This window comes from Stenotrophomonas sp. INTA L402-1 (assembly GCF_059295135.1).
The window spans coordinates 342352-397444 of sequence record NZ_JCAFWP010000001.1 but is presented as its reverse complement, the minus strand read 5'-3'; the positions used below and the strand labels follow the sequence as shown (position 1 = coordinate 397444).

At 65.2% G+C, this 55093-nt stretch carries 55 protein-coding genes and 1 pseudogene (1 of these 56 cut by a window edge); 24 read left to right on the top strand and 32 right to left on the bottom strand.

All coding sequences use genetic code 11. The features are described 5' to 3' along the window. From AC5O77_RS01800 to AC5O77_RS01770, 7 genes are all read left to right on the top strand, one after another. Window positions 1–340, top strand: the end of a protein-coding gene (locus tag AC5O77_RS01800; RefSeq protein ID WP_197583833.1) for a hypothetical protein. 668 nt of this gene lie to the left of the window's left edge; 340 of the gene's 1008 nt are visible here — the last part of the coding sequence; its start codon lies beyond the left edge, outside the window; its stop codon occupies window positions 338–340. Between the two features lie 77 nt (window positions 341–417). Then, window positions 418–1101: an outer membrane protein gene (locus tag AC5O77_RS01795; RefSeq protein WP_478057443.1), complete on the top strand. Its 684-nt coding sequence runs from the start codon at window positions 418–420 to the stop codon at window positions 1099–1101. 164 nt (window positions 1102–1265) lie between these two features. Beyond that, a complete protein-coding gene (locus tag AC5O77_RS01790) occupies window positions 1266–1802 on the top strand; it encodes a fimbrial protein (protein WP_197583830.1) in 537 nt (178 codons plus the stop codon). A gap of 68 nt (window positions 1803–1870) precedes the next feature. Then, entirely contained in the window at window positions 1871–2596 is a 726-nt protein-coding gene (locus AC5O77_RS01785; RefSeq protein WP_197583827.1) for a fimbrial biogenesis chaperone, read from the top strand. Between the two features lie 77 nt (window positions 2597–2673). Further along, window positions 2674–5262 carry a fimbria/pilus outer membrane usher protein gene (locus tag AC5O77_RS01780; protein ID WP_197583824.1) on the top strand — a complete coding sequence of 863 codons (2589 nt, stop codon included), beginning with the start codon at window positions 2674–2676 and terminating at the stop codon, window positions 5260–5262. A gap of 77 nt (window positions 5263–5339) precedes the next feature. Beyond that, window positions 5340–6053, top strand: coding sequence for a fimbrial biogenesis chaperone (locus AC5O77_RS01775; protein ID WP_478057441.1), 714 nt, complete (start codon window positions 5340–5342; stop codon window positions 6051–6053). Between the two features lie 98 nt (window positions 6054–6151). Further along, window positions 6152–7192 carry a hypothetical protein gene (locus tag AC5O77_RS01770; RefSeq protein WP_197583819.1) on the top strand — a complete coding sequence of 347 codons (1041 nt, stop codon included), beginning with the start codon at window positions 6152–6154 and terminating at the stop codon, window positions 7190–7192. Between the two features lie 106 nt (window positions 7193–7298). Here the strand turns inward: AC5O77_RS01770 and AC5O77_RS01765 are convergent, their stop codons facing one another. Both AC5O77_RS01765 and AC5O77_RS01760 read right to left on the bottom strand, forming a co-directional pair. After that, entirely contained in the window at window positions 7299–7475 is a 177-nt protein-coding gene (locus tag AC5O77_RS01765) for a fimbrial biogenesis chaperone (protein ID WP_494506419.1), read from the bottom strand. Between the two features lie 90 nt (window positions 7476–7565). Continuing rightward, window positions 7566–7842: pseudogene (locus AC5O77_RS01760) on the bottom strand (fimbria/pilus periplasmic chaperone); the annotation flags it as partial. A 369-nt stretch (window positions 7843–8211) separates the two neighbouring features. Between AC5O77_RS01760 and AC5O77_RS01755 the strand changes: the two are divergent. The 5 genes from AC5O77_RS01755 to AC5O77_RS01735 all read left to right on the top strand — a co-directional run bounded on the left by AC5O77_RS01755 (window position 8212) and on the right by AC5O77_RS01735 (window position 12850). Next, entirely contained in the window at window positions 8212–8805 is a 594-nt protein-coding gene (locus tag AC5O77_RS01755; protein WP_197583812.1) for an outer membrane beta-barrel protein, read from the top strand. Between the two features lie 477 nt (window positions 8806–9282). Beyond that, window positions 9283–9648, top strand: a complete 366-nt coding sequence (locus tag AC5O77_RS01750) for a hypothetical protein (RefSeq protein WP_197583808.1) — start codon at window positions 9283–9285, stop codon at window positions 9646–9648. A 598-nt stretch (window positions 9649–10246) separates the two neighbouring features. Beyond that, window positions 10247–10921, top strand: coding sequence for a fimbrial protein (locus AC5O77_RS01745; RefSeq protein WP_478057439.1), 675 nt, complete (start codon window positions 10247–10249; stop codon window positions 10919–10921). A 31-nt stretch (window positions 10922–10952) separates the two neighbouring features. Further along, window positions 10953–11666 carry a fimbrial biogenesis chaperone gene (locus tag AC5O77_RS01740; RefSeq protein ID WP_100468627.1) on the top strand — a complete coding sequence of 238 codons (714 nt, stop codon included), beginning with the start codon at window positions 10953–10955 and terminating at the stop codon, window positions 11664–11666. A gap of 95 nt (window positions 11667–11761) precedes the next feature. Then, window positions 11762–12850 carry a DNA glycosylase AlkZ-like family protein gene (locus AC5O77_RS01735; protein ID WP_478057438.1) on the top strand — a complete coding sequence of 363 codons (1089 nt, stop codon included), beginning with the start codon at window positions 11762–11764 and terminating at the stop codon, window positions 12848–12850. Window positions 12851–13188: 338 nt separating this feature from the next. Here the strand turns inward: AC5O77_RS01735 and AC5O77_RS01730 are convergent, their stop codons facing one another. From AC5O77_RS01730 to AC5O77_RS01710, 5 genes are all read right to left on the bottom strand, one after another. Continuing rightward, window positions 13189–13467, bottom strand: a complete 279-nt coding sequence (locus AC5O77_RS01730) for a DUF3325 domain-containing protein (RefSeq protein WP_478057437.1) — start codon at window positions 13465–13467, stop codon at window positions 13189–13191. Beyond that, window positions 13464–15074: a PepSY-associated TM helix domain-containing protein gene (locus AC5O77_RS01725; RefSeq protein WP_478057436.1), complete on the bottom strand. Its 1611-nt coding sequence runs from the start codon at window positions 15072–15074 to the stop codon at window positions 13464–13466. The genes AC5O77_RS01730 and AC5O77_RS01725 overlap by 4 nt, the downstream gene beginning before the upstream one ends. Then, window positions 15071–15370, bottom strand: coding sequence for a DUF3649 domain-containing protein (locus tag AC5O77_RS01720; protein ID WP_197583796.1), 300 nt, complete (start codon window positions 15368–15370; stop codon window positions 15071–15073). Before AC5O77_RS01720 ends, AC5O77_RS01725 begins: the two co-directional genes overlap by 4 nt. Window positions 15371–15422: 52 nt before the next feature. Then, entirely contained in the window at window positions 15423–17600 is a 2178-nt protein-coding gene (locus AC5O77_RS01715; RefSeq protein ID WP_478057435.1) for a TonB-dependent receptor, read from the bottom strand. A gap of 195 nt (window positions 17601–17795) precedes the next feature. Next, window positions 17796–18632: a siderophore-interacting protein gene (locus tag AC5O77_RS01710; protein ID WP_012511171.1), complete on the bottom strand. Its 837-nt coding sequence runs from the start codon at window positions 18630–18632 to the stop codon at window positions 17796–17798. A 169-nt stretch (window positions 18633–18801) separates the two neighbouring features. Here AC5O77_RS01710 and AC5O77_RS01705 point away from each other — a divergent pair, with 169 nt between their 5' ends. Then, on the top strand, window positions 18802–19410 hold the full coding sequence (locus tag AC5O77_RS01705; RefSeq protein WP_478057434.1) for a TetR/AcrR family transcriptional regulator: 609 nt from the start codon (window positions 18802–18804) through the stop codon (window positions 19408–19410). Window positions 19411–19670: 260 nt separating this feature from the next. Here AC5O77_RS01705 and AC5O77_RS01700 read toward each other — a convergent pair whose 3' ends face one another. The 4 genes from AC5O77_RS01700 to AC5O77_RS01685 form a co-directional block, all read right to left on the bottom strand. Then, window positions 19671–20597 (bottom strand): ABC transporter six-transmembrane domain-containing protein, encoded by a 927-nt coding sequence (locus tag AC5O77_RS01700; protein ID WP_423162313.1) that lies wholly within the window; start codon window positions 20595–20597, stop codon window positions 19671–19673. A 188-nt stretch (window positions 20598–20785) separates the two neighbouring features. Next, window positions 20786–21862: an ATP-binding protein gene (locus tag AC5O77_RS01695; protein ID WP_478057433.1), complete on the bottom strand. Its 1077-nt coding sequence runs from the start codon at window positions 21860–21862 to the stop codon at window positions 20786–20788. Between the two features lie 3 nt (window positions 21863–21865). Further along, window positions 21866–22636: a response regulator gene (locus tag AC5O77_RS01690; protein ID WP_478057432.1), complete on the bottom strand. Its 771-nt coding sequence runs from the start codon at window positions 22634–22636 to the stop codon at window positions 21866–21868. Further along, window positions 22633–23211 carry a hypothetical protein gene (locus tag AC5O77_RS01685; RefSeq protein ID WP_478057431.1) on the bottom strand — a complete coding sequence of 193 codons (579 nt, stop codon included), beginning with the start codon at window positions 23209–23211 and terminating at the stop codon, window positions 22633–22635. The genes AC5O77_RS01690 and AC5O77_RS01685 overlap by 4 nt, the downstream gene beginning before the upstream one ends. Window positions 23212–23447: 236 nt before the next feature. On the opposite strand from AC5O77_RS01685, the gene AC5O77_RS01680 reads away from it, so the two are divergent. Both AC5O77_RS01680 and AC5O77_RS01675 read left to right on the top strand, forming a co-directional pair. After that, window positions 23448–24629, top strand: coding sequence for an efflux RND transporter periplasmic adaptor subunit (locus tag AC5O77_RS01680; protein ID WP_478057430.1), 1182 nt, complete (start codon window positions 23448–23450; stop codon window positions 24627–24629). 2 nt (window positions 24630–24631) lie between these two features. After that, a complete protein-coding gene (locus tag AC5O77_RS01675; protein ID WP_478057429.1) occupies window positions 24632–26575 on the top strand; it encodes a MacB family efflux pump subunit in 1944 nt (647 codons plus the stop codon). 83 nt (window positions 26576–26658) lie between these two features. Here the strand turns inward: AC5O77_RS01675 and AC5O77_RS01670 are convergent, their stop codons facing one another. The 4 genes from AC5O77_RS01670 to AC5O77_RS01655 form a co-directional block, all read right to left on the bottom strand. Further along, window positions 26659–28362, bottom strand: coding sequence for a sensor domain-containing diguanylate cyclase (locus tag AC5O77_RS01670; protein ID WP_478057428.1), 1704 nt, complete (start codon window positions 28360–28362; stop codon window positions 26659–26661). 120 nt (window positions 28363–28482) lie between these two features. Then, window positions 28483–28677 (bottom strand): hypothetical protein, encoded by a 195-nt coding sequence (locus AC5O77_RS01665; RefSeq protein ID WP_005413550.1) that lies wholly within the window; start codon window positions 28675–28677, stop codon window positions 28483–28485. Next, window positions 28677–29312 carry a DNA-3-methyladenine glycosylase gene (locus tag AC5O77_RS01660; RefSeq protein WP_478057427.1) on the bottom strand — a complete coding sequence of 212 codons (636 nt, stop codon included), beginning with the start codon at window positions 29310–29312 and terminating at the stop codon, window positions 28677–28679. The genes AC5O77_RS01665 and AC5O77_RS01660 overlap by 1 nt, the downstream gene beginning before the upstream one ends. Window positions 29313–29384: 72 nt before the next feature. Then, on the bottom strand, window positions 29385–30344 hold the full coding sequence (locus AC5O77_RS01655) for a cation diffusion facilitator family transporter (RefSeq protein WP_478057426.1): 960 nt from the start codon (window positions 30342–30344) through the stop codon (window positions 29385–29387). A 226-nt stretch (window positions 30345–30570) separates the two neighbouring features. On the opposite strand from AC5O77_RS01655, the gene AC5O77_RS01650 reads away from it, so the two are divergent. Next, a complete protein-coding gene (locus AC5O77_RS01650; RefSeq protein ID WP_478057425.1) occupies window positions 30571–30825 on the top strand; it encodes a hypothetical protein in 255 nt (84 codons plus the stop codon). 47 nt (window positions 30826–30872) lie between these two features. Here the strand turns inward: AC5O77_RS01650 and AC5O77_RS01645 are convergent, their stop codons facing one another. After that, window positions 30873–31517, bottom strand: coding sequence for a TetR/AcrR family transcriptional regulator (locus AC5O77_RS01645; RefSeq protein ID WP_478057424.1), 645 nt, complete (start codon window positions 31515–31517; stop codon window positions 30873–30875). Window positions 31518–31640: 123 nt separating this feature from the next. Here AC5O77_RS01645 and AC5O77_RS01640 point away from each other — a divergent pair, with 123 nt between their 5' ends. Further along, a complete protein-coding gene (locus AC5O77_RS01640; RefSeq protein ID WP_478057423.1) occupies window positions 31641–33929 on the top strand; it encodes a TonB-dependent receptor in 2289 nt (762 codons plus the stop codon). Window positions 33930–33946: 17 nt separating this feature from the next. Further along, window positions 33947–34843: a tyrosine-protein phosphatase gene (locus AC5O77_RS01635; RefSeq protein WP_478057422.1), complete on the top strand. Its 897-nt coding sequence runs from the start codon at window positions 33947–33949 to the stop codon at window positions 34841–34843. A 53-nt stretch (window positions 34844–34896) separates the two neighbouring features. On the opposite strand, the gene AC5O77_RS01630 is transcribed toward AC5O77_RS01635, so the two are convergent. The 4 genes from AC5O77_RS01630 to AC5O77_RS01615 form a co-directional block, all read right to left on the bottom strand. Next, on the bottom strand, window positions 34897–36561 hold the full coding sequence (locus AC5O77_RS01630) for a tyrosinase family protein (RefSeq protein ID WP_478057421.1): 1665 nt from the start codon (window positions 36559–36561) through the stop codon (window positions 34897–34899). A gap of 276 nt (window positions 36562–36837) precedes the next feature. Beyond that, window positions 36838–37095, bottom strand: a complete 258-nt coding sequence (locus tag AC5O77_RS01625; protein ID WP_032127215.1) for a hypothetical protein — start codon at window positions 37093–37095, stop codon at window positions 36838–36840. Next, a complete protein-coding gene (locus AC5O77_RS01620; RefSeq protein WP_478057420.1) occupies window positions 37092–38444 on the bottom strand; it encodes a TFIIB-type zinc ribbon-containing protein in 1353 nt (450 codons plus the stop codon). The genes AC5O77_RS01625 and AC5O77_RS01620 overlap by 4 nt, the downstream gene beginning before the upstream one ends. Window positions 38445–38464: 20 nt before the next feature. Further along, window positions 38465–39604, bottom strand: coding sequence for an SPFH domain-containing protein (locus AC5O77_RS01615; RefSeq protein ID WP_478057419.1), 1140 nt, complete (start codon window positions 39602–39604; stop codon window positions 38465–38467). 219 nt (window positions 39605–39823) lie between these two features. Here AC5O77_RS01615 and AC5O77_RS01610 point away from each other — a divergent pair, with 219 nt between their 5' ends. Continuing rightward, entirely contained in the window at window positions 39824–41194 is a 1371-nt protein-coding gene (locus AC5O77_RS01610; RefSeq protein ID WP_478057418.1) for a ComEC/Rec2 family competence protein, read from the top strand. A 12-nt stretch (window positions 41195–41206) separates the two neighbouring features. On the opposite strand, the gene AC5O77_RS01605 is transcribed toward AC5O77_RS01610, so the two are convergent. The 6 genes from AC5O77_RS01605 to AC5O77_RS01580 form a co-directional block, all read right to left on the bottom strand. After that, on the bottom strand, window positions 41207–42499 hold the full coding sequence (locus AC5O77_RS01605; RefSeq protein WP_032127219.1) for a transporter: 1293 nt from the start codon (window positions 42497–42499) through the stop codon (window positions 41207–41209). Between the two features lie 46 nt (window positions 42500–42545). Next, window positions 42546–43295: a hypothetical protein gene (locus tag AC5O77_RS01600; protein WP_478057417.1), complete on the bottom strand. Its 750-nt coding sequence runs from the start codon at window positions 43293–43295 to the stop codon at window positions 42546–42548. Window positions 43296–43308: 13 nt separating this feature from the next. Further along, window positions 43309–44013, bottom strand: coding sequence for a C39 family peptidase (locus AC5O77_RS01595; protein WP_478057416.1), 705 nt, complete (start codon window positions 44011–44013; stop codon window positions 43309–43311). A 99-nt stretch (window positions 44014–44112) separates the two neighbouring features. Beyond that, window positions 44113–45429, bottom strand: coding sequence for a FapB/FapC family functional amyloid domain-containing protein (locus AC5O77_RS01590; protein ID WP_494506367.1), 1317 nt, complete (start codon window positions 45427–45429; stop codon window positions 44113–44115). A gap of 43 nt (window positions 45430–45472) precedes the next feature. Continuing rightward, window positions 45473–46090, bottom strand: a complete 618-nt coding sequence (locus AC5O77_RS01585; protein WP_478057414.1) for a FapB/FapC family functional amyloid domain-containing protein — start codon at window positions 46088–46090, stop codon at window positions 45473–45475. Further along, the gene (locus AC5O77_RS01580) at window positions 46087–46617 is read right to left on the bottom strand and encodes a FapA family amyloid fibril periplasmic chaperone (protein ID WP_164079503.1); all 531 of its coding nucleotides are present in this window, start codon (window positions 46615–46617) and stop codon (window positions 46087–46089) included. The genes AC5O77_RS01585 and AC5O77_RS01580 overlap by 4 nt, the downstream gene beginning before the upstream one ends. Window positions 46618–47013: 396 nt before the next feature. Between AC5O77_RS01580 and AC5O77_RS01575 the strand changes: the two genes are divergently transcribed. Next, window positions 47014–48369: a sigma-54 interaction domain-containing protein gene (locus tag AC5O77_RS01575; RefSeq protein ID WP_049401492.1), complete on the top strand. Its 1356-nt coding sequence runs from the start codon at window positions 47014–47016 to the stop codon at window positions 48367–48369. Here AC5O77_RS01575 and AC5O77_RS01570 read toward each other — a convergent pair whose 3' ends face one another. From AC5O77_RS01570 to AC5O77_RS01555, 4 genes are all read right to left on the bottom strand, one after another. Continuing rightward, window positions 48370–48678 carry a DUF6958 family protein gene (locus AC5O77_RS01570; RefSeq protein ID WP_478057413.1) on the bottom strand — a complete coding sequence of 103 codons (309 nt, stop codon included), beginning with the start codon at window positions 48676–48678 and terminating at the stop codon, window positions 48370–48372. It lies immediately after the preceding gene. After that, complete coding sequence (locus tag AC5O77_RS01565; protein ID WP_478057412.1) at window positions 48671–49213, bottom strand: GFA family protein; 543 nt, start codon at window positions 49211–49213, stop codon at window positions 48671–48673. Before AC5O77_RS01565 ends, AC5O77_RS01570 begins: the two co-directional genes overlap by 8 nt. Window positions 49214–49275: 62 nt before the next feature. Then, complete coding sequence (locus AC5O77_RS01560) at window positions 49276–50157, bottom strand: TolB family protein (protein ID WP_478057411.1); 882 nt, start codon at window positions 50155–50157, stop codon at window positions 49276–49278. After that, window positions 50154–51194 carry a hypothetical protein gene (locus tag AC5O77_RS01555; protein WP_494506366.1) on the bottom strand — a complete coding sequence of 347 codons (1041 nt, stop codon included), beginning with the start codon at window positions 51192–51194 and terminating at the stop codon, window positions 50154–50156. The genes AC5O77_RS01560 and AC5O77_RS01555 overlap by 4 nt, the downstream gene beginning before the upstream one ends. A 91-nt stretch (window positions 51195–51285) precedes the next feature. On the opposite strand from AC5O77_RS01555, the gene AC5O77_RS01550 reads away from it, so the two are divergent. The 4 genes from AC5O77_RS01550 to AC5O77_RS01535 are packed head-to-tail and all read left to right on the top strand — an operon-like array spanning window position 51286 to window position 53333. After that, a complete protein-coding gene (locus AC5O77_RS01550) occupies window positions 51286–52212 on the top strand; it encodes a LysR substrate-binding domain-containing protein (protein WP_478057409.1) in 927 nt (308 codons plus the stop codon). Then, the gene (locus AC5O77_RS01545) at window positions 52209–52670 is read left to right on the top strand and encodes a helix-turn-helix domain-containing protein (protein ID WP_478057408.1); all 462 of its coding nucleotides are present in this window, start codon (window positions 52209–52211) and stop codon (window positions 52668–52670) included. The genes AC5O77_RS01550 and AC5O77_RS01545 overlap by 4 nt, the downstream gene beginning before the upstream one ends. A gap of 10 nt (window positions 52671–52680) precedes the next feature. After that, entirely contained in the window at window positions 52681–53106 is a 426-nt protein-coding gene (locus tag AC5O77_RS01540) for a VOC family protein (protein WP_478057407.1), read from the top strand. Beyond that, window positions 53103–53333: a hypothetical protein gene (locus AC5O77_RS01535; RefSeq protein WP_478057406.1), complete on the top strand. Its 231-nt coding sequence runs from the start codon at window positions 53103–53105 to the stop codon at window positions 53331–53333. The genes AC5O77_RS01540 and AC5O77_RS01535 overlap by 4 nt, the downstream gene beginning before the upstream one ends. Window positions 53334–53340: 7 nt before the next feature. Here the strand turns inward: AC5O77_RS01535 and AC5O77_RS01530 are convergent, their stop codons facing one another. Both AC5O77_RS01530 and AC5O77_RS01525 read right to left on the bottom strand, forming a co-directional pair. Beyond that, complete coding sequence (locus AC5O77_RS01530) at window positions 53341–54036, bottom strand: HAD family hydrolase (protein ID WP_049401501.1); 696 nt, start codon at window positions 54034–54036, stop codon at window positions 53341–53343. A 104-nt stretch (window positions 54037–54140) separates the two neighbouring features. Beyond that, a complete protein-coding gene (locus AC5O77_RS01525) occupies window positions 54141–54881 on the bottom strand; it encodes a DNA/RNA non-specific endonuclease (protein ID WP_478057405.1) in 741 nt (246 codons plus the stop codon). Window positions 54882–55093 lie beyond the last annotated feature (212 nt).

The window sequence follows — 55093 nt, the reverse complement described above, 5'->3', positions numbered from 1 at the left end:
CACGCAGACCTGCGCCTACATCTTCAATGACATGGACAGTGCCTGGCACGCACGCGCTGCCTACGCGCGTATCCAGCCCTCGCAGGTTGACCTGCCGGAACCGACCGCCCGCGTGATGGACGTGGTGGTTGGCAGCGCGGCAGAGGATCTCACTACGCCGTCGATTCTGCGCCTGCCCGCCACCGCTGTAGAGGGTGATGTGTACACGCTCAGCAATCCGTCGGGCGATCACTTCACCCGACTGCAGCCAGACCACAGCAACCTGAGCACAGCCGTCAGCCTGCCGGCGAACGGCATCACGTTCCGCTACGACGCGGCAACGCGCACCTGGCGCCAGTAAGTCGCGCCCCCACACGTGGCACGGGTGAATTCTCCCGTGCCACGTGTGGCTTCTGCACTCACACCAAGGAAAATCCCGTGAAGCACCTTGCTACCACTCTGTTGTCGGCCGGCATCTGCTGCCTGCCGCAGCTGTCCCACGCCGAAACCACCGCCGGCCACTACGCCACCGCCCGCATCATCGCGGCCGACCACCGCGCCACCAACATGGACGCCAGCGCCCGCCCGGGCATCGGCCGTTTCGTGGCAGGCGACGAGCGCCAGCGCTTCGTCACCGGCGCCGTGGGCTTCGGCTATGCGCACGGCAACGGCTGGCGTACCGAAGGCGAATACACCCTGCGCCGCAGCGACACCTACACCAGCGGCTCCAGCATCTTCGCCACCAGCTTCAACAATCACGATGTCAGCTCGCAGCGGTTGATGCTCAATGTCTACCGCGACCTGACCCTGGCACAGGGCTGGACCCTGTACGGCAGCGCCGGCGCCGGCCTCGCTCGCATCACCTCGGGTGGCTGGCAGGGCAACGAAAGCCGCCGTTACGACAGCGCCACCCGCACGGGCCTGGCGTGGTCGCTGGGCGCAGGTGTTTCGTATGCCGCCAGCCAGCAGCTGACGCTGGATCTGGGCTACCGCTACGTCGATATGGGCAGCACTGAAAGCGGCTGGAACGCCTTCGGCAATGCCCGCAGCCTGCAGGACGAAAAGATGCGCCTGGACCTGGCCTCCCGCGAGATCCACGTGGGCGCCCGCTGGGCGTTCTGAACGAACAACCGCGACTCGGCAGGCAGGTTCAAAACTCGTCGTTGTCCTATGCCTGCCGAATCGCGGTGTACGTAGCATTTCCTCTCGAAGGGAATGCCCTTCGCTCAAGCCCAGCAACGCGCGGCTTGAACGCAAACAACCACTCCTGATAGGACTTTAGAAACATGAACAAGCTTGCAATTGCTCTGTCCGCCGCGCTCTCGCTGGGTGCTGCTGCTTCGGCCAATGCCGCTGATGCAACCATCAGCTTCAGGGGCACAATTGACGCCACCACGTGCTCTGTCGGCGTGGGTGGTTCTGATGCCACCGGCACTACTGTCACGCTGCGTCGCGCGAGCAAGACGCAGATCGAAACCGGCAGCGACGTATCGAAGGAGACGCCGTTCACCATCGTCGTCGGTGACGACGGCAACAAGTGCCCGGGTACCACCAGCATCCTCAACTTCGAAACCGGCCTCGATTCTTCGGGTCGAATCGCGAATGACGACGCCGCAACGGCCAAGAACGTTGCCCTCGCTGTGGTGAATTCGAAAGGTAATGTAGTGGATCTCCGCGATCCCGATATTCTCGAGTCGACGACCTTGAACGATGGCGTGTATACCCACGCCCTGAAGGCCCGCTATATGCGCGTTGACACTACCGAAGAGGTTACCGCAGGCACCTTCGTGGGTGCGGTTGGCGTCAACATCGGCTTCCGCTGATCTGTCGGCGGGCCGGTTGCGTACTCGAGCCGGCCCGCATTTTTCGCATCTTGAAGAGGAGTCGCATCATGCGCCGCATTCGAACCCTTGCTCCGATCGCGCTTGCCATTGCAAGCCTGGGGGGGGCTGATACGGCGGCCGCAGCCGTCACACTTGAAGCAACTCGTATCGTCTATCCAGAGAACTCGCGAGAGGCGAGCATCCGGCTCCACAATAATGGGGGAAATCCATCCCTGGTTCAGACATGGATCGATGATGGAGATATGAACGCAACGCCCAGCACAGCATCGGCCCCTTTTGTCATTCGCCCACCGATCTTCCGTATTGATGGAGGCAAGGCACAGGTACTCCGCATCCAGGCGATCGGTGGCGACCTTCCGAAGGATCGCGAAAGCCTCTTTTGGTTCAACGCGCGTGATGTTCCCGCAGTGGCAAAGGATGATGAGAGTCGGTTGCATCTCATTGTACGAACGAGAATCAAGCTGTTCTACCGCCCCAGCGGTTTGTCTGCGGCTGGCGCAGCCGAAGCACCCAAAAAGTTGACGTGGGCGCTTGTGAAAAACGACTCAGGTTACGTGCTGGAAGCGAAGAACCCGACCCCATACCACGTCAGCCTCAATCGAATCGTTGCAGGTGGTGCCGCACTGGGTGTCGAGTCGGGCGTAGTTGGTCCCATGGCCAGCGCCCAGTTCCAGTTGAGTGAGTCGGCGTATCGGGCCCTTGGTGACCAGGTGACGTACGAGTACGTCAATGACCAGGGCGGCCAGATCGAAATGAAAGCACCGTTGAAGTAACCAAGCATCACTTTCCTTGCTGCCGGGGGCGCCTTTGTGCGCCACGAATCCCTGCGCCTTCGCCGTGGATACTTGCCATGAACCGACACTCTACAATTACATTGCTGCGCCACCACCGCCTCGCTGCGGCCGTGCTTGCCGCACTGCTGCCGATGAGTGCCGTGGCTGCTCCTGCGCTGGAATTCAATGCAGACTTCCTGCACGGCGCAGGTACTGGCCTGGATCTGAGTCGCTTCCAGAACGACGGGCCGCTGCCCGGCACCTACAGCGCCGACATCCTTGTCAACGATCAGCTGGTGGGCCGCCATGATGTCGAGGCACGTGCAGGCCACGGCGGCGAGGTTCTCCTGTGCTTGGACCCCGCATTGTTTGCATTGATGTCTCTCGACGAGGCCAAGCTGGATGCCATCCGCCAGAAGGAGGAGGGTCGCGATCTGTTACCTCTGCCGGAACAAGCCACCTGCGAGGCATTGTCGCGCTTCATCCCGTCGGCCAGCATGCGCCTGGACAGTGGCGAACAGCGCCTGGAGATTTCGATCCCTCAGGCCTATCTGCGTTCGAATCGCAGCGGCTGGGTGTCACCGGATCGCTGGGATCCTGGTATCAATGCGGCACTGATCAACTACAGTATTAACCACAGCCGTTCGGAGAGCAGCGGCCGCCAGAGCAGTCACACCGGTGCAACCATCGATGCCGGCTTGAACCTAGGCGCGTGGCGCTTCCGTCACAGCGGATACTTCTCGCAGAACGACAACGGCGATCGCAGCTATACTGCCAGCCGTAGCTATGCCGAGCGCGAGATTCGGGCATTGAACGCCCAGCTGACCGTGGGCGAATCGTCCACGGCAGGTGACCTGTTTGAGTCAGTCAGCTATACCGGTGTCAATCTTCGTACCGACTCCCGCATGCTTCCGGAAGTGTTCGGCAGCTATGCGCCGGTGGTCCGAGGTGTGGCGCAGACCAATGCGCGCGTGACCATTCGCCAAGCAGGTCGTGTGGTGTTCGAAACCACTGTGGCACCGGGCCCGTTTGAGATCGACGACCTGGGCAACACCTCCGGCGCTGGTGATCTCGAGGTCGAGGTCACTGAGGCTGACGGTCGCGTGGAGACCTTCGTGGTGCCGTTCGCCTCGGTGCCACAACTGCTGCGTCAGGGGCAGCAGCGCACCAGCCTCACTGTGGGTCAGCTGCGCAATGCCGCCATCGATTCGCCGGCGTTCGTTGAGGCGACCCTGCGCCGTGGTGTAGGCAGCGGCTTCACGGCGTTTGGCGGTGCAACCATTGCCGATGGATACAGTGCCATCATTCTTGGTGGCGCACTGAATACCCGACTCGGCGCATTCTCTGGCGACCTGACTTTCTCCGATGCGCGCCTACCGTCCCCGATGGATGGTTTCGGCAAGCGCATGCAGGGCCAGTCCTATCGCTTGGCCTACAGCCGTAGTTTTAACACAGCCACCAGCTTCACCCTGGCGGCATATCGCTACTCCACGGAGGGCTATCTGTCCTTCAGCGATGCGGCGCGCCTGCGCCACGATCTGGCCAATGGCAGCTCGGGGTCCAATGTGTCTAGGCAGCGGAGCCGAATCGATCTGCATGTGAACCAGCGCCTGACGAAAGGCTCGCTGTTCCTCAACGGCAGCGCTACTGACTACTGGAGCGAGAACCGCCGTACCACCAACTTCTCGTTGGGCTACAACGGCCAGCTCGGCCGCGCCTCGTACAGCATCAGTGCCCGCCGCACGCTGGAATCGTCGCTATTCAACAGCGGCAGCCAGAAGCAGAGCACTGGTGCCTATCTGAGCGTCAGCGTGCCGCTGGGCCGTGCTCCTGCCGCACCGCGTCTGAGTGCAAGCGCCAGCAGCGACCGCAATGGGGGGAGCTACCGCGCGGGTGTCGGCGGCAGTTTCGGTGATGGCACGCAGGGTAGCTACAACCTGTCGTACGGCCAGTCGCCGGGCAGCAGGAACGTTGGTGCCAACGTGGGTTATGCCGCACCGATGGCAAATCTCAATGCATCGTGGAGCCGCAGCGACAACAGTCAGCAGTTGGGCGTTTCCGCGTCTGGCGGCGTAGTGGTGCACGGCGATGGCATGACGTTCTCGCAGCGTCTCGGCGATACCGTAGGTCTGGTACATGTTCCGGATGGTCCGGGTGCGGGTGTTGGTCACTATCGCGGGGTCAAGACCAACAAACGCGGCTACGCCGTGGTGCCGTACCTGAGTGCCTACCGCATGAATGAGATTGCGGTGGACCCGACCGGCCTGCCGATGGACGTGGAGCTAAAGAGTGGCTCGGTCACCACGGTGCCCACCGCCGGTGCGGTGGTCAAAGCGGTCATTCCCACCGCCAGTGGTCGCAGTGCACTGATCGAAGCCCTGGACAATCACGGCCAGCCGCTGCCGTTTGGCTTGGATGTGTACGACGAAAGTGGGCAGGTGATCGGTGTGGTCGGGCAGGGCAGCCGTCTGTGGGTGCGCGGCATCAACGACCGCGGCCAGCTGCAGGTCCGTCCGGGTGGCGACGCCGCGCAGAGCTGCACCATTGCCTACGACTTGTCCGGTGCGAGCAGCGACCAGCTCTATATCAGTAGTTGCTTGCGGGCCGACGTGGCCGAGCGGGGCGACCGCCACGCGGCTGCTGTCGCGCCGGGCGCACCGAATTGAAGGGGGGGCTGACCATGAACGTACGCCAGCGAGCCTTCTTTGATTGCACTCGGCGCGCAGCTTCCCGTCTGGCCTGCATGTTGATGCTGCTGGGTGTTGCACTGCCGGCAGCCGCGGATCTCCATGTAAATGCAACCCGGGTCCTCCACCAGGAAGGATCTGGCCCGGCCCGGGTGAGAATCCGGAATACTGGCGAGGCGGCGTCCCTGATCCAGTCCTGGATTGATCTGGGGGACGCCAGCGTCGCGCCCGAACATCTGAAGGCGCCGCTGATCACCACTCCCCCGTTGTTCCGCCTTGATGGCGGCAAGCGCAGGGACATCCATGTTCGCGCGGCGGATATCGCGAGCCTGCCAACAGACCGCGAGACACTGCTTTGGCTCAATATTCTGGAGGTTCCTGCGCGCAAGCCTGGAAAGGGAAAGAGCCTGTTCGAGCATGCCGTACAGTGGCGGTTGAAGGTGTTTCATCGGCCCGCAGGGCTACCGGGAAAGCCCGAAGCTGCAGCTACGGCGGTGCAGTGGAGCTTCGCCGAGGAAGATGATGGGAGTCTTGTTCTGCATGCGCGCAACGCCTCTGCCTACTACGTCAGCCTACGTGAACTGAAGCTGGCCGGCCAGGTGCTGCCGCTGGTGGTGCGTAAGGCACAGATTCCCCCCTACGGGAACTGGACGCAGCGCGTGCCGGGTCAGGCCGATGCATCGAATGGATCGCTACCGCTACAAGTTGAGTGGCTCGATGACCAGGGCTTCGTGCATGCGCTGAGTGCATCAGCGCGTCTGGCCAAATAACGATTCGCGCGGAAAGGCGCGTGCGCTGTCAATCGGCGACACGCAGATGAACAACGTCAAGTCGGATCTGAAGCGCCACGCTGAGGACGGAGAATATCATGATCATGCAGATGAAAAATCGAAAGCCCCGAACCTGTTGCGGCCATTGGGCGAGCCGCCTGATGGCTGCAGTGATGTTGCTGGGGGGCGCAGGAGCGGCATCGGCCTGCGTGGCGACGTCAGGTGGTACTAGCATCACAGGTGGCCTTCGTTATGACGATGAGATCCCCAAGGGCACTGTGGTACTGGACTGGCAGGATGTGCCGCGCCGGTTCTTTGAACGCTGCGCTCCTGGCGCTACGGCGCAGATTGAGTTCAAGCCTGCCCTGGACCCCGCAGAGGCTATAGGAGGGAATGCGACCTTCAGGAGTCCATACCGCGGTAGTTTGGGCGTTCAGTTCTACGTTGCGGGTCATGGAGTTGTTGACGCGGATGGAGCGACGGTTACTGCGACTGCAACACGAGATGATGCTACGGGCCAGTATTCGATAAGTGTTGAAGTCAGCCATCGGATCGTTGCGCTTGCGAACATCGGCGGCGATGACGATACCGGCTACATGTCCAGCGCACTGGAAGTCAAGGACGAGACGTTTGGTCAGGATCTTGCTTCTCTCGATTTTGATTCTTACAACGTGACAAGAAATCGCTACTCTTCCTGCGGATTTTCATCCTCGCCGCCGGAAGAGTTGACGGTGCCCACGGCGTATACGTCCGGGCTGAGGCATGAGAATTCCAGAGGGGCGGAGCTGGGTTTCAGCTTCAGCTGGTCCTGTTCGATCGGAAATCAGCCAGGCGATCGGGATGGTGGCGACTTCGCCTTCTCCAGCCCCAATGGCAACTCAACCGACGGTAGGCTGAAGCCCACTGGCACAGCCAGCGGCGTCGATCTGCTGGTTACGTTGACGAACAGCAAGGGGGACAATGTCCCGGTGAAGTTCGATGGCAGTTGGTACTCGAATGACAGGGACTTTCAGCAAACTGGTGGAGGCTTGCCGAGCTCGGGCACCCAGCAGATGCAGGTGAGCTTCATCCGCAACAAGGACGAATTGAATCCAGGTGATGCTTCCGCATCGATGACCATCACGGTCGAGCCTTGGTAGTGCGCATTGGTTCTGAGGCCGTCGTGAGGGAAAGGTTGCCTCCTCGGCTTGTTCCAGGCCGGAATCGTCCAGCCAGGAGATCTTCACGTGGGCACTTCGGCCGGCCTCAGCCGCCATTTGGCCATTGGCGCCATCGCCCTTGCCGCAGTTCGGCGTGATCTGCGGCAAGGGCGATGTCCTGGCTGTTCACGATGAGCCTGGCGAGGCTTACGTAATAGGGCGTAGGGTTGAATGCTTGAAGAATGTGCCGCCCCGACGCGTGGGTCTGTTGTGTCCATTGCAGCAGCGCTGGTGCGTTGGCCGGCGTTCCTGCAAGTGCAGTCGGTCGATGGAATCTCTTCAGTCGCCATCGCAGCGCGATCTCAACCGTGTCGGGATAGGCTCCAGCCTGGCGCGGCGGCACATCAAGAATGTTGAGCCACAGCAGGGATTTCCGGTTCCTGAGGAGTTTCCCGTGTGCGGCTGGACGAATCTGGATGTCACGCTTTTCTCCGGCTTGCAGCCGAAACATGGGGGCGTAACAAAAAGTGGCACGCGGAGTGCTTCCAATGTACGTCCTCGCGACCCTCGTCTATCCACGCCTGGGTTAGGGAGGGGGGCTTCCCTGTGTTCTGCAGCTTGATCCTGGGAGCCGAGGTTGCGCCTTCCATGGAGATGATGCGGGTGGCATTCACGCGCAGATCGGTCCAGGCCGATGTCGGTATCGGCCGATACCGCCATGCTCGGTCTTGAACGTGAGGCGATCCTGCTGCGTGCCTGCCCGGTCGTCTGTGCCGATACCACCTATCACGTGGCGAGGTTCCCTTGTCGCGCTCATGAGATAAGGCAGGTCCTGTGGGCGACCAAGGCGAGGGCAATCGCTGCGTGATCGCACGGGTGGCAGTGTCCGCCAGCTGGCTGCACTTATCTGAACCGTAGTGTTTTTTCGTGAAGTTGGCAGGAGAGTTCGTACTTGTTCTATACCCTTGTTGCTGGGGCGCGTCGATTCTGGCCGCTCCATCAACCCGGAACCGCGTCGCATGACCAAGAAGTCCCTTCTATCTTCAGTTTTCATTTCGCTAACAATGCTGTCTACGGCATCCTTCGCGACCCAGGCCGCCGATCGTGATGGCTTGTACGCCTTTGGAGGCGTCGGCGCCACGGCCCCGAATGGAGATCTGTCGTACGAGGGCACGTCCTTCGAGCGCAGTGACATCGTGACCAGCCTTCAAGCCGGCGCCGGCTACCGTTGGAATCGGCACCTGGCCATGGAGGTGGAAGCGCATTCCACGCTGGGTAAAGCAGACCTGCAGGGTCTCGGAGAGGTAGGAAGCTACGGTGTGCGCGCCGGTGTGCTGGGCATCCTGCCGCTGGGCGATCGCTTCGAGCTGGTCGGCAAGGTATCGCTGGGCAACGAACGCAGCCACTGGACCGAGGGCAGCCTCAAGCCCTACCGCGTGACCCTGAACCAGTGGAACCTGGGCTTGGGCATGGGCGCGCGCTACTGGTTCAACGATGCCACCGCGCTGCGGCTGGATCTGGAGGGCCTGAGCCATGGCAGCTACCGGGCGGGGCCCAGTCGCGGTGAGCTGGATATCGGTTCGGTAACGCTGGGTTTGCAGCACCGGTTCTAAGCGTTGCGCTGCCGGCGGCTTGTCGCCATCGGCTGGGCGGATGACTCGCATGGCGCTCGCCGACGAATAATGAGCTCTGCAGATGCGGGGGCGTAGACGCCTGCTTTCAATGACGCAACATATTGAAAGTACGGGCTGATTGTCGATATGCGACAATTCCGCTCCTGCGTGACATCACAGTCTGCATGCGCCGATTGCTTGGCGTCCACCGCCTTCCTGTGCGCATGATGCATTGCCACCGGAAAAGGGTGGCCGGGCCTGGAAACCCGTCGAGTAAGTGCTGTTTACGCTTGTCAGCCGGCGCCGCTTTCTGCGGCGCCGGCTGGCATTCCGTTCGCGTCTTAATGGCGGGCGGTGCGTGGAGGTGGGCGAAAGCGCACCTGCCCGGGTATAGCACTCACTCGCGGGTTTCCAGCCACGTACCGTCCGCCACCTTTGTTAAGGGGCGGTGCCGTATGCCTTGCACGGAGACCTGCCATGAACGCAACGGATATTCCCCATCTGCGCGCCCAGTACGCCCCGGCCAATGCAGATGAAGTCGACACCGCAACGCCTGACCCCAATAGTTTGATTGCCCTGCTGCACCAGATTGGTCTGGGTGCGGCGGCTGACGGTCAGCCCTGGCCCGAGCGTCATCAACTGCCGGGGCGATGCCTGGCGCTGGCCGATGCCGATGGAGCGTTGGCCGGCCTGCGCATCGTGCAGGAGCTTTTGCTGGCGGCCGAACGCGCCCGGCAGAATGGCGGCCCGGAGCACTACGTGGGCGACCGCGTGATGGAAGGGTTGAAGCTGGCTGCCTTGGCGTTGACCAGCCATGCCATCTTCCGGCTGCAGCCGGAGTAGCTCTTCTCCGGTACAAGCCGAGTATGGCGATGTCGGTCGTCATGGCCGGCATCCTTCGTGCCGTCGCACGCGACGTGGCAACGGCACCTGCCGTTGCCTTCGGCTTACATGCGACGCAGCCCGGCAGATGCCTGCCTCGCGCCTTGCGGGCGCGTGATGGTCGGCGAGCGAGGATTAGGCTATAAGCACCGTATTCAACCGGCCATCGTGCGCTATGACACCTATCACCCGTCAGCGAACGTCCACTGCGCCCAGGGGGCGGCGCCCCCGCACTGTCCCGCGCGGCATGTGGTGGGTGGTGTTGGCACTGCTAGGTGCGCCCGTGCTGGCCCAGGCGACATGCTGGCGAGGAGGGGGGAGCTCTACATTGCCGCCCCCAGCCCAGGTCACGTTCAGCGCCCGCGGCGTGGAGGTGGGTGGGGCGTTGACGCCTTGGCTTCCGGTCAACAACGGAGCGCCCACCGGTGACTTCCAATGTAACCGTAGCGAATGGATCAAACACTGGGCGACAAGTACTGGCGCTTTCCTGCCTGGTCTTCGCTATGCGGAAAGCGGGTCCCAGTTCGTGGTGTACCCCACCGGCGTGGAAGGGGTGGGGATGGCGTTCTTGGTCGAACACTCCCGGGACAGGCGCGGCACGCCATTTGCGTTGGGTGATCGCGACGTGGACCTCTATCAATCTGAAAGTGGCACCGATACCTTCGGAACCCGCATCATGATGAAGTACATCCGTACAGGTGATATCAAAGGTGGCACCGTTGGTACGTCAGGCGGGATGATTGTTCAATCGCGAATCCTTGACTATAACGACAGGCTGCTTGTGTCGGTGAACCTCCAGATTGCGGCCAACGTACTTCAGATCCAGGACCGGCCCAGCTGCAGGATGCGGACGCAGGAGGTGCGGATGCCCACGCTTTCAATGGCCGCGTTCAAGGGCGTTGGCACCCATGCCGGGCAGCGCAGCTATGAGCTGCTGTTGGACTGCGAGGGCGGCGTGGGCCAGGTGGATTATCAGGTGGTACCGACAACCCCTGTACTCAACAGCGCGCAGGGTCTGGCGGAAGCTACTGGTGGCGTGAAGGGTGTGGCCTATCAATTTCTCAATGAAGATGGCTCACCGATGCGCTTCTATGGTTCGGATGTCTTTGGTTACGGGTCGTCCAATGCGGAAGTGCTGCGCAAGACCTTCGGCGTGCGCTACCAGCAGACAGAGCCCACCATTACACCGGGCGCGGCCAATGCAGGCCTTGTCTTCAGCTTGACCTTCCCCTGATGGTCCTCCACGGCCTGGAGCCCGCGCAGCCATGAAGCCCTCGTTCCCGCATCTCCTGTTGGTAGCGCTGCTGGCGTTCTGTGCGCCTGTCCATGCGGAAGTCTCCGTGCTGGGAACCCGGGTGGTTTACCCGGCAGAGCAGCGTGAGGTGGGTGTGCCGCTCAAGAACGAAGGTGCGCGCGCTTCGCTCCTGCAGGCCTGGATTGCCGATGGCGATCTCGAGCAGAAACCGGAAGCGTCCAAGGCGCCTTTCATCCTGGACAAGCCGCTGTTTCGGCTGGAGCCGGGGCAATCGCACATCCTGCGCGTGCGCAGTCTTCCTGCGAAGGCGCCCAAGGACGACCGCGAGCATCTGTACTGGTTGAATGTGGTGGATGTGCCGCCGCGCGAGGCGACAGCCGACGAGAATGCGGTGCAGGTGGCCATTCGTTTTCGGATGAAGGTGCTCTACCGGCCCAAGGGCCTGGGCGCGCCGGTGAACCCCGTCGCCCAGGTGAGCATTCGCCAGGCCCCAGACGGTCTGGTGCTGCATAACGCGGCACGGCATTACTTCAATGTGGCCGAAATGACGTTGGTATCCGCCAGCGGCGAACGTTCGCTTGATCCGTTCTATCTTGCGCCGGGCGAGTCGCGCACACTGGCCTTGCCGGAAGGCTTTGCAGGTCCGCTGAGCAGCATCCGCTACAGCTGGGTGGATGATGAGGGTGCGCTGCATCCGGAGAGCGCGGCGGTACCAACCCTGTAGCCGAGCCCATGCTCGGCTGCTTGGTCCCTGGGGCAGCCGAGCATGGGCTCGGCTCTACTGGACGGACCACGCAACGACGGGAATACAATGCGGCCATGCCTGCCACGCCCACCCTTGACGATCTGCGCCGCCACGCGGTGGCGCGCACGCTGTTCAAACCCAGCACGCTGCTGACCGCGATCCGGCGCCTGGGCTTCGTGCAGGCCGACCCGATCCGGGCACCCGCTCGCGCGCAGGACCTGACCCTGCGCCACCGGGTGAAGGACTATCGCGCCGGTGACCTGGAGCGGCGCTATACGCGCCTGCCGGTGGAAGAGGATTGCCTGGTGAACTACGGCTTCCTGCCGCGCGAACATCTGGCGCTGATGCATCCGCGCGTGTCCAAGCGCGAATGGGACGCCGAGACCCAGCGCCGTGCGGCGGATGTGCTTGCGTTCGTGCGCGAACGTGGCAGCGTGCATCCGCGCGAGGTCGATCAGGCCTTCGCGCATGGTCGGGTGACCAACTACTGGGGCGGCACCAGCAATGCCAGCACGCACCTGCTGGATGGCATGCACTACCGCGGCCTGCTGCGCGTGCAACGGCGCGACAGCGGTACGCGCATCTATGCAGTGGTCGAACACGCCGAGGCGGATGCCAGCGAGCAGGCGCAGATTGAACGCGCCGCGGCGCTGATCGACCTGGTGGTGCGCAAGTACGCGCCGCTGCCATCGGCCAGCCTGACCTACCTGGTGCGCCTGCTGGGCTATGGCGCACCGCATCTGGCCGAGCAGACCCGGCAGGCGTTGATGCTGGCCAGGCAACAGCTGGCCAGCTGCACGCTGGACGGCACCACCTGGTACTGGCCGGCCGATGAGAATCCGCGCTCGCGCCGCCACGCACCGGATGAGCAGGTACGCCTGTTGGCCCCGTTCGACCCGGTGGTGTGGGACCGCCGCCGCTTCGAGCTGCTGTGGGGCTGGGTCTACAAGTTCGAGGCGTATACGCCTGCGCCGAAGCGTCAATACGGCTACTACGCACTGCCGGTGCTGTGGCACGACCAGGTGGTGGGCTGGGCCAATCTCAGCGTTCGCGAGGGTGAGTTGGCGTCCAGCGTGGGCTATGCCGGCAAGTCGCTGGCCCGCGACAAGGTATTTCGTGGCGCGTTGGAAGATGAGCTGCAGCGCATGGCCGCTTTTCTGTAGAGCCGAGCGGCGCATGGGTGCCTGTAGGTCCAGGTAGTCGCCAACCTTGGTTGGCGCTGGATTCCACCGGTGCCCACCAAGGTGGGCAGCTACCAAAGCAACGCCGCTCAGGCCCGGTAGTCGCCAACCTTGGTTGGCGCTGGCTTCCATCGGTGCCCACCAAGGTGGGCATCTACCAGAGCAACGCTCCTAAGGCCCGGTAGTCGCCAACCTTGGTTGGCGCTGGCTTCCATCGGCGCCCACCAAGGTGGGCATCTACCGAAGCAACGCTCCTAAGGCCTGGTAGTCGCCAACCTTGGTTGGCGCTGGCTTCCATCGGTGCCCACCAAGGTGGGCATCTACCGATCCCGCCGCCCATGCGCCACCATCGCCACCACCACAACACCTGCGGCCACGCTGGTGTGCCCGGACAAAGCGGCCAGACCAAAACCCACCCCCATCCCGCGCATCGCGAACACGGTGCTGAACACCAGCAGTGCCCAACCGATGGCCCGCAGCTGTTGCGTTGCCTGCGCGCTCAGCACACGACGCAACACCTCCCGCTGATGGCGCTCCATCACCAGCGCCAGGCAACCGAACGCGGCCAGTGACAGCAAGAACAGAATGACGTGGATCATGCGCTGGCCTCGGAAACCGCATTGCGTGACGCTGCAGACGGCCGAGCGCGTTTCACCTTCGGCGCATGTCGCCAGGTGCGCCAGGCCAGCAGCGTGTGCAGGGCGGCCAATGCCAGCAGGGTCAGGTCGGTGCCGGCAAACGCCCAATCACCCGTCGCCAACGTGCGCCACAACGGATGTGCCGTAGTCATCGCCGTCAGCACCGGCAGCAGTGCCAGCAGCAACGCCGCCAGCAGGAACTGTTCAATCCACGCTCGCTTGGGTGTACGCAGCGTGGCATGCACGAACGTGCCCGCCCAGACCAGGAAGAACACATGCACCTCCCACGCCGCACGCCCGTCCATGGCAACGGGCAGCAGGCGGTTCGCCCACAGGTAGGCGGTCATCGCCACCGACAGGCCGGCGACGGTGGCGATGTTGAGACGCTCGACCAGGCGGAAGCCGAAGTAGGGGCGCTGCGGATCGGGCAGCTGCGCACGGCGTTTGACCGTCCACAGCACCAGCCCGGTGCCGACCATGGCGGTGCCGGCCAGGCTGACGATGAAGTACAGCCAGCGCAGGGCGGCATCGGCGAAGCGGCCAAGGTGCAGGCCATACAGCACGCCCTGGGTATCGGCGGCGACGCCCGAGTGCTCCTTGACCTGCAGCAACTGCCCGCCGCTGCCGTCGAACAGCAGATAGTTCGGGGTGGTCGAAATACGGCTGGACTGCGCACGCACCACGGCCACGCGTGCGTTCTCGTCGCCGGGATTCTGCACCTGCACGCTGCCCACCGCGCCGGCTCCCCAGCGCTGCTCGGCCTGCTGCACCAGTGCACCGACGTTGGTGAGCGGAGCAGGGTGGCCGGCGGCCTTCTGCAGTGGCAGGAACAGGCGCATCTCGCTGACGACCTCGGCCTGCTGGCGCTTGTCCGGCAGCTTGGCCAGGCCCCACGGCATGTACAGTACCGCCAGCATCACCAGGCCGCTCCAGGTGATCATGAAGTGGAACGGCAGGCCGAGTACCGACAGCGCCGCGTGTCCATCCAGCCAAGAGCGCTGGCCCTTGCCCCAGCGGAAAGTGAAGAAGTCGGCGAAGATCTTCTTGTGGGTGATTACGCCGCTGACGATGGCGACCAGCATGAACATCGCGCACAGGCCGACGATCCAGCGGCCCCACATCGCCGGCATGTAGTGCAGGTTGAAGTGGAAGGCATAGAAGAAGTCGCCGCCGCCGGTGTCACGTGCCTGCAGCGGTGCACCGGTGCTGGCGTCGAACAGGCCCGAGTCGAAGCCATGCCGGCCACGCCCGCCCGGGCTGGCCCACATCGCCGACACCCACGGCATGCGCGTGCTCGGCAGGCTGAGGTTGATCTGGCTGGCCGCAGGCGTGTCGGCCATGATCGCCGTGACGGTACGCTGCGCAACCACAGCGGCGTCCGGCAACACGGACGGTGTGGCGATTTCCGGGCGGGTGTAGCGCGAGAGCTCGTCGCGGAAGTAGCTGGCGGTGCCGGTGAGGAACATCGCGTACAGGATCCATCCGGCCAGCAGCCCCACCCAGATATGCAGGTCGGACATGGTCTGGCGGATGCCGCGTGGCTTCGGAGTGCGATCGACCTTGCTCATGCAGCGCCTCCGTTGCCGACCGTCTGTGCGATCAACCACAAGGGCAACGCGACGAGGAGCAGGCCCAGCCACGCGCGCCACGCCGAGCGCACCGCGAACACCCAGACCACGACGCCGGCGTACAGCAGGAAGCTGGCCAGCATGCCAGTGAACACGGCCTGGCGACCATCGATGGGCAGCGCCAGTGCCGCGATGCTGCACAGTGCGGCCAGCACATAGCCGCCGAACAACGCGGCGATGATGCGTGAGACCAGGGGCAGCCAGGTCAGCACGGAGGCGGTACGGGAAACGGTCAAAGCACTTCTCCAGGGCACCACGCGCAATGGCGTGGCGCCCTTGAAACGAGGATCAGAAATCGATGGTGGCCGACAGCAGGGCGGTGCGTGGCGTACCCAGCCCCGAGCCGAGGCTGCCCGCCCAGTACGCCTTGTTGGTCACGTTCTGCACGGTGGCACGCAGTACCAGCGGATGGCCGGCCGCTTGCGTCGCATAGCGGGCACCGAGATCGAACACGGTGCGGCCCGCCACCCACTGGCTGTTGTCAGCAGTGATGTAGCCCTTGGACAGGCTGACCGCGTTGCCGGTGAGGGTGAGGCCGGCCACGGTCGGCACGTCCCATTCGACGCCCAGCTTGCCCTGCCATTGCGGTGTGGCCGTCGCCAACCGGCCTTCGTTGATACCGCCCTGGGTACGGGTCAGCTTCGGCTGCAGCCAGCCGATGCCACCGAGCACGCGCAGCTGTTCGGTGGCCTGGCCGAACACGGTCCATTCCACGCCCCGGTTGCGTTGCTGGCCTCCGAACGAGAAGACATTCGTGGTCGGGTCGGTATAGGAGCTGGGCTTTTCGATCTCGTACACGCTCAATGCGCTGGCCAAGCGGCCGAAGTCGAGCTTGGCACCGACCTCGCGCTGGCGGGTCTTGAACGGCGGGAACACGTCGCCCGCGTTGGCGGCGGTTGCCGGGGCGGTGCTGCCCTGGCTCAGGCCTTCGATGTAATTGGCATACAGTGACAGGCGGTCGCTGGCCTTGAACAGCAGTGCACCGGCCGGGGTGTTGGCGCTGGCGTCGTAGCGTGCGGTGCGCTTGCCTGTGCCGCCATCGAAGGTATCGCTGAGCACGGTCTGGTGACGGATGCCCAGGGTCAGCTGCACACGATCATCGATGAAGGACAACGTGTCGGCGATGCCGAAGCTGGTGGTGCGCACTTCCGCGGTCTTCGGCAGCGACGCATCACTGAAGCTGCGGTCGATGGCAGGGCCCCACTGCGGGTTGTAGATATTGGTTACCCAATCGCGGGCCAGCAGGTTGCGCTTGAAGCCGAACTTCTGGTCGTGCTGGTACCAGGCTGCACTGATGGCCAGCGCGTGATCGACCGCGCCGGTGCGGAAACGCGCCGACAATCCGGCTTCGGCGGTGTCCTTGCTGTAGATGAAGCGTTGGTGGGCGAAGTTGTTGCGGAAGTCGCCGGCGGTGTTGGTGATCAGCGTGGTGGCACTGGCGATGGAGTCGAAATCGGTATGGCCGTGGCCGTAGCTGGCATGCGCCTGCAGGTAGTCATTGATGTCGAACGACCAGCGCAGTGCGGCGGCCTGGTCCTTGACGGTGCTGAAGGTCCAGTCCGGTGCAAACAGGGTGCTGGCTTTCGGCGGGCGGGGCACGGCCAGGCCGGGCGCCAGCGAGACGCCACGGTTGAGGCCATCCACATGGTCGCGGCTGCTGAACAGGTCCAGCGACACCTGCGAGCGCTCACCACGCCAGTCCAGGCCGAGCGATGCGAGCTGCGTCTTGTGCTGCTGGTGGTTGGTGGCGGTGTCGCCGTCGCGGTGCACGGCATTGAGGCGCACGCCGAACTGCTTGTCCGCGCCGAAGCGGCGGCCGACATCCAGGTGGCCGCCCCACTGCGCGTCGCTGCCGTAGCTGGCGGTGAAGCGGGTCAGCGGCGTGTCGCCTGCACGCTTGGGTACCACGTTCACCGCACCGCCCACCGAGCCACCGGGCGGCATGCCGTTAAGCAACGCGGACGGGCCCTTCAGCACTTCGATGCTCTCGGCCAGTTCGGGAGTGACGCGGTAGTAGGGGATCAGCCCGTACAGGCCACCAAAGCCGATATCCGACGAGGCGACACCGAAACCGCGGACGTTGAAGTAGTCGGTGATGCCACCGCTGGAGCCACTGCTGTAGACGCTGGGGTCGGTCAGTGCGATGACCCGCACCAGGTCCGGCGCCTGGATGTTGTCGATGAATTCGGCGGTGTAGCGGGTGGTGTTGAACGGCGTGTCCATGAAGTCGAGCTCGCCGAGCAGGCCGACGCCGCTGCCGCGCGTGACCTGGCCGCCGGCGTAGGTATCGGTGGGTGCGGTCTTGTCGGCGCGCACGTTCACGGTGGGCAACTGACGGGCGCCATCGGGTGCATCGTTGGCGTGCGCGGCGATGGCGATCAACAGGGTGGGCAGCAACGCTGCACGGGCGGCCAGGGACAGCGCCGAGCGGCGTGGGAGGGGCAGGGTTCGCAGGGGGAGGGACATGGCGGTTCTCGTGTGGTGGGTCGTGCGATCGGCCAGCACGGCGCCGTCTGTGACCTGCAGGGGCAGGACGACGCGGGCTGTGGAATGGCTGGCAGAGGGCACGGCACTGCCGCTGTGGCAGTGCTGCACGCGAGGTGCGTGGGCGATCTGTGGCTGGGTGGAACGAAGCGCGGGGCGCGGATACTGCGGGGTGGATCAGATATCGTCGGCGAGGTCGTCGAGGTCCTGCAGGCCACCGCCGCGTGCCAGCACGCGCTCGTAGTTGCGGCGGCGACGCTGGTCGGTCTCGGTGGTGGTCTCGCCACGTTTCCAGTAGCCGGCCACGGCAACGTCGCTGCGTGGCAGGCCGACCGTTTCGATGAAGTGGCGGCGCAGGGCACGCATTTCCTCGCGCTCGCCGGCCGCCCAGACCGTGCTGCCGGGCTCCGGCCGCAGTTGGCGCGCCTGCTGCAGCAACGGCACGTCACCGGTGGCGAGGCGGAGCACGCGGACACCTTCAATGGCGGGCAGTTCGTCTACCGGGAATGCATCATCCGAGGCGATCCAGGCCTCTGCGCGCAGGTCGGCCGGCCACTGCTGCAGCAATGCAAACAGGGCAGGGATGGCGCTTGGGTCGGCGAACAGGAGGGCGCAGGTGCCCTCGCGCTGCGGTACCTGCAGATGGGGGCGCGGTCCGGTCAGATCGAAGGCATCACCGGGGCGCAGCGCACGTACCCAGGCCAGCATCGGCCCCGGCGCCTCGTGCAGCACTACGTCCAGGGTGAACTGGCGGGTGTTGGGATCGAGGCTGCGCACGGTGTAGATCCGTGACACATCGCCGAACGTGGCGCCGAGCTGGATGCGCACGGCGGTGTTGGCACGCTGCCAGGGCGCGAGTTCTGCATGTTCCGGCAGCTGGACCACGAGGCGCAGCAGGCTGGCGCACGGCTGTGCAACCGCGACCACCTGGACCTGCAGCGCCTGCAGGCCGCGATCATGATCGGCGCCGCGCAGCGGACCGGCCGGGGTGATTGAAGTGGGGGACGCGGACATCGACAACGATCCTGGACACTGCGAATGCGAATTAGTTACATCATAGTAAACTAAATTGACCGTGTCGCAACCTGGGGCTGCCCAGGGCGCGCGGGGTGCGTTGACCACTGCGTCGCTGCGGACCACCATGACAGCCCTTGCCCGCGCATCGCGCAGGAGCCGTTACCGCATGGCTGCACCGAAAAAGACCGCTGCCCGTGGGCGACCACCCAGCATCACCCGCGAGCGCATCGCCGACGCCGGCATTGCCATGACGCTGCCGGGGCTGAGCTTCGTGGGCGTGGCGGCGGCACTGGGGGTGAGCCACATCGCGCTGTACAAGCATGTGGCGAATCTGGCGGCGCTGCGCGAGCTGGTGGCCGAGGCGATCTTCGAGCGTTGGCAGGCGCCGGCGCTGGATGCCGCTGGCCGGCGCAGCATCGAGGAGGATCTGCGTGCGTTCCAACGTTCACTGCGGACGCTGGTGGACGGGAACCCGGGGCTGGCGCCGTTCCTGGTCAGCCACGGCGCGAAGACACCGGAGATGCTGGCGCGCATCCAGCGTCACCATGCCGAATTCAGCCGCGTGCATGATCTGCCGCTCGAGCAGGCGGCGTGGCTGCTGTCGACCGTGGCCTATCACGCCGTGGCGTTGGCCGACACCGTGTACTCACGCCATGCGGTGGTGGATACCACGCGACGCCCGCTGGATCGGAAGGCGCAGGAGGCCGAGTTCGACCGCAGCATGGAAGCGTTGATCATCGGAGCGTTGGCGATGTGCGGGCGCACGGCAACGTAGTGGCCAACCTTGGTTGGCACCGTTGCCCCGGTAGTCGCCAACCTTGGTTGGCGCCGCGATACATCGTTGCCCACCAAGGTGGGCGTCTACCGGTCAAGCGGCGTCCTTGCGCTCAGCATCCTCCATGCCGGGGCTGACGCGGCGGCCGATGTCCTTCAGCGAGGTAACCGCCAATCCTGGTTGGCACCGTTGCGCCGGTAGTCGCCAACCTTGGTTGGCGCCGCTATACATCGTTGCCCACCAAGGTGGGCAGCTACCGGTCAAGCGGCGTCCTTGCGCTCCGCATCTTCCATGCCCGGGCTGACGCGGCGGCCGATGTCCTTCAACCGCGCCAGCTGATCCACCATCGACGGTGCATCATCCAGGCTGCCGACGAACGTCCACAGATAGGTCATCACCGCGTACACATGACCCGGCGTCACACCGTCGGTGGTGGCGAGACGGCCGATCGTCAGCGCGAACAGCACCGCTGCCGCTGCGCCAACAACCACGAAGGCACCGGCTTCGCGATCGGAGAGCAGGATACGCAGCCGCGACAGCGTGGTGTAGTGGCGACGCAGCACCGAAGGACTGACCCGGTCGACCAGGCGGATCTCATGCTCCAGCCGGTTGTTCAGTCGCCCATGCAGCTGCTCGTTGCGGCGTGCGAACGACGGCAGCAGCAACAATGCACCCAGCAGTGCGACCAGGCTTGCAGCGCCCACCAGCGGTTCGATCGCCAGCAGCATCGCTGCTGCACCAAACATTGATACCAGCGCGGTGGCGATGATAGGTACGTGCTTTTCGAAGAAGTCGACGAACTCACGGGCCAGCACAACGCGTGCGGCCGAGGTGGAGGTGGCGTGGCCCAGCCTGCGCTGCGCCTGCACCACGTTCACCGCCAGGTCGGCATAGATGCGGGTGAAGGTACGGGTATCGACCGCACGGCGGGCAGCACCGACCAGCCAGAACAGCAGTACCACGCCGGCGTAGGAGATGGCGTGGCCGATGTTGCCGCGGATGATCGCATCCACCGCGAAGCCGGCAAACAGCGGATACGCCAGCAGCAGCGCATTTTCCAGCGCCACCAGCGAAAAGGTGCCGGTGAGCTGCCACGGATAGGTTCGCAGGATGGCCTTGAGAGTGGCGGCCGCGTTCTGCTGGCCGATGCTGCCGGCGGCGGCCGCCGGATCGTGTGGGGGTTTCATGGGGATGCCTGGGTGGGTCGGAGTCAGGGCAGGGGACGGATGCCTGCCATCTCCCGGATCGCGCCCAGTATCTGCAGCCCTTTGGAGAAGGCATGGAGGGACGATGGAGATTGCGTGGAGAAATCGGCGCCGTTCAGCGATGCGAATGTCCACCAAGGTGGGCCGCTACCAGGGCAGTGTCTACCGCCTCAACGGCGGGCATGCACCGGCCAGCGGATTTCGAAGGCACTGCCACCACGTTCGGTGGCCCGGCATAGCGCTGTTCCGTGATGGGCCACGGCAATCGCACGCACCACGGCCAGGCCAAGCCCGGAGCCACCACTCTGCCGCGAACGCGAGACATCGGTGCGCTGGAAGGCCTCGAAGATGCTGTCGCGCAGCTCGTCCGGCACGCCGGGTCCGCCGTCCTCCACGGCTACGGTGCAATGGCCTTCGGCCAGGGTGACGGCTACCCGCAGCGGACACGGAATGGCATGCCGCCGCGCGTTCTCCAGCAGTGCCAGCACGGCCTGGCGGATACGTGCGGGATCGCAGTCGGCCAGCGAAGGTCGTGCGTCCAATGTCACCGAGAAATCACTCTCGGTCAGTGCCTCGGACATCGCTTCAACCACCGCGGCCACCTGCACACTGACATCGCTGCGCTGCAAGCGAAGATCCAGATGACCACTCTCGGCCAGGCTGACCACGCGCAGGTCCTCGATGATGCGGGTCAGGCCTTCCAGCTGGGTGAGCATGCTGTTGAACTGCTCAGGCCCCGGCTCGAACACGCCTTCGGCGATGCCCTGCAGGCGGCCGCGCAGGATGGTCATCGGCGTGCGCAGTTCATGCGCGATCGCCGCGTTCCAGAACACCCGGTTCTCGGACATCCGGCTCAGCCGTTCTGCCATGGAGTTGAAATCGCTGACCAGCGTGGCCGCTTCGGCCATCGTGGTATCACCACCGCGCGCACGAGCTTCCAGATCGCCACTGGCGACCCGGCGCAGGCTTTCGGCCACCGAATTCAACGGCGTGATGATGCGCCGGGTCAGGCGCGAGGCGACCAGCGTGGCGAAGATGACGACCACGGTGGCGGTCAATCCGATCCACAGCCATTCCAGCCCGGACGGCATGATCGTTTCCGGCTCGTCGTACCAACGTGGATAGAACACCTCCATGAGGTAATAGAACAGGTAGAAGCCGCTGATCGACAGCACCGTCGAACACAGCGAGGCCACCGTGATGGACAGCGTGATCTGGCGTCCGATGCTCTTGCCTTTGGGGTTCATCATTCAGTCCAGGAAGCGGTAGCCGACGCCACGGATGGTGGCGGGAATGCCGATGACGCCGACATCCTCCAGCTTGCGCCGCAGTTTGCTGACATGGCTGTCGACTGTGCGTTCCTGCGCATCGCCTTCGGGCAGGCAGGCATGCAGCAGATCCACCCGCGCATGCACCTGCCGCGGCGCGCGTGCCATATGCACCAGCAGCCGGAACTCGGTGAGGGTGAAGTTCAGCTCGTGCACCTGCTCGCCATGGCGCACGGTCACCTCGTGGCTGCGCAGGTCGATCTCGAAGGGCCCTTGGCGGATCAGCCCGTTGGGCGCTTCGACCAGGGGCCGGGAACTCCGGCGCAGCACGGCCTGGATGCGGGCGACGATCTCGGCCGGATTGAACGGCTTGGCCACGTAGTCGTCGGCGCCCACGCGCAGGCCGGTCAGCTTGTCCACGTCCTGGTCGAGCGCAGTGAGCATGATGACCGGGGTGTTGCCGATCCGTCGCAGTTCGCTCAGCACCTGCCAGCCATCCAGTTTTGGCATCTGCACATCCAGCAGCACCAGGTCCGGACGCAGTTGGCGGTGGCTGGCGAGTGCCGCCTCACCGTCGGCGGCGCGGGCGCTGCGCAGGCCGGAACGGGCCAGGTAGGCACTGAGGATGTCGGCGATTTCGCCCTCATCTTCGGCAATCAGCACCAAGGGTGCCTGTCGGGTACGGAGATCGTTCATTGCGTGATGCGGATTCGGGGCAAGGGTGGGCAAGGGCGGGATCTGGGGCAGGGTCATCGTCGGCACTGCATGTCCTGCGCCTCTTCGTTGGCAGCCCAGGCCAGGGTGGCCAGCACCAGCGTGCGCCGCAGACTCGGTTCCACTGCACCTGCGCCGCGCAGCTGCTGCAGCATCAGGGTGGACACCAGGGTGGACACCGCCGCCGGCAGCTTGCTCCAGCGCGATGCCATGGGAGTGGCATCTACCCGGGCCTGCAGCCGCAAGGCCATGCCCAGGATGGCGCGCAGGCGCAGTGCCAGCAGGGCGACGACCACGAGAGTGGCTAGGGCGAGCAGCAGATGCAGGGTGGCGTCGGCGACCGGGTGCGTTGCCGCCCAGACCGCCAGACCAATCAGCGCCAGCGACGCGAGTGCGCCGGAACGGCCAGTGCCACCGGGCCCATCGCTGCGGAACCCCACCAGGGCGGCCGCCCCGAAGCCCGCCAGCAGCGGGGGTAACGGATCCGGCGCGGCCAGCATCCAGCAGGTGGTCGATGCCAACACGACGGCGATCAACCACGGCGAAGGCGCACACCACGCCAGGTAGGCACGGCGCACATCGATGGGTGGCAGGTCTGGATGGGAAAGGGACACAGCAGGCGGGCAGTCGGCGAGGCCGACGAGGCTAGCGACCGTTGATGGAGACTCGGTCGAGATTGTGTCGAGATTGCGTGGACGCAGGCCGCAGCATTCAGGCGCGGGGCTGTTGCCTGAACGGCTGCCGCGCCTCCATGCAATCTCCACAGTGGCTCCAAGAAACGTCCATCCGCGGCTTCCAGACTGCGGTTTCGGCGGTCGCACTGGGCGACTGCACGCAGCCGGGCGTTTCGATGAGCAACCGCAGGACCTGGATCATTGCCGCTACGGTGGCCACATTGGCCGCCGGCGCTGGATGGTGGGCGTTTGCCGGCGGCGATGATGCCGCGCTGATCACCGCACCGGCAAGGGTGGCGGATCTGGAGAAGACCGTACAGGCGGTCGGCCGGGTCCATCCCAAGGAGCTGGTAGCGGTGGGTGCGCAGGTGTCCGGCCAGGTGAAGCGCCTGCATGTAGTGCTGGGCCAGCGCGTACAGGCCGGTGACCTGATCGCCGAGGTCGATTCGCAGCCGCAGCGTATCGCGCTGCGCAGTGCCGAGGCGGCCACCAACACGCTGCGCGCCCAGCATGCCGCCAGCCAGGCCCGCTATGCGCAGGCCAGCCGTGCTTACCAGCGGCAGTCGCAGCTGGTGGCGTCGCGCCTGGTGTCACAGGAAGGTTTCGAAGCCGCACGCGTGGCGCGCGATGCGGCACGCTCAGAGGTGGCCGCGCTGCAGGCGCAGATCGACCAGGCCGTGACCCAGGTCGAGACCGCACGGATCAACCTGGGCTATACCCGCATTGTTTCGCCCAGCGACGGTTACATCGTGGCCATCGTCACCAAGGCCGGGCAGACGTTGAACTCGATGCAGACCACGCCGACCATCGTGATGCTGGCGCAGATGGATACGATGACCGTGCGCGCCGAGATCGCCGAGGCCGACGTCGAGCTGGTGGCACCGGGGCAACCGTTGTGGTTCTCGACACTGGGGCCAAGCGGCCGCCGCTATGAATCCCACCTGCAGCAGCTGGAACCGGCGCCCTCCTCGATTGCCGACGTCGCCACCGGCAATGCGGGTGGCTCTGCGCAGACGCCGAAGGCGGTGTACTACGCCGGCCTGTTCGACGTGGCCAATCCCGGCCTGAAGCTGAAGCCCTCGATGACGGTGAAGGTGACCCTGCAGCTGGCGCGGGTCGCCAACGCGCTGCAGGTACCATTGACGGCGCTGACCGATTCGGATGGCAAGGACGGCAGCCGTGGAACCGTGCGCGTGGTCGATGCCAAGGGCCGCCCCCAGGAACGTGCGGTGACGACCGGCCTGCGCACCGCCACCGCCGTGCAGATCCTGTCCGGCCTGCGCGAGGGCGAGAACGTGGTGGTCGGCCAGGCGCCCAGCGGCGGCGAATCCGAACCGACCAGCCTGCTGGGGATGTGAGCATGGCCGACGCACTTCTGGAACTGCATGGCGTATCGCGCGCCTATCGCTCGGCCGCCGGCGAGGTGGTGGTGCTGAAGGACGTTTCGCTGCGCATCGATGCCGGCGAGTTCATCGCCATCATCGGCCCCTCGGGCTCGGGCAAGTCCACGCTGATGAACATCCTTGGCTGCCTGGACCGGCCGACCGAGGGCAGCTATCGGGTGAACGGCGAGGCCACCGAGCAGATGGCGCCGGACGCGCTGGCACGCCTGCGCCGCGAGCATTTCGGCTTCATCTTCCAGCGCTACAACCTGATGGAGAACCTGAGTGCCACCGAGAACGTGGCGCTGCCGGCAGTCTATGCCGGCGTGGAGGCGGACGTGCGCACTGCGCGTGCACGCACGCTGCTGGAAACACTGGGGCTGGGCGAACGCACCGCGAACCGGCCGAGCCAGCTGTCCGGAGGCCAGCAGCAGCGCGTGTCCATTGCCCGTTCGCTGATGAACGGCGGCGCGATCGTGCTGGCCGATGAACCCACCGGCGCGCTCGATCACGCCAGTGGCCAGCAGGTGATGGCCGAGCTGAAGCGGCTGCATGCGCAGGGCCACACGGTGATCCTGGTGACACACGATGTGGCGATTGCCACCAACGCGGCGCGGGTGATCGAGATCGCCGACGGCCGGGTGGTGACCGACCGCGGTGAGCGGGGATCGCGTGCTGTGGTTGAAGCACCCGGGACCGAACGCGGCGCGTCGCCGGTCACCGAGCGCCGCGCACGCATGGATGCGGTTCGCGAAGCCGCGCGGATGGCCGTGCGCTCGATGCTGGCCCATCGCCTGCGCACGCTGCTGACCATGCTCGGGATCATCATCGGCGTAGCGGCCGTGGTGACCGTGGTTGCGCTGGGCAAGGGTGCACAGGCGCAGGTTGAATCACAGATCAACGAACTGGGCGCCAGTACGCTGGAGATCTTCCCGGGCGCGGATTTCGGTGACCCGCGCTCGGCGGAGATCGAGACACTGGTGGTGGGCGACGCGGACCATCTTGCGGCGTTGAGTTACGTGGACAGCGTGAGCCCGAACCTGAGCGGATCGGTGGCAGCGCTGCAGGGCAACCGGCGTGCCAACACCCAGGTGCTGGGCGTGGGGGCCGACATGCCCCGCGTGCGTGGGCTGCGGCTGAAGGCCGGCCGCTTCTTCACCGACGCCGAAGTGGATGCGCACCGTGCCGTGGGCGTGGTCGACCAGAAGGCGGCCAAAGCGCTGTTCAGCGGCAGCCCGATCGGCAGCACGGTGCTGCTGGGCGGCATGCCGGTGGAGGTGATCGGTGTGGTCGGGGCCAATGCGTTCGCTGGCGGTGCAACCCCGACGGTCTACGTGCCGTATACCTCGGCGGCCTCGCGGCTGCTGGGCAGCGAGCGCCTGGAGAGCATCACAGTACGGGTGCGCGACAACGTACCGACCACCGCCGCCGAAGCCTCGCTGGCTGCCGAACTGCAACGCCTGCATGGGCGGCGTGACTTCTTCATCTACAACGCCGATCAGATCCGCAAGGCGGTGATGAAGTCCAGCCAGACCATGGCGGCCCTGGTCTCCGCCATTGCCGCGGTGGCGCTGGTGGTCGGCGGGGTGGGGGTGATGAACATCATGCTGGTGTCGGTGAAGGAGCGCGTGCGCGAGATCGGCGTGCGCCTGGCGGTGGGCGCGCGGCAGGGCGACATCCTGCGCCAGTTCCTGATTGAAGCGGTGTTGATCTGCCTGTTCGGTGGTGTGCTGGGGGTGCTGTTCGCATTCGGCGTGGGGGCGCTGTCCAGCCTGCTGTCGCTGGGTGTGCCGTTCCTGTTCACGGCGGGGCCGGTGCTCGCCGCGCTGGCATGTTCGTCTGCGATCGGGCTTGGCTTCGGCTACTTCCCGGCGCGCAGCGCGGCGCAGCTGGACCCGATCCAGGCGTTGGCAGCGGAGTAGGCGCAAGCCCGGTGCGGGTATCTGTGGAGCCCAAGGGAACGGCAGGGGCCGTTGCCTTCGGCTCCACAGGAGCAGCCTCAGGATCAGGGACGCGGATGCGTGCGCACGCGTGCACGCTCGCGATACAGGCGGCTGTCGGCGCGCTGCAGGGTGTCGGCCACCGTCTCGCCGGGTGCATGGTGGGTCGCGCCCAGCGAGAAGGGCGTGGGTGACTGCCCGGCATGCTGCGCATACCACTGCTCCAGCGCGGCCAGCCGTCCCGGTTCCGGTGCAGTCAGCACCACCATGAACTCGTCGCCACCCATACGCACTACGCTTTCCATTGACCCCAGTGGAGCGCGCAGGAAGGCGGCGAACTCGACCAGCACCGTGTCACCCCGTGCATGGCCCTGGGTGTCGTTGATCTGCTTGAAATGATCCAGATCGAACATCAGGCAGGCCCAAGGCTGGTCGATCAGTTCGTCCAGGCGGGGCAGGAAGCGGCGGTTGTAGCTCTGGGTGAGGGGATCCTTGAAGGACATCTCGCGCAACTGCTGTTCCTGCATCCGCAGTGCGGTGACGTCCTGCGCATGGCCGAGCACGTAGGGTGGGGTGGCCTCGTTGTCGAGCACGTTGTGATACGCCCAGAAATGCCGGGTACCATCGGCGGCGATCAGCTCGATGACGCCGGCATCGGTGTGGTTGACTGCGATGCGTTCCAGATACGCCTTGAACGCGACCCGCTTCTCCGGCGGCATCAGGTCGCACAACCTGCGCCCGATCATGTAGCTCTCATCGAAGCCCAGTGACTGCACAGCCGCTGGGTTCACCGAGGTCAGCACGCCCTCCAGCGTGTGCGTGCAGATCAGGCCAAGGCTGTAGTGGAACAGCCGCCGGTAGCGGGTTTCGCTGGCTTCCAGTGCATCCAGCGCGGCGCGCTCCTCGGTGATGTCCTGTATGGCCCCGACCAGCCGCGGCCGGCCATCGACCTGCTGCCGGCCTCCAACCACGCGGGTCCAGATGGCTCGTCCGTCGGCGGTGGTCATCGGCAGCTGCACCTCCCACGACGTGCCTTCATCGATGCAACGCTGCACCGCCGTGCGGATGATGTTTCGGCTGTCCTCGCGATAGAACGAGAGCGCGGTGTCGAGCGTCGGTTCAAAGTTGCTGCGCACGCCGTGGATCTGCTTGGTTTCGCGGGTCCAGCGGACCTCGTTGCTGACCAGGTCCATTTCCCAGCCACCCACCCGGGCCGCGCGGTTGGTGCGCTCCAGGAAGTCCTCGCTGCGCTTCAGCTCACGATGCAGGGCCTTGGCCTGGCCGACCTGTGCCATCAAGGTGCTGCGCTGTTCAAGCACCTGGGTGGTGACCCGGGCCAGATGCACCATCAGTTCGCGTTGCGAAGGCGACAGCACACCGGGCATCGGGTCGAGCAGGCACAGTGTTCCTATGCGCGCGCCATGCGCCGAGCCCAGCGAGATGCCCGCGTAGTGGCGGATGCGCGGGCCGCCGGTGACCAGGGGATTGGTGGAGAAGCGAGGGTCCTGGCGCGCGTCCGGAATCTCGAACAGCGTGTCCTGCTGTATGGCATGGGTGCAGAATGAAATCTCGCGCGCGGTTTCGCTGACACCTTCCAGCCCGATGTTGGCCTTGAACCACTGGCGCTCGTCGGCCACCACCGAGATCAACGCCATGGACATGCCGGTGGCGGCGCGGGCGGCGGCGACGATGGCATCGAACACCGGCTCCGGGGGCGTATCCAACAGGTGCAGTCGTTCGATTTCGAGCAGTCGTTCGGCTTCGTCCATGGCGCTTTTCAGGGCTGGGTGGCGAGGGCGGTTGCGGCGGCTGTCTGGCGCTAAGCTAGTGCACGCGCCGTTATGTATCGCCACGGCGGGGTGATGCGGATGTGAGGTGGGCGCGCCGGCTCAGTGCTGTTGCAGCGATGCCTGCAAGGCGGTGGCCAGAGCGGCGTCTCCGGATACCAGGTCCTGCCAGCGCAGTGTGATGCCCTTGCGCCGCCCCTTCTCAACCAGCTTGAGGCCCTCAGGCGCCACGGTGAGAGTGTAGGGTTGGCCGTCGATGTGCAGTTCGCGGCGCAATGGTTTGTCGAGCGGGGTCATCATCGTTTCCTCGCTGGGGCGGAAGCGCGACGTGGCTGGATCGATACGTGACGGTGATCACGGATGTGCCAACGCCAGGGGAAATCAACAGCGCGGGTGATGCCGATGCGGGGCCCAACCACTGGATCCTCCGGCGGCGGCACGCCATCGCTGGCGATGACAATGCCGTGGTTGCCGGTCACCAGATCAGCGCCGTCGAAGCTGCGGTCCAGCCCGAAGGCCTGCGAGAGCTTGCCGGGCCCGCTGGCCAGATCGTGGTCGCGGCGCGCGGCGGGGCGCAGTTCGCGCATGTGCTCCAGGCCCGCCAGCGGCTCGATGGCCCGCAGCAGCACCGCCACGCCTTCACCCACTTCGCCGCAGACAACGTTGCTGCCCCAGTGCATGCCGTAAGTGAAGTAGACATACAGGTGGCCGGCCTCGCCGAACATGCTGGCCGTGCGCGGGGTCTGCCCGCGATAGGAGTGTGCGGCCGGATCGACACTGCCCGCGTAGGCTTCGACTTCAACGATGCGACCGGCCCGGCCATCGTCACGGACCAGGAGTTTGTTGAGCAGCTCGGGCGCAACCTCGACGGGCGGGCGCCGATAGAAGCTGCGGGGGAGGATCTGAAGAGCGGCGGGCAACCAATCCGGCACGGTAGAGGCAGGCTCGGGTAAACGGTGATGGCACTGTGGCACCAAACAGGTGAAACGGGCGCAGACGCAGTGTCATTCCTGCGCAGGCGGAGCGGCCTGTGCCGCGCGGCGGGAGGCATAGACCTCGGGTGTCTGCGGCTTGATGAACAGTGCCACCAGTTCCGGATACTCGCGCTTCACGGCTGATTCGATGCGGGTGATGCACGCCTCGATCTGGGGTGTCTTCCGGTCATCCTCGAACTCGGCGCTGAGCATGGCCACGACCTGTTCGGGGCCCATCTGCATGGTGGTCACACCATTTGCGCGGCGCAGGTCCGGGTCCGTTTCGGCTACCGCCATGATCCGCTCGGCTACGGCCGGGTGGGCCGGCTCCCCGACCAGCAGACCCTTGGTCTCACGGGCCAGAAGGAAGGCGGTTGCGGCCAGCACGCCAGCAATGCACAGCGACGCCACACCATCAAGCACCGGCATGTCCAGCATCTGGGCGGCCACGAGCCCGATCAGTGCGAAACCCAGGCCCAGCAGGGCCGCGCTATCCTCCAGCAGCACGGTGAAGGTGGACGGGTCCTTGCTGCGACGGAAGGCTTCGAAGTAGCCCAGTTTGCCCTTGGTACGCCGGAACTCCCGTAGCGCGACCCACCATGACGCCCCCTCGAACAGGATGGAGATGCCCAGCACGCTGTAGCTCAACGCGTGGTTGGTAGCCGGCTCCGGCCGGCGGATGTGCTGGATGCCCTCGTAGGCCGAAACACCGGCGCCGGCGGCGAACACCAGCAGGGCGACGATGAAGCTCCAGAAGTACAGCTCGCGGCCGTAGCCGAACGGATGCACGGGGTCTGGCGCCTTGCCGGCGCGGCGCAGACCGTACAGCAGCAGGAGTTCATTCAACGTGTCGACCAGCGAATGCACGCCCTCACTGAGCATGGCCGAGCTGCCGGAGATGCCGGCAGCAATGAACTTTGCGATGGCAATGGCCAGGTTGCCCGCGAGGGCGGCGTAGATGACCAGACGGGAACCGGTGGGGGCAGACATCAAGGCAAGGGGGAGGGCAGGTGGATGCCCGATCTTCCGGACGGGCATGTCCCCGGGATGTGCAGGTGTCCGATGTGCCGGGGCCCGGCAGGCGCCCAACTGCCGCTGCGATCAAGCCGGTTAGGGGGCAGGAATGCAGACGCCAGGCCCTACGCTGGGGTCAGTCCTCGTAGCCAACCGTGTTCGAAGCGATGTTGACTATTCTCCGTAACCTGAAGAGACTTCGATGAATCGCAAATTTCCCTGGTACGACCTCCTCAGTCTGTTGCTCTGCGCCAGCGTCGCGCGGATCTCCAACACCCTCCTGCTCGCTGCGGGTGGCAAATTTTTCGTAGCGGCAAGCGCAGGCCCGATCGCAAGCTGGGGACGCCCTGGATACGGGCTGCTGATCGTCATCGGGTTCCTCGCGCTGGCGACCTGGTACTTCGGCGAGCGCGCGAAGGCCGTGCATAAGGCTCTGCCCGCCCGTTTCTTCATCTGATACCACCGTTTTTGCCCGGGGTGCCGGCCAGCGGCCGGCACTACCGTTCAATCCGCCATCACACGACCAATCGCATCGGCCAGCAGCGCCCGCACCCGTTCCGGCGGCAGGTCGGGATCGCGCACGGCGCGCATGGCCAGACCTTCCACCAGCAGCCGCAGCAGCAGGGTGCGGCCGGCGATCTGCTCTTCGTCCACGATCCGGCCCTGATCGACATCGCGCTGGCGCAGCCAGGCATGGATCGCGGCACTGGTCTGCTTGTCATGGGTGCGCAGCACCCCCGCCAGCACCGGATCGCGATGCGCCTCGGCGTTGATTTCCGCATACAGCGCCACGCTGGCGATCGCATTGCCGTGGATCGGCAGCACCTCGCCGCGTGCCCATTGCTGGTAGCACTCCAGCAGCCCATCAATCAGATCGGACGCCACCGGCATCTCGCTGATCGAGGCCTGGTCGTGGCGCAGCTGGCGCTCGATCAGGGCCAGGATCAGGGCGCGCTTGTTGGCGAAATAGCGGTACATCAGCCCCTGACTGATCTCGGCCTCGGCAGCGATATCTCCGATCGAACCGGCATGGAAACCACGGGTGATGAAGCACTTCTGGGCGGCGTCGAGGATGCGCCGGCGCTGGGCTTCGGCATGGGCGGCGGCAGGGGCGTCAGCGGGTGCAGCTACGGCGGTTTTCGGCGTCATTACATGAAGTCGGGGCGTCCAGAGGCGGGATAGTACGTCACAAAAGGTGTGAATGAACGGTCATTCATTTGTAATTCCCGCCTCCCAGACTGCGCCGGCCTTCTCCTTCCGCGAATGAGTCCGATGCGCCACGCCCTGCTGCACCGCCCGCTGCTCACCCTCGCCATTGCCGCCGCACTGCCGGCGCTGGCCCATGCCGAAGACAGTCCCAGCGCCGACGCCGAGGCATCCGCCGATGCCGCGCGCACCGTGGTCGCCCTTGACCAGGTGATGGTGACTGCGCAGAAACGCGCCACCAACCTGCAGGAGACCCCGATCTCGGTATCGGTGGTCGATGCCGAAGCGCTGAAGGACCGCAGCGCGATTTCGCTGGGCAACTTGTCCGATGGCTCCATCCCATCACTGCGGGTCACGCCGTTCGCTACCCGTAGTTCTGCGCTGAACATCGGCATCCGTGGCATCGGTGCCTCCGGCGACGCCAACCAACCGGCCCGCGATGCCGGCGTCGGCATCTACGTCGACGGGGTGTTCATGGGCCGCGCGCAGAGCCTGGGCAGCATGCTCTACGACGTGGAGCGCATCGAAGTGCTGAAGGGGCCGCAGGGCACGCTGTTCGGCCGCAATACCGAAGGCGGCGCGGTGAGCATCGTCACCAAGGCGCCGACCGGCGAGTTTGGCGGCAACGTCAGCGCGGGCGTGTCCAACTTCAGCGGCTACAACAGTGCGCTGCACCTGGATCTGCCCAAGGTGGGCGATGTCAGCTTCAAGATCGACGCCGTGCAGGCCAAGCGTGGCGGCACCACCGACAATCCGATGCGCGGCGAGCGCGACTTCAACAGTTACGACAAGCGCGGCGCCCGCCTGAGTGCGCTGTGGCAGCCGAGCGATGACTTCTCTTTGTTGTACGCGTTCGATCGCTCCTATGATGCCACCACGCCATATCACACCCAGGTGCTGGTGCCGGGCGCCTACCTCAGCCCCCTGCAGAAGGCCGGCGCCAGCCAGGATCGGCGCGACAGCACCATCCTGGGCGGGCCGCAGGAAGACAACATCGGGCGGACCGGTGGCCATCTGTTGAACCTGTCGTGGACGCTGAACGACAACCTGGAGTTGAAGTCGATCAGTTCCTACCGTGAACTCACCCAGGGGCAGTTCGACATGGGGCTGGTCGATGCGATTTCGGCCTATGGTGGCGCAGGCACACCCTTCGGGCGTTACAGCCTGGCCCAGGTCTACCAGCACCAGTACAGCCAGGAATTCCAGCTGATCGGCAACACCTCGCAGGTGCAGTTCCTGGGCGGTGCGTTCTATTACCACGAGACCGCTGGTGACAATGCGCAGACCCCGAACATGCTGGTCTGGGGGCCGGGTGGCAACAGCTACACCGTGAATCCGGCGACCAACCCGCTGGATCTCTCGCGGGTACGCATCGATCGCGCCAGCAAGGCCTGGACCGACAGCCTGGGCGTCTTCGGCCAGGCCACGTGGACCCCGGAAGCGATGCAGCGGCTGCACCTGACAGCGGGTGGCCGCTATACCCGCGATGACAAGAAGGGCAGCCTGTACATCGTCAATGGTGCGGGGACCAACCTTGCGTTCAAGGATCGCTGGAGCCGTTTCGACCCGATGGTCAATATCGCCTACGACCTCGGCGAGCACGCGATGGTCTATGCCAAGTACAGCACCGGCTTCAAGGCCGGCGGTGCCAACTCGCGCTCGACCAACTACAGCGCGTTCGGTCCTGAAGAAGTGACGGCCTATGAGCTGGGCTTCAAATCGCAGTTCTGGGACAACCGCGCGCGCCTGAACCTGGCGGTGTTCGATTCGACCATCGCGCACAAGCAGATGGACTTCTCGCTGCCGTTCGACCCGAACAGCGGCGAAACCCGCACCACCATGGTCACCACCAATGCACTGAGCGATGGCAAGTCGCGCGGCGCAGAGCTGGAGTTCAACGTGATGCCGGTGGACAACCTCACCCTCGGCCTCAACTACGCCTATACGAAGATCGACGCGCAGACCGCGACGGACCCGTTCGGTGCAGGGGTGCAGGTAACGGTCCAGCCGCTGCTGGCGCCGAAGAACGCCGGCAGCCTGTCGGTCGACTACCTGGTGCCGTTCGCGAACTTCTCGGCACTGAAGTTCCATGTGGACGGCAACTGGTCCGATGGCTACTACACCAGCGAGTACGACCAGATGCTGACCGACAGCTCGTTCGTGGTGAACGCACGGGTGGCGCTGGTGGATGTGCCGGTCAACAGCACTGGCACCACCATGTCGTTCTCGTTGTGGGCACGCAACCTGCTCGATGAGCAGCACCTGTTCTACAAGATCAACAGCGCGGCGCTGGGCCAGAGCGGCATCTTCAACGACCCGCGTACCTTCGGCCTGGAAATGGCCGTCAACTTCTGATTCGAACGGAGAATTCCATGAAGCACCGCTCTACCGAACTTGTCCTGGCCCTGATGCTCAGCCTGCCGATGGCTGCGACGGCTGCTGCCGCTGATGCGCCGCAGGTCGCCGCCGCGAAGCCGATGGCCGTTGCGAACGTGAAGCCCGTCGCTGCCGATGCGCAGCGCGTGATCCCTCTGCAGGGCGCCTGGAACGTGCGTACCTTCGCCGGCCTGCAGGGCCGCCACGGTCCGATTCCGGCCGATGCGTTCGTGCGCACCGCCGACCTCGGCCGCCTCACCGATGCCGACCGTGATGCCCTGGCCGCTGCCGGCGTGAAGCTGGATATCGACCTGCGTACCGCCGATGAAGAGGCGCAGTCGCCGGACCTGCTGGCCAGGGATGATCGCTTTGCCTACCAGCGCATTTCGCTGATGGGCACCGAGAAGATGGACCTGCAGAAGATGATGACCAGTTTCCCGGATTCGCTGGGCGAAGCCTATGTGCAGTGGCTGGGCCACAGCCAGCCGCAGTTCAAGCAGGTGTTCCAGCGCATCGCCGCGCAGCAGGACGGTGCCGTGCTGTTCCATTGCACGGCCGGCAAGGACCGCACCGGCATCATCGCTGGCCTGCTGCTGGACCTGGCGGGCGTGCCGAAGGCCGAGATCGTGCACAACTACGCGATCTCCGCGCACTACCTGGAAGGGCAGCCGAAGGACAGCGCGATGAACGCGCAGATCATGGCGCTGGTCAAGCAGAACCCCGAGATCGCCCGCAAGATGGCCGGTATGGCCGGTACCGCACCGGACAACATGGAGCAGTTCCTGGCGGCGTTGCACAGCCAGTATGGTGGTGCGGAAGGGTACCTGAAGTCGATCGGAGTGAGCGAGCAGGAGATCCAGCAGTTGAAGGTGCGGCTGGGGCAGGCCGGCTGAAGACTGCCAGGCTGAAGGCAGGTGCCGGACAGCCCGGCACCTGCCGTGCGTCATCACGGCTGCTGCGGTGCTACCAGGATGGCGGCATCCAGTACCGGGAATGTCTGCGGTGCCTGGCCGGACGATGCGACCAGGCGGATCTCCAGCGTGGTCGTTCCCCCATCGGCGGCATTCAGCGCCTGCAGGGCCCCCAGTTTCTGCGGCAGCGGCACCGCGAACGTGGTTGGGTGGCTGTGATCCATCCCGGCCATGGTCGGCCCGAAGAACGATACGGTGCCGGCGTAGTACGGACTGTCGGCCGCCACGGAGGCGGTGCCCGCCGGTGCGTTGATCAGCACGTCGAACTCGCGCGTATTGTTCAAACCGCGTGGTCGCTCCAGGGTCACTTCGGCAATCAACTGGCGCGGGCCCGATGTGGTCAGGTGCGCGCGCACCGCCTCATTGGGGACAGCCACGCGGACGGCGCCATCGGAGCGTGTGCCGCGCACCAGCCGCACCGCGCCGGCAGCTGCTGGCAGCGTGACCGCCTCCAGCATGTCGTTGCGGCGCGCGTAGACGTAGTCGTAGTCGAAGGCCGTGGTGGAGAAGAACGCACTGGCCGGACGCTCGCCAACGGGCTTGCCCTGTGCATCGACGAAGAACCGGAACGGTTCGTTCATGAACTGACGCCGCTGGTCGACGTTGATGGGCATGATCGGCTTGCCACGGGAATGCTGCAGCTGGTTCCAGACATCCCACAGGCGGTCCATGTTGGCGTGGTGCAGGTAGAAGACCGGATCCAGTGGTGACAGGAAGTTGGTCATGTTGCCGTAGGGGCCGGGATCGACCGCGCCGACGCCACCGATGCAGTTGTGCACCTTGTTGTGCGGGAATCCTTCCAGTACCGAGAATTTCGTGGCGCCGTCAGGCTGCACCACGTGCGAGGCCGTACGCGAGCTGGTGAAGCTGCGGCTGACATCGTCGTTGTAGAACTCGACCGGCGACAGCCCCGCGTGGATGGTGTCGGGAGACACGGCCGAAGCGGTCTTTGCATCGAAGCCGGGATTCTCGCGCCAGAGGTAGCGGGCGCCGCAGGTGATCGCATAGGCCGCATTGCCCGAGATGCCGGTCTTTTCCGCGACGCTGTAGCCGGTTACATCGTTCCAGACATCGTCTGCAGTGAGGTAGCCGCGGAACTTGAGCTGGCCGCGTTGGCCTGCATCCAGCGTGTCCCAGTAGCGCTGCAACGCCGGGCGCATGAACCGGGTGAAGACCGCCAGGTTGCGGGTATACGGCGCATAGGCGCTGTCAGTGGGCGTCAATGCGCCGTCGAACATCGCCGGGGGAATCCGTGGCAGCTCGGTCCAGTCCCAGTAGGGCATGGCGAACTGCGGATCACCGCTGAGCGTACGGATGGTCTGTTCGAAGTAGCCGACATAGCCCCGGTGCCAGACATAAAACCACCAGTTGCCGTGCGGGCAGTCCATCAGATGCACGAAGGCGTTGCGGAACCAGTTGCGTGGATCGTCGGCCGGCAGTGCCAACATGGCCTTGATGCCACGCGCGTAGCTGGCCAGCATGCGCTGGCCTTCGGGGCTGGTGACGTTGTAGCGGTGGTAGCGCGCCTGCGCGGCCTTTCCGGCCGGTGCGGCGCCGCTGGCCCAGGCTCCGGGCGCCACCAGTGACGCCAATGAAGCGCTGGTGGTGGTGGCAAGAAAATCACGACGTGTGTAGCGCATAGCCTTCCCCCTGGTGATTGGTTGAACCGCGTTGGGTTACAAATCACTGGCAGGGCCGGCGGCAGCGTGGCGGCCGGCCCGACGGGGACATCCAGCCCCGCCGCTTCCACCGGCAGGTGCAACGATGGCCGGGGTGGAAGCGGCGGTAGTATACGCATGGCAAAAAGAGCTGATCTGCGAAGCAGGCCACAGTCGCAGGCGCGTACACATCTGCCCGGCTGAAGCTGTTCACCGTCGTCGTTGCGGCGTTGTCGATCAGCCAGGCATGGCCTGGCTCTACTGATCGGGTTTCACCCTTGCCACCCGTTTCCGGTACTCGTACACGTTGTCACCGCGTATGCGCTTTTCCTCGGTGCCGGTGACCCGGCCCACCTGCTGGTCTGAACCGGTCACGGGCTGCGCCTCGATTTCGGTCTCGTGCTCGAAGGAATGCGATTTGTCGGTGTTGCGGTAATAGCGGTACAACGCCCAGTACAGCGCGGTTGCGCCGGCCGGACCTGCCGCCAACAGCCAGAGGCCACTGTCGTCGCTCATGTCGATGCCACCAGGAAGGCAATTGCGAGGGCTTCAATGACGGTGCCGGTGGCAAGGGCCGCCAGCAGCATCTTCCATTGCTGCACGGGTACGCTGCCCATGGTTTCGCCGGTACGGCCGTTCACCGCGATGTAGTGCAGCATGCCGCCGTTCTTGCCAGGCTGATGGTACGAGTACAGCCAGACCGGCAGGTACATCGACACCCAGCGGGTGCCATGCACCTCCAGCTGTTCCTGCTCCCAGCGCACGCCGCGGTTGTAGCGCTTCACCGAGCCTTCCACCTGTGCGCGGGCAATCGACAGCAGCTGGTCTTCCAGCCGCGGCCGCAGCTTTTCCACATCCAGGTTGCGCTTCTCCGAAGTGAAGCCGGCCAGGTAGGAGGCGTTCCATTTCACCGCGTTCTTGGTATCGAACGGCAGGATGGTGTTGATGATGTTGTTGGTGTTGGCGCGGGTATCCAGGTTGCCGCGCTCGGCCGAGGATTCCAGCGGAAGATCGTCGACGGTGAAATCGACCTGGCGTTCGACCTGATAGACATCGGCGTCGTAGAGGGTGCGCTTGTTCTTCTCGCTGCCGACCGTGTACTCACGGGTCTTGATCTCGCCTTTGCCGGCCACCGCAGCGCTGACATTGCTGTCGACGATCATGTAGGGCAGGAACACGCCCACCACGTTTTCAGGGGTGAACTGGTTCTTGAACGCCTTCAGCGCGAACATCCGGCGCTTGTCGACGAACTGGCGGATGCGCGCGACCGCATCGTCCTTCTTGATGTGGAAGGGCAGCACCGCATCGGGTACCGCGCCATTGGCAATCTGCTCGTTGACGCCGAAGACGTGGCGGCACCAGTGGCAGCGCGCCGTCATCGTGCTTTCGGTGTTGACCGTGACTTCTGCGCCACAGCCCGTGCACTTGAAGGTCATCAACGCCGAGGTGTCGGCATCGATGTCGCGTGCGCCGGAGGCGATGACGGTGCCGCGCAGCTGGTCGATGGCCTCGCCCAGCCCGAACTCCTCCTCGACGCGTGCGCCATGCCATTCGTGACGGCAGTACAGGCAGACCAGGATATCGGTACCGGCCTTGGGCCGGATGTCGGTGGCGCCGCACTTCGGGCAGCGGTTGAGGCCGTCCTTCAGCTCGCTGGCCGAAGTATCGATGGCCACAGGATCGGGCGCTTCCACTTCATCGCGGATGGCCTGTGGCAGTTTCGAGGTGTCCAGCGGGAAGCTGCCGGGCAGGGGAGGGACGTCCTGCGGCGAACCGGGCCCATCCAACGACGCCGCCGGCAAGGGCGGCGGCGTCGCGGGCGCGGATCCGGGCAGCGGCGGCGGGCCGTTTCGGGGATCGGACATGTTCGTTGTGCGTCCTGCTGTTACAGGCCCAGTGCCTTGGCTTTCAGGGCGTCATAGTCGCCCTGGGTAATCAGGCCCAGGTCCAGCATTTCCTTGGCCTTCTTCAGCTTGGCGACCGGGTCATCCGCGGCCGGAGTGACCGGCTGCTGCATGCCACCCACACCGAACATGCCCGAGGCCATGCCGACACCGACCAGGCCAGCCGCGCCGCCGCTCTCGCCGGCCGACTGGATGCCCTGGGCGACACTGGCCTGCAGGTTGGAATTGCCGCGCGAACCGGACAACGCATCGGCGCGCTGCACGGTCTTCAGCAGTTCGCGGGTATTGGCGTCGTATTCAATCGAGACGATGGCGGTCTTGACGATGGCCAGGCCACGGTCGGACTTCCACTGGTAACCCTGTTCGACCGCAGCCGACAGGCTCTGCGCGAAGCCCAGCGAGTCCTGCTGCAGCTTGGTGATGCGGTTGCCCTTGCCCGGGTCATTGGTATACAGGCTGAAGGCCGGCGCCAGCGAACCGACCACTTCATTGAACAGCTGGCTGGCCGCGGCGTTGTCCAGATCGGTGAAGTCGAACACCTGGCCCGGCTGCAGGTAGCTGGCCGGTACGAAGTTCTTCACGAACAGGATCGGGTCGACGATCTTCAGCGTGTAGGAGCCGCGGGTGACCGCGCCGACCTGGGTATTTAGGAAGCCGTCGTCCCAGTAGATTTCCGACTGGGTGCCGAAGCGGTTGTCCGGCAGCTCCTTCAGCGAGACGAAGTACGCGGCCTGCTGCGAACCCGGCTGGCCGCCGAACTTGAAGCGCTCCCAGCTCTGCTTGATGAAGGTGCTGACCAGGCCGTCACCGGCGAAGATCGACTGCGAGTTCAGATCGTCAGAGCGCCACTCGTAGCCGCCCGGTTCGGCGACGAACGCGGTGATCGCGCCGTCCTGGAACAGCAGCAGGCCATAGCCCTCCGGCACGATGATCTTCGAGCCGTTGGTGATGATGTTGGACGAGCCGCTGGTGTTGGAACCGCGGCCGGCATTGGTGCCCTGCGGCACCGCCGCGAACAGGGCCGCCGTGGACGGCAGGCCCGCCGGCACGGTGTAGAAGTCCTTCCACTGGTCGGCCAGCACACCGCCAACCGCACCCTTCACCGCCTGTACCAGACCCATGACCAACTCCCTGTGATTCGAGGGCAGGCACCATGCCTGCCGAGCTGGACTGAATATAGCAGTGGCCGGGGGCGGCTGTGGTGCCGGTGGGTGAATGGGCACCGTGGAACCTCTGTAATAGTCCGGTCGTTGATTCCGCCGCCGACTCCGGGCCTAATCGGTGGAGGGGCAATGACGTCCCAGCCGACGCTGTGTCGGGTCTAGCCAAGGAGTGGAGACATGATGTCGAACAGTAATTCCGCAGAGCGCCGCATCCAGTACTACGCGTTGTTCGAACCCACAGAAGTGCTTGAGGATGGGCGGTGGAACCCGGAGGCGCAGGTTCTTGTCGACGCGATTCCAGTGCCAACTGCTGAAGCTCTGGCGGGGGTGGAAGGGATGCCGAGATCCATTGACTTTCTGTTGGGTAGCGTGCCTGCCGGTAGTATCCCGGTGCAGTGGCAAAGTGATGCGGCATGGCATCTCATCACGCTCACTGGCACGCCGACCGAAGATGCGATTCCGATGTCCACGGCTGTCCTCGGTCCGAACGCTGAAGGGCAAGATCTGACCTTATTCCTGACGATCCAGAACATGTCCTCGCACGACGTTTCCATCACCGGAAAGATCGGAACGTTTCTTGCTGGAAAAGAAGCAGCACCTGGCACCATCGAAGAACTGCTTGATCGGATCGACGCAGAGTCAATTCATGGTGTTGCGATTTACGACGTGGGGCAGGCAAGCTTCAGTGCACTAGTCGATGAGCTGGAGCACCCGCACCTGTTTTTTGACATCGGTCGTCCACTCGGATTCAACGCATATACAAGACCGATGCTTCCAGCATTCGACCCGCTGGTATTCGCTCCCAGTGATACATATCCGCAACCAATCATCCTTTCCCATTTGGACCAGGATCATTGGCTGTTCGCTGTTCAGTCCGGAGCTGCTGTTTGGGATCCGGCAGCAGGATACTGGAAGACGACTCCAATCTATCGCCAAGCGGCTCTTGAACGCGTATGGGTTGTAAGGCTTCCGCTTGGAATTCTCTACGGAGGCAGCCATATTCACTTCCTGCTGGAGCTGCACAGCCTCGGCATTCTGCTCGTCTGGCCGGAAGCATGCGCATCCATTCAATCGGGCGACCTTTCCATCTGGCAGTGCACTCCTTCAGTTGGCGCGCCGGCCACACAGCGATACATGAAAAACAACACGTCGCTGGCACTCAGGGTTGATTCTGCACATTCCGCCGCCGTGCTGTGTGGTGATGCCGACTACGGCTCATTCGCCCCAGGGGTTTTCGTTGATGTAACTGCTGTAGTCGCTCCACACCACGGCGGTTATATCCAGTTCGGAGCGACACCAAATGTGTGGGGCCCAGGTCGCATGGTCCTCTCGACATATGAGAATGCCTACCCGAGCGTGCCCCATGACCAAACCATCGCCGATGCGCTGAACAACGGCTGGTTCGTAACTCGCACGGATGCAAGACATAGCTGTGGCCGATGCGGCAACGTTCATGGCCACAAGTACATTCCACTCGCTGGAACCCAGCCAGAATGTGGATGTGGAGTTGTCACTTCTGCGCAGATCTGCCTGCCGCACGTGCAATAGGACTCCAGCTGGCTACAACATGTACGGAATCTTGAACGCCAACGTGAAGTCCGGCGCATCCGGGGTCAACCCGATGCCCAGCAGCGTCACCAGCGTGGTGTGCTGGTTCAGCGCATAGGTCACGCCCAGGTTGAGTGATGCCGCATTGGCATCACTGCCGATCACCTTCATCCACTTGCCGCCCTGGAAGCGGGTGGAAGCGCGTGCGCTGATGCGGTCACTGAAGGACAGGCTCAGGCTGGTCCGCTCGTTGAATGCGAAGGCCACGCCTGCGCCGAAGTACACCGAGCCGCCCAGCTTCACATCGCCCGGGTTCACCGTGTCCGGATTACTGTCGATGTCGTTGAACCCGCGCGGGATGGAGTGCACGTAGCCGATGTTGGCAAACAGGATGGCCGGGTCGGCGGTCTTCACCATCGACAGGCCCAGGTTGGCCTGCCATACGCCATTGCCAGTGGGTTGCTCGCGCGGCACGGCGAAGCGGATGTAGTCGTCGTCATCGCGCTCGATCACCTTCCAGTCCAGGCCGTAGGGTGCGCGCCCGGTGGGGGCGGTGACGCCGGCGGTAAGCACGGTCTCAGGGCGCCAGCCGCGTTCGCCGAACAACCGGTAGTTCGCACTGAGCCCGATATCACCCAGGCCGTTGCCGTTGGTCTCTTCCTGTGCAATGGCGGCCGCTGCTCCGCCGGCGCCGCCCTTCTGGTATACGGTGCGCCGGGCCAGGTAGGGCACGTCCAGGTTGAGCGTCAGGTTCGGGCTGACACCCCAGCGGGCCGCCACGTTGTAGGTCAGCGAGTCGGACTCCACGTTCTCGATGGCGATATTGCCGAGGAAAATGGCGTCCAGCGCGAGGAAGCCGTTGAGGGTGAGCTGCTTGCGGTCGTAGCGGGCGTAGGTGAGGCTGTTCTCGATGGTGAAGCGGCGGGAGAACAGGGCCGATTGCTGTTGCTTCACGTCGTCCACGCTGCGCCGCGACTCCTGCTTGGCCTGTTGCGCCTCGGCGGCGGTACTGGCGTAGCCCTCGCTGCTCGGAGGGACCGCGGCGGCGGCCGCCTGCGCCAATGGCGCGGCCGGTGGGGCTGTGACTGGGCCAACCCGCCCGCTCAAGCGCGCCTGCATGGCCTGGACCTGCATGTCCAGTTCGCGCAACCGCCGCACTTCCTGTGCGTAGTTGGCCTTCAGCTGCTCCAGCTGGTTGGCCAGGGCCTGCACGTCAGCGCCATCGTCAGACGTCGGCGGTGCGGCAAGGGCGGTGCCCGCCAGCGCCGCCAGCGCCAACGGGGTGATCCTCATCAGGGTGTGCATGTTGGTGTCCTGCGTTGTGGAGCGTTTCCCCCAATGCCAGGCCCTGTTACTGGCCTGGCCCCATGCCGCGGTTCAACGCAATCGCCTGGGCCACGTTCTGGCTCAACGGCAGGTTGCTGCCCACGGCGTTGCGCACCAGCTCCAGCCGCAGCTGGTTACTGGCGATCTGGCCGTCACCGGCGAGGGCGATACCCTGGCCGACGCTGCCATTGCGGATCCACTGCTGCACCAGCCCCTGGCCATCCACCTGCAGCAGCAGGCGTGCCTGGTTGCCTTCCAGCACGGCGGTCGCGCTGGCGCCGGCCTGCTGCGCGGTGACGTTGCCTGCGCCATCAGAGAGAACGGCTGGCACGCCACCCTCGCGGACGGTCAGCGTGGTGACGTTGCGCGCGACATTGCCATCACCGGCCACCTGCACGCTCTGCACCAGGCCGCTGGCGTTGGCCAGGCCGCTGCTGTCGATGCTGCGTCCGTGGGTATCGGGCAGCGGCGCATCGGCTGCCGTGACATGCACGCTGGGCTGGAAACTCAGCTTCGGCGCGCCACCACCACGGAAGTCCATGCCCAGGGTGAGGCTGCCCTGCAGCGTCGCGCCGTTGCCGGCCTGCCACTGCGACACCATGGTGACCCCGAACCAGGCAACGTTGTTGCCACCCACGGTGTAGCGCCCCCGCATCAGGCTCAGTTCCGGGTCCGGAATTTCCTTCAGGCCGCGACCGGGAGCACCCTCTGCCGCCTGCAGAGGCAGGGAAGGGAAGGCCAGCAGCAGAGCCATCATCATCGATTGGCGGAACATGGTCGAACCTCCTTCAGAACAGGTCGGCGTGGCTGAAGCCGAAGTCGACCAGTTCGGCATCGGTGATCGGCCCTTGCCGCGCGTAGAGCGCGCGGGCGCTTGGCCGTTCGCTGGGTTGCAGAAGAGCGGTGTTGCGATCGAAGTCGCTGCCGATCACCACGAAGACCGCGCGCGATGGCCAGGTGGCCAGGAACTCCGGAAGGGCCAGGCTGCGGTTGCCCAGGATCGGGTCGGCCACTTCCACGATGCCGTTGCGCACCTGCTTGAGCACCACGAAATGGCGGAAACCGCGCACGTCCATCAACACCAGCCCTGGCACGCGAAGGGTGCGCAGTCGTGTTTCATCGATGCGGTAGCCCCGACCGCGCATGCCCAGCGATTCCACGTAGCGCTTGATGTCGAGCAGCGAGAAGCCGCGCTCGGCTACCAGAGCGGGATCGGAGACCCCCATCATTCCCTCGATCACCGTCGCCTCGTCGGTATCAAGGTGGTAGGCGTGGCGCAGGATGGTGGCCAGCGCGGCGGCCCCGCAGCTGTAATCGGTGTGCTGCCGCACCACGTTGCGGTAGCGCCGCTCCTGCATGCTCTCCACCTTCTGCTGCAGCAACGCGCCATTGGGCAATACGCCGCTGAAGCGCACCTCGCCCGCCCACGCGGAGGCGGTACCCAGCAGCAACAGCATCGCCAGCAGGCGCATCGAGAGGCGGCAACGGATCATCACGTTCTCCGGCAGCAGGGGGGAGCCCCTGTCCCAAGGGGGAGGAGGAACAGGGGCTCCCGGGAACCCGGCCATTGGCGGACGGCCGGGGTGTTGCGCTTACTCGCCGCTGCCGCCACCGCCGCCGGTGCTGGGCTGGGCGACGGCCAGGGCCAGGCTGTTGGCCTGCAGGTTGCCGGTGCCCGCAGCAACGTTCACGCCGATGTTGCCGGAGGCGCCGGAGAAGGCACTGCCGGACAACGCCGAGGTGTTGGTGGCGTTGACGTTCACCCAGCGCGTGGTGCTGACCGTGCCGCTGAGGCTGGCGTACAGATCGGCCACGCCCAGTTCGACGAACTGGCTGGTGCCACTCTCACGCGTATCGAAGCCCAGGCCGCCCACTCCCGGCCGGTTGGGGTTCATCGTGGCGTTCTGGATCTCGTTGTCCAGGTCGATGTGGCCGGTGCTGTTGCCACCCGGATGTGGCAGCTCGCCATTCCATGTATCCAGATAGTAGTTGGCCATCTGATAGGCGTTGCCGGTGCCGCGGTAGGTGCCCGCGCCATAGGCCAGGGTCAGGCCGCTGACGCCGCCACGCATGCCGACCTGCACGGTATCCGTGTAGGACTGCACGAAGCCGGCGTTGCTGACCGTGTTGCCGGTGGAGACCTGGTTGGAGCTGATGCTCGACTGCGCCACCGCGGTGGTCGCTACCGAGGCCGCGAGCGCGTTCTTCTGCTCGTTGTTGTTGCCCGAGGCGATGTTCACGCCGATGTTGCCCGAAGCACCACCGAAGGCGTTGCCGCCGAGACCTGCGGCGTTGGTGACGCCGGAGTTCATGGTGACGTTGCCGAAGCCGGCCTGGTTGACGAACACCTCGGCGTCGGCCATGCCGAAGCTGAAGGACGCGTCGGCAGCGGACAGCGACGCGGCATTGTCCTGCGCGTTGTTGTCTCCGGACACCACGTTGAAGCCGAGATTGCCCGAGGCGCCGGCACCCACGCTGTCACCGATGGAAGCACTGTTGGTGACCAGGCTGTTGCTGGTGACGTTGTTGCTGATCGACTGGCGGTTGTCGATCACGGCAATGGCCGCCGAGTCGAGGTCGATGTCGCCGGTGATGTTCGGGTCGCCGGAGAAATTGATGTCGGTGCTCAGCCGCAGGTCCTTCTCCAGGTTCACGTCGACGCCGTGGTTGTTCTTTTCCTTGCGTTCGTCGGCCTGGATGTTGCTGTGTTTCTGCACATTGACATTGACGGTGCGGTTGCGCACGTCGTTGTCGGTGTGGTTGTGGGTGTCGTTGCGGGTTTCGCTGACGGTGTGGTTGTGATTGATGTTCGCGTTGGCGTTCTGGTTGTCCCAGCCATTGGCCGCAGCGGCGGTCGAGGCAGTGGCAATCGCCATGGCGAGCATGGTCTGTTTGACGGTCGCTTTCATGGTGCCCTCTCTCTCATCAGGTGGTGCATCGGTTGGGTGGTTGTCACGGGCGGTCCTGCACGACCAGGCCCAATACGTTGGCCGTGTCGTTGCCGTTGCCCGCGATCTGATTGAGTTGCAGGACCCCGTCGAATCCCCGCAGTGCGGTGCTGGCTACACCTGCGCTGCGGGTGCCCGTCGCGACGCCGTGACCGGTGTCGTCCCGCCCCCCTGCCAACGCGGAACCCTCGGCGGCCAAGGCCGTATCGTCGGTTTCGCGTATGCCCTGTCGGGCCAGCGTCGCGCTGACGACGTTGAGCGTCGTGTTGGCGATGCCGCTGGCCTGGTTGATGGATGCGATGCCACTGGCACCGGCCAGTGCGTCACCGCCAATGAATGCAGTGGCCTGCAGCGGCCCGGACAGCACGCGGTTGCCCTGCTGCAGTTGCCGCGCATTGATCGCGACGTCGGCGCGATCACCCTTGGCGATACCCCGTAGGTTGGCCTGCACGTTGAGGTCGCCGGCGGCCTGGTTCACGGCGATGGCGCCATTCGTTCCGGCAAGTGCGTGGCCGTCGATGCGGGCCACGTCGAGATAGGCGAGCATGCCGCTGTAGTCATCGGCCCGGGTCGCGCAGGGCGCGGCAGCGAGCAGCAGAAGCAACCCGTGCAGCGCCTTCATTTTCCACCTGCCGGGGCCGTGCCCTGCAGCGGGAACTGGGCCAGTGCGCCGCGCACGGTATCGGCGATACCGCGGGTGCTGCTGCCGACCGCACCGAGCGGCCCACTCATGGCTCCCCCCAGATTGCTGCCGACCATGCCGTCGCCACTGCGGCCCAGCGTGCCGCCCAGGGCCTGCTGGGTGACCCGTTCAACGGTGGTGCCACCCGGCGCCGCGATGGACGCGGCCTGGCCGGCGCCCATGCCGGCATAGTCCTCATCGCTCAACTCGTCCATGCCGGTTGTTGTGCCGCCGGCACCCAATGCGGTGGCGATCTCGCGCTGCGGCTTCGGGTCGGCAATCAGCGCCATGCCCGGCGGTGCCATGCGATATGCCGGGCGCGCGGATACATCCCGCAGCAGGACGATCTCGCCCGGTTGTGCCTTCACGCCTTGGCGGGCGCCGGATGCGGATGCGCCCGCGCCAACCGACAGCAGGGCCACTGCCAGTGCTGCGGCCAGGCCGCGAATCAGGGTGGAGCCGTCCATGCCGATCTCCCGCGATGGGTGCGGCGGAACCACGCATCAACCGTGCCAACTTCGAAGTGCCCACCGGCCAATGTCGGCACCGTGCCGCACCTGACCGGGCTGCTGCCACGCTGTTACAGGCACGTCGTGGAATTGTTGGGATTTCGAAGCCCCAGGCACTGCAGGGCAAGGGCGGCGGGCGACTGTCGCATCCGTGTTACAGGTGGCGTCGCGGTCTGCAACGGTGCCGCTTCAGCCAGGAATTTCTTGACGCACTGCTCATTGCGCCGCCGTTTAGGGAAGCGCTAGGATCCGCCCAACAAAGGCCGCCCCGGTGGCCGTAGAGGTCCCGGCGGGGGGCGGCACGCCGGTGATTGCCTGACAGTCCGCCGACGGTGTCCGGATGCTGGGGGAAGCATGGCAGCGGTCCCGGAGGCTTCAACGTCACGTTGCGTGCTCTGGTTTGGCGAGCCGTTGGCGAACGAGCGCAGTGCGCTGGCGGCAGCGGGCTGGTATGTGCGCAGCATCCGTCCCGATCCCGCCATGGCGATTGGCCTGCGCGGGCGCGATCGCTTGCTCGCCGTGCTCGATCTGCGCCACCTCGATGCGGTCGCGCTGCAGCTGCTGGTACCGTGGATCGAGCAGCACCAGCATCTACCCTGGCTGGCGGTACTGCCACCGGGTGCCGGACCTGCTTCAGCGGCCTGGCTGCCGTTGCTGCAGCGATGCTGCGCCCGCTTCACGCTGCCGTTCGGCCTGCAGGATCTGGTCTGCGCAATGCGCCAGCAGTTCGACGCAGATGATCCGCCTGTCGACGCAACCTGCAGCGGGCAGGGACCGCACGCATTGATTGGCGAAAGCGCTGCGCTGCATGCGGTGCGCACGGTGCTGCACAAGTTCGCGCCGGTGGAGCTGCCGGTGCTGGTCACCGGCGAAACCGGTACAGGCAAGGAACTGGCCGCACATGCGCTGCATGCGTTGTCGGGGCGTGCTGGCAGGCCTTTCATTGCGGTGAACTGTGGTGCGATTCCGGCCAACCTGGTGCAGTCGGAGCTGTTCGGCCACGAACGTGGCTCGTTCACCGGTGCCGACAAGCGGCAGATCGGCGTGTTCGAATCCGCGCACGGCGGCACGGTGTTTCTGGACGAAGTCGGTGACCTGCCGTCGGAGGCGCAGACCAGCCTGTTGCGCGTACTGCAGGAGGGCACCTTCGAGCGTGTCGGCAGCAGCCAGCCGTTGCGGGCGGATGTGAGAGTGCTGGCTGCCACCCACGTGGAACTGGAACACGCGGTGGCGCAGGGCCGGTTCCGCAGCGATCTCTATTACCGTCTGAACGTGCTGCGCCTGCTCATGCCACCATTGCGTGAGCGAGGTGCCGATGTGCAGCTGCTGGCCGAACACTTCCTGCGTTGTTTCCGGCAGCGGCACAGCGTGCGTGCACGCGGCTTTGCGCCGGCCGCACTGCAGGCCATGCGGCGTTTCGAATGGCCCGGCAACGTACGCGAACTGCTGAACCGTGTGCAGCGTGCAGCGATCATGGCCGAAGGCGAGCTGATAAGCGAGCGTGACCTGGAGCTGGGCGCATCGGTGGCGGTCCTGCCTGGGGCGATGCTGCACGATGCGCGGGGCCAGGCCGAGCGCGATGTGCTGCTGCAGACCCTGCGCCAGACCGGCTACAACGTTTCCGAGTGCGCGCGGCAGATGCAGATCTCGCGGGTGACGGTGTATCGCCTGTGCCGCAAGCACCGGCTGGAGCTGCCTGCGCAGCGCTGATCATCCGGCCGCCAGGTGCTTGAACAGGCGCAACGGCTTGCCCGTGACGCGCTCGACCACGCCCTTCGCTTCCAGGTCCAGCTGCACGGCCTTCAACCACCAGCCGGCGGTGGCGCCTGCCGGGAACAGGGCGGCCGGCAGGTGCGGCAGCAGCGCCTGCTTGGCCTGCGCAACGGTCAACCCTGGCGGTTGCGCAGGCAGGGCCTGCAGCAAGGCATGGCGCATGGCGAGATACTTGGCACGATCCACGCGCTGGATGTGCCCGGGCGTGGTGATGCTCTCGATCTCGATCCGCTCGGGCTCAGACATGACTATCTCCCGCGACTTCGATGCGAGGGCTGCGGAAGCCCATGGCGATCCACGCCTTCATCAACCGTGCATGGAACCGCAGCGACCGGGTCTCCAGGTTGGGCACATCGTCCGGAAGGACAGACGCATCAGGAAGATCACTGACCATCGTCCGCATCTCCACGACGGGTCTTTCCGATGCGGGCCACAACAGGCAATACAGGCTCAGCCAATGGCCGCCACTGAACTCCAGGAACAGCGGCGTATTGCAGCAGCCCGCCAGGACGCGGCGGCTGCCGCCCCTGCTGGACAAGCGCAACGCACGCAGCATGGAATGTCCGGCATCGATGCTGACGCGATCCTTGCGGTGCATTACGAAAAGCGTCTGGCCATGCGGGCCCAGTACTTCGGGTGCTCGGTGCAGCGACTGCAGCATGGCGCCGGCCTTGCGGCAGCTGTCGCAGCAGCATTCGACGGTGGCAATGGGTTGGCCCGTGGCGGTCAGGCGGACCTGGCCGCAGACGCAGGCAAGGGACTGATGGGAGGGCATCTGCATTTTCTCCTGGGGTATTCATCCTCTCGACGAACCGGGGCGCCGGGAATCGACAACATCCGCCTTCAAGGGCGCTTCATCCAGTAGCGGATGCGGTACAGGTCCAACCCTGCACCGTCCGCACGCCGCGCCGAATAGGTCAACATGCCGGGGTGCGAGCCATCCAGCATCGCGCCGTAGCTGTCGCCGGAGGTTTCGTTCAACGGCGAGGGCAATGCATGGCCCGCGTCATAACGGCCTCCACGCTCGTAGGCAATGAACTGGCGCACCGGTCCGCTGCCGAAGTCCAGGGCGCGGGCAAAGACCACAGTACGGGCATCCCCGAGGAAGGTGGCATCGAACTCCTGCGCCGAGGTATTGAGGTCTCCGGGCAGCGGCCGCGCGGGCTGCGCCTCACCACGGACCATCGCTGCGACGTAGAGGTCATGGCCACCCGCACCGCCTGCGCGATCGCTGGAGAACAGCAGCGTGGCTGCGTCTGGTGAGAGCATCGGCGCAAACTCATCGGCCGCGCTGTTCACGGCGGGGCCAAGATTGACCGGCTCCCCGAATCGGCCGTCGCTCCCCACGCTGACCCGATACAGATCGTCTCCGCCCTGGCCGCCTGCTCGATCCGAACAGAAATACACCACGCGGCCATCGGCGGAAAAGGCGGGATCGAAGTCACGTCCCGGCATGTTGAACGAGACCGGCTTCGCCGGCCGCCAGTGCTGCCCGTCGTGGTGCGAAACCCATATGTCATACCCGCCCGGACCGCCGGGCCGGTTGCGGCTGAACCACAGTGCGGTCTTTCCGTCCGGGCTCAAGGTCAGTCGAATCTCGTCGTACTGCGTGGATGCAATGCCCGGAGCAAAGCGCTCGGCCGGGCCGACGATCTGCAGCACCCTGGATGGAGACGCGCCAGGCGATGCAGACACCAGCAGCATCACGGCCAGCAGCGCCTTCATGCCTGTCGCTCGAAGTCGCTGACCCAGTTGGTTTCCCAGCTGCGTCCACCATCGGTCGAGGCCGCCTGTTCCCAGCGCGCCGAACGCGGGGTAATGCGTGACCAGATCACCCGCGTCTGGATCGCTCGTCCGTCGTGCTGGTCTTCGCCGAAGAAGCGACCGACACCGGCATCGAAACCACCGCGCAGCGGCGCGCCGATCCGGTTAGGTTCCCGGCCATCCAGCCACCAGCTCAGCCAGTGCCGCTCAGCCGCATTCCAGGCGCGGATGCCCATGCCGCGCAGCGGCGCTCCTGGCACGTCCATCAGATTGTCACCTACGTTGCCGAATCCTCCCAGTACCGGCCAGTTGTGCAGGGTGCCGTTGAACGCGTCCCACGCATCGCTGCCTGCCAGCCGGGCGCGCAGGCGACGATGGCGCACGTTCCAATGGCCCACCAGGAAATCAAAATCGCCCGGTGCATCCGGCAGCTTCGGAAGCGGAGAGGGGGCCGCAGCCGTGCGGCGGAACCAGTTGCGCCAGTTCACCTCCCAGTGCGCACCGGCGTCGTCGGAGAATGCCTGTTCCCACCACGGCTCCTCGCCATGGATGGCGTGCCACCGGAACCACACGTCGATGGGGCGTCCGTCGATCCGGTCGGTGCCGCGGAAGCTGCCGGCATCGCCCTTGAAACCGCCGCGCACGGGGGCTTCGATATGGGCAGGATTGCGGCCATCGATCCACCAGATCGACCACGTGGAAGACACCGGATCAAAGGCACGCACGCCCAGGCCCCTGTAGGGACCCGAAGGCAGTGCCATGACGTTGTCATCGATGGTGCCGAGCCCGCCCAGGGTGAGCCAGACCGCGCTGGCGCCGGTGAAGGACTCCCAGCGGGTATCGCCCACCAGCCGCTCATTCAGGCGTTGGTGCCGGACCTGCCAGTTGCCCTGCAACCACTTCCAGTCTTCGCTGTGACTGGCCAGGGCCCACCCGGAGGGCAGGGCGGCGGACGCGGCCGTGGCGGCCAGGGTGACCAGAAACTGCCGTCGATCCATATGCGTGATCCCCTAACGAAGGTGCCTCCATCGTTGCGGGTACGAAGGGGATTGACCACGCAGATATCGGGGCTCAGGCTAAGCCACACTTATGGTCACCCAACGCCAGCTGCCATCGCTTGCCGCCATCCGCGCCTTCGAGGCGGCGGCGCGGCTGGGCAGCTTCGCGCGTGCCGCCGAGGAGCTCGACACCACTGCGGCATCGGTGAGCTATCACGTGCGGCGGCTGGAGACCCAGACCGGTACCTGCCTGTTCCTGCGCCACGCACAGCACGTGGAACTGACGGTGGTGGGTGCCAGCGTCGCGCAGGAAGCCACCCGGGCATTCGACGCACTACGCGCCAGCTTCATGCGCGCCGCTGGCATGGATGCGGCGCGACTGCGCCTGTCCGTACTGCCAACGCTGGGCACCAGTTGGTTGACGCCGCGGCTGGGTACGTTCCGCGCCCGCCATCGGCAGCTCCTGCTGGAACTGGATCTGTCGGCAGAGCCGCAGGATCTTGCCGCCGGCCACTTCGATGCCGCCATCCGCAACGGGCATGGCGAGTGGCCTGGGCTGCAGGCCACGCCCCTGTTCCCCAGCGTTTTCATGCCGTTGTGTGCGCCGGCGCTGCTGCCGGCGGCCCGTGGGCTGGGCAGCACCGCGCTGGAGATTCCCCTGCTCGGTCGGCCGGACTGGTGGGCCCTGTGGTTCGCCGCGCACGGGCACCTTCCACCGCCGGCACCAGGGAGTCTGGTCACGCCCTTCGCCGTCGAGCATCTGGATGTCGGTGCCGCGATCGCAGGGCAGGGCATCGCCATCGGTTCGCCGATCCTGTTCCAGGCCGAGCTGGAGAGCGGGCGCCTGGTGCAGGCGCATCCGGGTGTCGCCAGCGACGGTCGCAGCTTCTGGTTCGTGGCGCCCTCGGCGCGGAGTGGGAGCGCCAAGGTCATCGCATTCCGTGACTGGTTGGTCGAACAGGCCGCCGAGGCCCGGCACGCAGCACGCCATCATCTGGCCCAAGCGGTGACGCCGTGAACCAGAGCCCCGAACTGCTGCGACGCCTGCTGCGTGCCAGGGACCGGATGGACCGGGCCAGCCATGAGGAATGGCCAGTCACACGCCTGGCCGAGGTCAGTGCGGTGTCGCCGGCGCACTTCGCCCGCTCATTCAAGCAGGCATTCGGGCTGCCGCCGCACCGGTATCTTCTCAGCCGGCGCATCGAACGGGCCGTGGCGATGTTGCGTGACACCGACCTGCCGGTCACCGAAATCGCCGTGCAGACCGGGTGGAGCAGCCTGGGCACCTTTGGCCGCATCTTCCGTGACATCACCGGTGACAGCCCGGGCAATATGCGTGAGCGTGAGCGTGCAGGCCAGGCGGCGTCGGCCAGCGTGCCGGAATGCCACGCACGTGCCGCACAGCGACCGGACCTTAAGATCGCAGTTTTGGAGAAGCGTCGCCGCGTGGCGGTTGCTAACGTGGACCCCACCTGAGGGAGGTCCCATGACGAACACTGTGAACACGGTCGGCCTGTATGTGCGCGACCAGGATGAGGCGCTCGCGTTCTATGTCGGCAAGCTCGGCTTCGAAGTGCATACCGATGTACGCAACGGCAGCTACCGCTGGCTGACGGTACGCAGCCCGGGCCAGGACGGTTTCCAGCTGGGCCTGTTCGTGCCTGGCCCGCCCATCCACGATGCGGCCACCGCGCTTTCGCTGCAGCAGCTGGTGGCCAAGGGCGCAATGCCGCCGCTGGTGCTGGCCGTGGATGACTGCCAGGCGTGCTACACGCAATGGCTGGCGCTGGGCGTGGAATTCACCCAGGAGCCGATCGAGCGCTATGGCGCCATGGACGCCGGATTCCGCGATCCATCAGGCAATGGCTGGAAGATGATCGAAGCCCGCTCCGAGACGAGGCGCCGGCAATGAGCCGCGGTGGCTGGGCACGGCCCGTGCACCGTTGGACCTCGATCGTGTTCACCCTGGCGGTGATCGCCAACTTCGTGGCGCGCCCGATGGGGCAGGGCGAGCCACCGGCATGGATAACCTATGCGCCGCTGCCACCCTTGTTCCTGCAGCTGTTCACCGGGCTGTATCTGTTTGCCCTGCATTACGCAGGCAAGCGCCGCAGCGCCTCGTTGGGCGCTGCGGGCTGAGAACAGATCAGGCGACCGCGTCGACCGCATGGGCGGCAAGCAGGGCGGGCAGGTCTTCCATGCGCTGGAAGATCACCTGTGCACCCGCTGCACGCAGGGCCTCCGGCGTACTGTGGTGCGGGCCACCCTCACTGAAACCGAATACGGTAGCTCCGGCAGCCACGCCGGCCGTGGCACCGGTCACGGTGTCCTCGATCACCGCGCAACGCTTCGGGTCCACGCCCAGCGCAGCGGCGGCGGCCAGATAGACATCCGGATGCGGCTTGGTGTGCGGCATGTCCTGGCCGCTGAACACATGGGCACCGAAGGCATCAAGGATGCCGACCTTGCCCAGCTGCAGCTTCACCTTGTGCAGATCGGCGCCGGACGCGCAGGCAATCCGGCCGCCGGTGAGCACCGCGATCGCACGCACCGCCTCGGGCGCACCCTGGATCGCAACCAGGTCACGTTCCAACGCGCGGTTGCGCTGCTGGCGGAACTCTTCCAGCCATTCCTCGGTGAACGGCTTGCCGGTGCGTTCTTCGATCAGGCCGGCCAGATGGGCCACGGACTGGCCAAGGAACACCTCGCCGGCCTGCGCCGGGGTCAGCGGCCAGCCGCGCTCGGTCAGCATTTCCGAAAGCACGCGGGCGACCAGCGGCTCGGAATCAACGAGTACGCCATCGCAGTCGAACAGCACGGCATCGAAGGGGAAACGGGACATCTACAGCTCCAAGGGGCAATGCGGTGGTGCAATTGCCCGCCATTTTCCCATAGCCATCCTTGCGTGGCACCCGGAGCGGGTGCCACCCATTCCCGGCAGGCCGATCAGCCCAGATCACAGCCCGCCGGCTGCGGCCAGGTGGTGGCCGGCAGCATGTTCTTCAGCGAAGCGGGCGCGTTGATCGCCACATAGCTGGCGCCCAGCAGCTCCTCCAGGTCGGCGATGGTCACCAGGTAGCTGTCCAGGCTGCCCAGATTCGCTTCATTCGGGATGATCCAGCTGATCGCCTTGGCGGTGCCGGTGTTCGGATCACGGGTGATGATCGTCTTCCAGAAGAACTCCGGGGTCGGAATGCCGTGACTGGCAAGGAAGTAATCGTTGGACGCGTCGCCGTAGACCACGCCGCCGTAGACATCCACCGGCGCGATGTCGCGGTAGCACTCGGCCACGTTTTCGGCCTTCACCCAGACGCCCTGGTTGAAGCTGGAAACCTGCGGAACGATGTTGGTCATGTAGTTGGCGCGACGGATGTAGGTCGCGTTGTAGTCCATGTGGTTGGAGGTCACCAGATGGCCGCGGTCATAGCCGCTGCGGATGCTGGCATACGACGTGGTGCTGTTCTGGCCGAGGCAGCCGGCCGGCAGGTCCGGGTCTTTGTAGAAGCTGGACGGGCGCGCGGCGGAGCCGGTGTCGGCGGTGAGCGTGTACTCGTAGCGGGTGGCGCTGTGGATGTTGCAGTCGTAGGTGAGCACGAAGCCGCCCTTGTTGAGGGTGACGACCTGGGCCTGTGCGGCACCGGCGAAGGCACTGAGGACGAACGCGAAGAGGAAACCTGCAAGTCGCATAGCGATTCTCCAGCAGAAGTTCAGGGCGCAGCCGTCCGCTACGACCGGGCCGGAGCGAGGTCATGTGAGGACACTGCGGAGTCGGGTAGTGCGGAATGCGTGGGACGTGACCGCGATGACAGGGCCGCGGAGGCCGTGCGGTGTCGTAAGCGTCACAAGCTGTCGTCTTTCGGTCAATCGCGAAACGACGAAGCTGTGACAGCGCGCAAGCA

What these genes read in the sequence shown, in the direction of transcription:
- AC5O77_RS01540 (WP_478057407.1), top strand. Translation starts at nt 52,681, where the DNA reads ATGACGAACACTGTGAACACGGTCGGCCTGTATGTGCGCGACCAGGAT.
- AC5O77_RS01530 (WP_049401501.1), bottom strand. Translation starts at nt 54,036, where the DNA reads ATGTCCCGTTTCCCCTTCGATGCCGTGCTGTTCGACTGCGATGGCGTA.
- AC5O77_RS01775 (WP_478057441.1), top strand. Translation starts at nt 5,340, where the DNA reads ATGTTGATGCTGCTGGGTGTTGCACTGCCGGCAGCCGCGGATCTCCAT.
- AC5O77_RS01640 (WP_478057423.1), top strand. Translation starts at nt 31,641, where the DNA reads ATGCGCCACGCCCTGCTGCACCGCCCGCTGCTCACCCTCGCCATTGCC.
- AC5O77_RS01555 (WP_494506366.1), bottom strand. Translation starts at nt 51,194, where the DNA reads ATGGATCGACGGCAGTTTCTGGTCACCCTGGCCGCCACGGCCGCGTCC.
- AC5O77_RS01610 (WP_478057418.1), top strand. Translation starts at nt 39,824, where the DNA reads ATGATGTCGAACAGTAATTCCGCAGAGCGCCGCATCCAGTACTACGCG.
- AC5O77_RS01565 (WP_478057412.1), bottom strand. Translation starts at nt 49,213, where the DNA reads ATGCAGATGCCCTCCCATCAGTCCCTTGCCTGCGTCTGCGGCCAGGTC.
- AC5O77_RS01690 (WP_478057432.1), bottom strand. Translation starts at nt 22,636, where the DNA reads ATGACCCTGCCCCAGATCCCGCCCTTGCCCACCCTTGCCCCGAATCCG.
- AC5O77_RS01785 (WP_197583827.1), top strand. Translation starts at nt 1,871, where the DNA reads ATGCGCCGCATTCGAACCCTTGCTCCGATCGCGCTTGCCATTGCAAGC.
- AC5O77_RS01575 (WP_049401492.1), top strand. Translation starts at nt 47,014, where the DNA reads ATGGCAGCGGTCCCGGAGGCTTCAACGTCACGTTGCGTGCTCTGGTTT.
- AC5O77_RS01625 (WP_032127215.1), bottom strand. Translation starts at nt 37,095, where the DNA reads ATGAGCGACGACAGTGGCCTCTGGCTGTTGGCGGCAGGTCCGGCCGGC.
- AC5O77_RS01580 (WP_164079503.1), bottom strand. Translation starts at nt 46,617, where the DNA reads ATGGACGGCTCCACCCTGATTCGCGGCCTGGCCGCAGCACTGGCAGTG.
- AC5O77_RS01755 (WP_197583812.1), top strand. Translation starts at nt 8,212, where the DNA reads ATGACCAAGAAGTCCCTTCTATCTTCAGTTTTCATTTCGCTAACAATG.
- AC5O77_RS01695 (WP_478057433.1), bottom strand. Translation starts at nt 21,862, where the DNA reads ATGAACCCCAAAGGCAAGAGCATCGGACGCCAGATCACGCTGTCCATC.
- AC5O77_RS01770 (WP_197583819.1), top strand. Translation starts at nt 6,152, where the DNA reads ATGATCATGCAGATGAAAAATCGAAAGCCCCGAACCTGTTGCGGCCAT.
- AC5O77_RS01645 (WP_478057424.1), bottom strand. Translation starts at nt 31,517, where the DNA reads ATGACGCCGAAAACCGCCGTAGCTGCACCCGCTGACGCCCCTGCCGCC.
- AC5O77_RS01665 (WP_005413550.1), bottom strand. Translation starts at nt 28,677, where the DNA reads ATGACCCCGCTCGACAAACCATTGCGCCGCGAACTGCACATCGACGGC.
- AC5O77_RS01550 (WP_478057409.1), top strand. Translation starts at nt 51,286, where the DNA reads ATGGTCACCCAACGCCAGCTGCCATCGCTTGCCGCCATCCGCGCCTTC.
- AC5O77_RS01635 (WP_478057422.1), top strand. Translation starts at nt 33,947, where the DNA reads ATGAAGCACCGCTCTACCGAACTTGTCCTGGCCCTGATGCTCAGCCTG.
- AC5O77_RS01725 (WP_478057436.1), bottom strand. Translation starts at nt 15,074, where the DNA reads ATGAGCAAGGTCGATCGCACTCCGAAGCCACGCGGCATCCGCCAGACC.
- AC5O77_RS01655 (WP_478057426.1), bottom strand. Translation starts at nt 30,344, where the DNA reads ATGTCTGCCCCCACCGGTTCCCGTCTGGTCATCTACGCCGCCCTCGCG.
- AC5O77_RS01595 (WP_478057416.1), bottom strand. Translation starts at nt 44,013, where the DNA reads ATGATCCGTTGCCGCCTCTCGATGCGCCTGCTGGCGATGCTGTTGCTG.
- AC5O77_RS01745 (WP_478057439.1), top strand. Translation starts at nt 10,247, where the DNA reads ATGGCGTTCTTGGTCGAACACTCCCGGGACAGGCGCGGCACGCCATTT.
- AC5O77_RS01620 (WP_478057420.1), bottom strand. Translation starts at nt 38,444, where the DNA reads ATGTCCGATCCCCGAAACGGCCCGCCGCCGCTGCCCGGATCCGCGCCC.
- AC5O77_RS01630 (WP_478057421.1), bottom strand. Translation starts at nt 36,561, where the DNA reads ATGCGCTACACACGTCGTGATTTTCTTGCCACCACCACCAGCGCTTCA.
- AC5O77_RS01560 (WP_478057411.1), bottom strand. Translation starts at nt 50,157, where the DNA reads ATGAAGGCGCTGCTGGCCGTGATGCTGCTGGTGTCTGCATCGCCTGGC.
- AC5O77_RS01525 (WP_478057405.1), bottom strand. Translation starts at nt 54,881, where the DNA reads ATGCGACTTGCAGGTTTCCTCTTCGCGTTCGTCCTCAGTGCCTTCGCC.
- AC5O77_RS01710 (WP_012511171.1), bottom strand. Translation starts at nt 18,632, where the DNA reads ATGTCCGCGTCCCCCACTTCAATCACCCCGGCCGGTCCGCTGCGCGGC.
- AC5O77_RS01750 (WP_197583808.1), top strand. Translation starts at nt 9,283, where the DNA reads ATGAACGCAACGGATATTCCCCATCTGCGCGCCCAGTACGCCCCGGCC.
- AC5O77_RS01740 (WP_100468627.1), top strand. Translation starts at nt 10,953, where the DNA reads ATGAAGCCCTCGTTCCCGCATCTCCTGTTGGTAGCGCTGCTGGCGTTC.
- AC5O77_RS01730 (WP_478057437.1), bottom strand. Translation starts at nt 13,467, where the DNA reads ATGATCCACGTCATTCTGTTCTTGCTGTCACTGGCCGCGTTCGGTTGC.
- AC5O77_RS01535 (WP_478057406.1), top strand. Translation starts at nt 53,103, where the DNA reads ATGAGCCGCGGTGGCTGGGCACGGCCCGTGCACCGTTGGACCTCGATC.
- AC5O77_RS01650 (WP_478057425.1), top strand. Translation starts at nt 30,571, where the DNA reads ATGAATCGCAAATTTCCCTGGTACGACCTCCTCAGTCTGTTGCTCTGC.
- AC5O77_RS01585 (WP_478057414.1), bottom strand. Translation starts at nt 46,090, where the DNA reads ATGAAGGCGCTGCACGGGTTGCTTCTGCTGCTCGCTGCCGCGCCCTGC.
- AC5O77_RS01605 (WP_032127219.1), bottom strand. Translation starts at nt 42,499, where the DNA reads ATGCACACCCTGATGAGGATCACCCCGTTGGCGCTGGCGGCGCTGGCG.
- AC5O77_RS01715 (WP_478057435.1), bottom strand. Translation starts at nt 17,600, where the DNA reads ATGTCCCTCCCCCTGCGAACCCTGCCCCTCCCACGCCGCTCGGCGCTG.
- AC5O77_RS01705 (WP_478057434.1), top strand. Translation starts at nt 18,802, where the DNA reads ATGGCTGCACCGAAAAAGACCGCTGCCCGTGGGCGACCACCCAGCATC.
- AC5O77_RS01790 (WP_197583830.1), top strand. Translation starts at nt 1,266, where the DNA reads ATGAACAAGCTTGCAATTGCTCTGTCCGCCGCGCTCTCGCTGGGTGCT.
- AC5O77_RS01590 (WP_494506367.1), bottom strand. Translation starts at nt 45,429, where the DNA reads ATGAAAGCGACCGTCAAACAGACCATGCTCGCCATGGCGATTGCCACT.
- AC5O77_RS01680 (WP_478057430.1), top strand. Translation starts at nt 23,448, where the DNA reads ATGAGCAACCGCAGGACCTGGATCATTGCCGCTACGGTGGCCACATTG.
- AC5O77_RS01735 (WP_478057438.1), top strand. Translation starts at nt 11,762, where the DNA reads ATGCCTGCCACGCCCACCCTTGACGATCTGCGCCGCCACGCGGTGGCG.
- AC5O77_RS01615 (WP_478057419.1), bottom strand. Translation starts at nt 39,604, where the DNA reads ATGGGTCTGGTACAGGCGGTGAAGGGTGCGGTTGGCGGTGTGCTGGCC.
- AC5O77_RS01670 (WP_478057428.1), bottom strand. Translation starts at nt 28,362, where the DNA reads ATGGACGAAGCCGAACGACTGCTCGAAATCGAACGACTGCACCTGTTG.
- AC5O77_RS01700 (WP_423162313.1), bottom strand. Translation starts at nt 20,597, where the DNA reads ATGAAACCCCCACACGATCCGGCGGCCGCCGCCGGCAGCATCGGCCAG.
- AC5O77_RS01570 (WP_478057413.1), bottom strand. Translation starts at nt 48,678, where the DNA reads ATGTCTGAGCCCGAGCGGATCGAGATCGAGAGCATCACCACGCCCGGG.
- AC5O77_RS01675 (WP_478057429.1), top strand. Translation starts at nt 24,632, where the DNA reads ATGGCCGACGCACTTCTGGAACTGCATGGCGTATCGCGCGCCTATCGC.
- AC5O77_RS01780 (WP_197583824.1), top strand. Translation starts at nt 2,674, where the DNA reads ATGAACCGACACTCTACAATTACATTGCTGCGCCACCACCGCCTCGCT.
- AC5O77_RS01600 (WP_478057417.1), bottom strand. Translation starts at nt 43,295, where the DNA reads ATGTTCCGCCAATCGATGATGATGGCTCTGCTGCTGGCCTTCCCTTCC.